This window comes from Mesorhizobium sp. B2-4-13 (genome assembly GCF_006658535.1).
GTDB classification, from domain to species: Bacteria; Pseudomonadota; Alphaproteobacteria; order Rhizobiales; family Rhizobiaceae; genus Mesorhizobium; species Mesorhizobium australicum.
Map to the genome: position 1 here is coordinate 113,730 of NZ_VFVB01000006.1, position 55,167 is coordinate 168,896.

The following is a 55,167-nucleotide window of genomic DNA, read 5'->3' on the forward strand; positions in this document are numbered from 1 at the left end:
ACCGGCCGGGCCGCCATTGCGGTGCCGCTGCCAACCGTCTCGATGACGGGAAGCTTCCTCTTGACGGTTGTCACCCTCCTCCTGCCGATTGTTGCCTTCGTTAAAGCTCCGATCCTGTTGCATTCTCTCCTGGACGGCTTGCTCAATCATCTGGCGAATCATTTCATGCGTCGGCCCACCCGTCTGTCCGCTCACATCCGGCAGTTGCCCAGCTCCGGGCTGTTGGGTCGCCGGGGTTGGTGCAGGTGTTCCGTTCGTCTGGGCGAGCGCAGGGAAGGCCGCGAACATCAAAGCGGCGGCCGCGGTGGTCGTGCAGCGTGGAAATCTCATGACATGCTCCATTGGTTGGTCGTGGTCTGCCTCAAACTGATTGGCTGGCCCCCAACTTGGAGTTCATTCCGATTGTTCCTCCCTGGAGATCGGGTCACGATGAAGTTACACGACCATGGAGTATGGGCTTCAACATACTGTGCCGACAGCAGCCGCACGTCATGGCCACGTGCAGTCAATTCTCGCCCAACAATGCAATGAGCTGCAGGCTTCGATCCCGACCAGGCAGCGTGGCAGGCCCTCGAAGAATGGCAGCACGCGCCCACGCGTCAGCTTCCTGCGAACGACAATCTCACCTCGTGGACTTGCAGAATCGGCAGATGCGGCGGCCTCATGCGAGCCGGCCGGGGCGAAATCATCCGTAGGACATCCAGTTTGGCTGGGGAACCTGGATCTTCGGTAATCCGGCCGACGATGTGGTGACGCTGGAACCCTAACCGGCCGGATCCTCGACGCCGACCAGAAGCCCGCCGCTCACCCGGCGGGCTTTCTAAGTGTAGCGGCCTACTACCGCACCTTTCTCTTTCGACGCATCATCGTCATGAGCAGCACAAGAATCATGGTGGCCATGTGCGGATCGATAGCCAATCGGAAAACGAGTTGGGTCATGTTATTTCTTTCTGCCGGGTCGGCATTTGGGCTTCGTGCGTCGCGGATTCGCGAGGCCACCGCCAAGTGTCGGGCGCGAATGGTTGGCGCCACCACTGGCGCGCAAATGGCGGCGTCCGCATCGGCTTACGATAGCTGCCGAGCCGTTATCTATAGGGTGCACGCATGGGAAGCACGGACCAATAGCCCGCCGCTCATCCCGGCGGGCGTTTTCGTTTGTCCTTTGGGACACGGGCGCGATAGCTTAACTTGCGCAGGCGCTCGGAGTGACAAATGATTCTCGCAGTGAAAATAGCTGTGTTTGTAGGTGTTCTATTTAATTTTATCGGCTCGATTATGTTGCTACGCGATTTCCGCGACATGGTTCAATTGCCATTTTTTCGTTGGCGCACAAAACACCTTAAAGGTCAGCTAGACAAGAACATCCGAAAGCGTGGCGTTAATTATTCATCATTGCTCTATCGAGCAATGCAGAGACATGGGGTATCCCAGACCTTTAGTCTATGGCGGATCATCCGCGCACCGAAGATTTGCGTCAATTAATGCTTTTAAACAATGAACACGATAGTTTTCGCCGCTCGCTCGGCCTTCAGCCCTATTTGATAGTCGATACCCATAATCTTAACGCGTCGTCAGTGGACTATAGCTTCCGCGAGATCGAACAGCATCTTAACGAATGGGAGAAGCAACCCGATCCGGAGGAAAGCACCGATCGGACTAGGGCGATAAAACTCTTCGTTTGGGGCTTTGCATTGCTGCTATTGGCGGCTTTTCTGGACCTTTTGGCTTACGCGTTCGGAATATCTTAGAGGATGATCCCGCCGCTCACCCGGGCGGGCTTTTCTTGCGCGCTCTTGACCACCCAGCACCGAAGCGTAATGCCTTAGGCCATGGCATGCAGGGGGGTGACGGGCAATGATCGGCAAGGCATTCATCGATCCGGAGACCGACAGAATTTACCACGTAACCGGCGTCATGCCGGCGCACCACGATATTGTCGCGACAGGAGGCGCGCTGATCATCACGCAAGAGAGTCTTGAGGCTCGGCTGGCAACAAGCTTCGAAGCCGACGAGCTTGAGGGCAAGCTTGCTTTCCGCGTGGAGGTAATCATACGGGCCGGCCTGTATCGCTATCCCGCAGGCACGCCGTTTGTCCTCTACCGGGTTGCGGACTGGAAAAGCGGAAAGGTATGGGCGACACCGCTTCGCCAGTTTCACCACGAATTCCAGCCGCTCGACGGCGACTTTATCGAAGCTGTTGCCGCCGAACAACGTTAAGAAGGCGCAAATAATCGTGGAGATCATCATCGCCATTGGCGCTATATGGTTCACGTTCCAGCTTGTGGTGATGGTCCTCGGGCACTTTGCAATGTGGCGGGAACGAGCCAAGAATCCGGGGGCATTCGATGAGAAATATCCCGGTATTCCTAATTGGGACAACAACCGCGATACGCGCGAACACAACGATTATCATTCGGGCGAGTCCGATAATCGCTGGTAACTTCAAGAGTCTGTTCCCTATGATGCTGCTCGTTGGCGGTCCTCACACATCGCTGCTTTGTGCTCGCCCATTTGGCAATGTCACGGGAGTTGACGAGCGATTTGGGCGATCTACCTTCTTTGTCTGCTCTGCACGCAACGACTTGATAGGAGACCACCAATGCGGTTCAAACGTATTGCCCTAGCCACCCTCGCTTTCGGGAGTCTGACCGTCGCTGCGACGGCACAAGAGGCCGCGCTGCCTGACGCTTGTAAGATGGCGGGCGCCACTATGGACATGAGCCACCAAGGCGGTGGCATGCAGTCGGAGCAAATGGACGCGGCTCATAAAGATATGATGGCTGGCATGGATGTAATGCAGACCAACATGATGATGGGCATGATGGCGAAGGACATCGATGTAGCCTTTGTCTGTGGAATGATTCCTCATCACCAAGGCGCGATCGACATGGCCAAGGCCGAACTGGCTCACGGGAAAAACGCATGGACGAAGAAGATGGCCCAAAAGGTCATTGACGCTCAAACCAAGGAAATCGGGGAGATGAAAGACTGGCTTGCGAAGCACAAGCAGCAATAGCAATGCCCAACGGCCTACCGCTTGGGCATTGCCCCTGCGGTTCTTGCATTGGCTGACGGTCGGAATCCTGGCCTCGCAAATCGTCATCACTTTAGGGCCGATGAATGAGCGCGGCGCATTCGCCATGCGATGGATGCCTACACATGTATCCCTTGGCGTTGCGATTTTCGCCCTGTGCATATGCAGGATCGTATTCAGGTTGGTGACGTCGGTGCCGGGCCGTCAGAGCACAACAGCGGTGGCTGTCCACGTCGGATTGTATGCCACTCTGCTTGCGTTGACCGTCACCGGTTGGCTTTGTCACCAGCCCATGCCGTTCATGTCAGCGCCCAAGCTTTTTGGATACCTCCCGATCCCGTTCGCTCCGAAAATTCCGCAGCTGGGAACAGCCCGCCTGTTGGCCCTGCATACCGCGCTCTTTTGGACGTTTTGTGGGATGGCGCTAGTTCACATCGCTGCCGCACTCGTCCATCTCCTGCTTCTAAGAGACGGGGTTTTTGAGCGGATGACCGTCCAGCGGCAAAAGCGGAACTAGCGAGCCAGGGCGACGTTCATGGGGTGCGAAGTAGGGCTGGGAGTTAACACGTTCCGGTTTCATGCGCCGGAAAACTGTTCCGGTTAGGATTATTCTGGAGCGGCTAAGCGATTGTCTTTATTGCAAAAAGCATAGTTGGCTGGGGAACCTGGATTCGAACCAGGACTAACGGAGTCAGAGTCCGTGGGTCTACCGTTAACCTATTCCCCAGCAGGCGTGACAATCACCGTAAAAGTGAAAACCGCGCGGGCCGAACGGCTGAGCCGCTTGAGCGCTGCCTTGTAGCCGCCAGTGGAAAATAGTCAAGTCTGCTTTGCGGTTCAATTGCCAGGTTTCATCACCGGTTCCGAACACCAGCTTTTCCCGTGGCGTGCGAACCTCCAAGCCTCAGCTCTCCTTGCGGCTGAACTGTGAGCGTTCGAAGAACAGCACGATGCCCAGGCCCAGAAACAGCGGGACGATGAGATAAAACAGCCGGAACACCAGCAGCGCCGCCACCACGCCGACCGGATCCATCTCGGAAAGCCCGGCCAGGAACACCACCTCGAACACGCCGAGGCCGCCTGGCGCGTGCGAGATCTGGGCGACCGAGAAGGAGACCAGGAAGACGCCCAGCACGACGAAATAGCCGGGATTGTGCACCTCGGGCAGGGCGAAGAAGATGATCGCCGCGGCCGCGAGCAGCTCGATCGGGCCGATCAGCAACTGCCTGGCGACGATCGGCAGCGCCGGATAGTGCAACTGAAACCCGGCGATCCTCAGCGGGCGCAGGTGCAGCCAACTGCCGAATACATAGGCTGCGATGAGGACCAGCATCGCAATGCCTGCCGCCTCCGACAGGCCGTGATGGGCAATGCCGGAAAAGCGGTCGATGATCCGCGGCTCGAACACCAGCACAAGGCCGGAGGCGAGTAACGTCGACAGCACGAAGGTTATCCAGCAGATCGCCACCAGCACGCCGACTTCCTGGCCGGTCAGCCCCCTTGTGCCGTAGGCACGGTAGCGAATGACGGCGCCGGAGAACACCGAGCCGCCGATATTGTGCGACAGCGCGTAGGTGGTGAAGGAGCAGAGTGTCACGAACAGCCACGACACCTTTTTGCCAATATGCAGCAGCGCGATGTGATCGTAGCCGGCGAGCGCGGCATAGGCGACGACTGAGCTCAAGCCCGCCAGCATCCAGCCACGAGTTGGAATGGCCGCCAGCCCGTCCCAGACGTCGTCGAGCGAGATGCCGCGCAATTCATGCCAGAGCAGCAGCAGCGAGAAGATCACCGCGCCGATGCCGACGACCGGCCAGAAATAGCGTTTCCAGTTCATTGCCCGACTGCCATGCGTTGCGTATCCGCTTCCTTTCCGTCGAGAGGCCGTCCGCCCCGGATTCCCCATTCATTTCAGAAATGCCTCATTGAAGCCGGCTATTCAACCGCGAACCCTTGTCGCGCCTGATGCCATTCTTGTTTGCCTTGCGCCGCGACGGTGTTGCGCTACCAGCCCAGCCTTGCCGGTGCATTACGCCAGTGCAAAAACAAGCCCGCGCACCCGGTCGGCAAAATTCAGCGTGCGGCTCTTGGTGATCGGGCACGGCACTGTTAGTCTGGCGGCAACTTGAAACATGCCAAAGCGCCTGCTGCGTCCGTCACCGGTTCGCGCGGCGCCGGAAGGAACGACAGTGGAAGACCGCGACACCGGCGCAGGCGCGCCGGAGGTGGGCGCGTCCAGCGCTTCCCTGGGGCCATCAGGCCCGGGGACAGCCGGTTGGCAGCAACGCCGCCCAACGGAGCCTCGCTCCGTGAAAAGGCAGGCTGGCGACGCGACCCAGAAGGGCAAGCCCAAGAAACGGCGCAAGCGAAGGCGTGGGCGCAAGGTTTTTGCGCGCGACGAGGCGCGCCCCGGGGACAATCTATCGCCGGTGCAAGGCAAGGCTCATGTCGCGGCGGTGGATTTGAAGCCTGTTGCCGCTGTCACAATCTCGCCCGCCGTTGCAATGCCGCGTCCCGAGCAAGGCCACCGCCGGCCCCCGGTGCACGAGCTTCCCGTCTTCGCCGCGCTCGACCTCGGCACCAACAATTGCCGGCTGCTGGTCGCCGTTCCCACACGTCACGGCCAGTTTCGCGTCATCGATGCCTTCTCGCGCATCGTCAGGCTGGGCGAGGGGCTCACCGCCAATGGCCGGCTCGGCCAGCCGGCGATGGACCGCGCGGTCGAGGCGCTGAAGGTCTGCGGCGATAAATTGCGCAGCCGCAAGATCAGGAAGGCAAGGCTGATCGCCACCGAAGCCTGCCGAACAGCCGAAAACGGCGTGGAGTTCCTCGATCGTGTCGAACGCGAGGCTGGCCTGAAGCTCGAGATCATCGACCGCCAGACCGAAGCCCGCCTCGCGGTTTCCGGCTGCGGTTCGCTGGTCGAGCGCGACACGCAGGGCGTTGTCCTGTTCGACATCGGCGGCGGGTCTTCCGAGATCGCGCTGATCGATCTCTCCGGCCGCCGTTCGCCGCGGCTGGCCAATCACATCGTCTCGTGGACCTCGCTGCCGGTCGGCGTTGTCTCGTTGGCGGAACGCTTTGGCGGCCGCACCGTGACGCGCGAGATATTCACCGCCATGGTCGACGACGTCGCCGGCAGGCTGGCCGCTTTCGATGGCCGCGATCGGTTGAGCCATCTCAAGGCCAGCCCGAATTTTCATCTGCTGGGCACTTCGGGCACGGTGACGACGCTGGCCGGCGTCCATCTCGACCTCGAGCGCTACGATCGCCGACGGGTCGATGGCCTGTGGATGGACCGCGACAGCGTCGACCGCATGGTGGAGAAACTGGTCGGCTGGGATTTCCAGCAGCGCTGCGCCAACCCCTGCATCGGCGCCGACCGCGCCGATCTCGTGCTGGCCGGTTGTGCCATCCTCGAAGCAATCCGCGCCGTCTGGCCCTCGGAGAGGCTGCGCGTCGCCGACCGGGGGTTGCGCGAAGGAATATTGAGTGAGCTGATGGCCGATGACGGCGTCTGGCGCAATGACGGGCGTGCCAGGGCATCATGATCATGCTCAAACAAGAAATCAGGCAATGACGAAGAAACCAGAAAAGCCAGGATCCGCCAGCATTCGCGTGCTGAAGACGCGGATCAAAAAGAAAAGCGGCCTGAAGGAATCGTCGCGCCGCTGGCTGCAGCGCCACATCAACGATCCCTATGTCCAGCGCTCCAAGGCCGACGGCTATCGCTCGCGCGCGGCCTACAAGCTGATCGAGATCGACGACAAGCACCACCTCTTGAAGCCCGGCATGAAAGTAATCGATCTGGGTGCCGCCCCCGGCGGCTGGTGCCAGGTCGCGGCCGCGCGCACGAAATCGACGGCCGAAAACCCGCATGTCATCGGCATCGATTATCTCGAAATGGACGCCGTGCCCGGTGCGCCGGTGCTGCTGATGGATTTCCTGGACGCCGACGCGCCGCAAAGGCTGGCCGAGGCGCTGGGCGGGGATCCGGATGTCGTGCTGTCCGACATGGCGGCGCCGACCACCGGCCACAAGCGGACCGACCATATCCGCACCATGCATCTGTGCGAGGTGGCGGCCGATTTCGCGCTCTCGGTCCTCAAGCCGGGCGGCCATTTCCTCGCCAAGACCTTCCAGGGCGGCGCCGAAAATGAGTTGCTCTCCATGCTCAAGAAGAATTTCCGCTCCGTCCATCACGTCAAGCCGCCGGCCTCACGCGATGAATCGGTGGAGCTCTATCTGTTGGCCAAGGATTTTAAGGGGCGAGAGTCCGGTCCGCCGCCAGGCGGATCGGAACGTCCAGTGGACGTTCCGAAGGACTCGAGCGCCCCGAGCCATAGCGAAGGGCCGGGGGACGCCGACGGCTGAAAGGCCAGCTCCCCGCCGGTCCGCCGCCAGGCGGATCGGAACGTCCAGTGGACGTTCCGAAGGACTCGAGCGCCCGGAGCCATGGCGAACGGCCGGGGACGCCGCGGCTGATCGCTCTACGGCGACTTATCACTCTCCCGGCGATCTGACGGGTTCCAGCGTCTTCGGCGTCGTCAGCCGGCCATGGCCGGAGACGGCGTTACCGGCGTCGGGCGCCATCCGCATGAACGACAGCGACGCCGCCGCCGACACCGCCGCCACGATGAAGAAGGCGGTATGGAAGTCGCGCAGCGTCAGCGGGCCGCCATGGATCGAGGTCGAGACTTCCAGAATGCCGCCGGCGAGCGCCACGCCGAGCGCGATCGAGAGCTGCTGGAACACCGCCGTGATCGGCGTTGCCTTGCTGGTATCCTCGGCCGACACCTCGGCATAGGAGAGCGCGTTGACGCCGGTGAAGAACATCGAGCGGATGAAGCCGCCGACCAGCAATATAGCCAGCATCAGCGCGTAAGGTGTTTCGGGGGTGAAGAGGCCGTAGATGGCGATCGATGCGGCAGCGACCAGCGAGCCGACGATCAGCACGCGGCGAAAGCCGACAACGCGGAAGATCAGCGCGGTGACGAATTTCATACCGATGGCGCCGATCGCCGAGACAAAGGTGATCATGCCGGACTGGAACGGTGTCAGCCCGAAACCGATCTGGAACATCAGCGGCAAAAGGAACGGCACGGCGCCGATGCCGATGCGAAACAGCGAGCCGCCAAGCACCGACGACCGGAACACCTGGTTACGGAAGAGTTCGAGCGCCAGCAGCGGATTTTTGGCGCGGCGCGCATGCATGAGGTAGAGCGCGCCCGACAGCAGTCCCACGGCGATCGTGATGAAGCCGGTCGCCGGCGGCAGATAAGGCAGGCTGACCACCGACAGGCCAAAGACGACGCCGGAAGCGGCCAGCCCGCTTAGCACGAAGCCGACGAAATCGAGCGGCGGCGTCTCGGTTGCCTCGGTTTCGGGCAGGAAGCGGGTGGCAAGCCAAATGCCGATCAGGCCGATCGGGACGTTGATCAGGAAGATCCAGTGCCAGGTGAAGTAGGTGGTGATGAAGCCGCCGATCGGCGGACCCACCAGCGGGCCGACCAGTGCGGGGACGGTCAGCCACGACATGGCGGCGACCAGTTCGCTCTTGGGCGTGGCGCGTACCAGAACCAGGCGCCCGACCGGGGTCATCATGGCGCCGCCAATGCCTTGCAGGAAACGCGCGACCACGAAGGCGGGCAGCGAACCGGAGAGGGCGCAGGCCACCGAACCGGCAATGAACACTGCAATCGCGGCACGAAAGATGGTCTTGGCGCCGAAGCGGTCGGCCATCCAGCCGCTGATTGGAATGAAGATCGCCAGCGACACCAGATAGGCCGTCAGCGCCAGTTTGAGCGCGATCGGGCTGGTGTGGATGTCGATGGCGATCGCCGGCAGCGATGTCGCGATGACGGTCGAATCCATGTTTTCCATGAAGAGAGCGACCGCCAGGATGAGCGGAATGGTGCGGTTCACAAGACGCGTCCGGACTGATTCTCTGTATCGTCGGCTGGGGCATGCCGGCACGCACGGCGGTTATCACGGGCAGAGGGTGATGTCGTGTTAAATTGCTGTCACTTTTGTGCGACTGCAAGGATGCGGCCTTTCGCTTTGGCATGCCCCATGCTGGCAGAGATCCCTGCCAGGCAAGGGACACCTTGCATGGAGCGACACACATAATTATTGTAGTGAATATAACTACTATGGAGCCATTGCCGTGGAAAAAGCTGTTTCGGCGGCCGATGCCAATCGCAGGTTTTCTCTCCTACTGCGCGGCGTTCGCGAAGGACAAAGCTACGTGGTGACCAGTCACGGGCGTCCGGTCGCTCGGATCGTGCCCGCGGATCATCAGAAGGGTGTGGCTGCCCGATCGCGCACGGCGTTGTTGTCGCGCCTTGAGCGCCAGCCTGTCATGAATGCCGGGCAGTGGACGCGCGATGAGCTTTATGAGGACGAGCGTTGAAGATCGCGCTCGATACGAATATCCTTGCTTGCGCGGAAGGGGTGAACGGTGCGGAGAAGCGCGATATCGTTCTCGAATTGCTGCGCGATCTCCGGCAAGATGACGCGGTTATTCCTGTTCAGGTTCTTGGTGAACTCTTCAACGTTTTGATCCGCAAAGCAGGAAGACCGCCCCTGGAGGCACGGGATGCCCTTCTGAGCTGGAGCGACGCATTTTCCGTTGCCGCGACGACGCAAGACGTGATGATGATGGCCGCTGATCTGGCTACCGATCATCGACTCAGCATTTGGGACTCGGTCATTTTCTCCACGGCCTCGCAAGCTGGCTGTCGGCTGCTGGTCTCGGAAGATCTGCAAGACGGCTTCACATGGGGCGCGGTCACTGTCGTCAGTCCTTTCGCAGCGCCGCGTCACCCATTGCTTGATGCTCTAGCGGGGAAGCCTGGCGACTAGAACGCGGAACGACGCAACGATCGGCTTTTCATCCGTCCCGCGACGTGTTACCAGCCACCGCCAATCCTGAAAGGGAATAACGAGTCGGCGCTGTCCATTCCGGTCCAGCGCTTTTTCGCATTCAAAGGGCTGGCCATGGCAAAAATCATCGAAACGTCCACCGGCGCACTGGCGCTGACCTTTGACGACGTGCTTTTGCAGCCCGGTCATTCCGAGGTCATGCCCGGCCAGACCGACATCCGCACTCGCATCGCCGGCGACATCGACCTCAACGTGCCGATCCTGTCGGCGGCGATGGACACGGTCACCGAGGCAAGGCTTGCCATCGCCATGGCGCAGGCCGGCGGCATCGGCGTCATCCATCGCAATTTCTCGCCCGCCGAACAGGCCGAGCAGGTGCGGCAGGTCAAGAAATTCGAATCCGGCATGGTGGTCAACCCGGTCACGATCGGACCCGACGCCACGCTCGCCGACGCATTGTCGCTGATGCGCACCTATTCGATCTCGGGCATTCCGGTGGTCGAGAATGGCGGCGCCGGTGGCCACAAGACCGGCCGGCTGGTCGGCATCCTGACCAACCGCGATGTGCGCTTCGCTTCCGATCCGGCGCAAAAGGTCTACGAATTGATGACCCGTGAGAACCTGATCACGGTCAAGGAGAACGTCGACCAGGACGAGGCCAAGCGGCTTCTGCACCAGCACCGCATCGAGAAGCTGGTGGTGGTCGACAAAACGGGCAATTGCGTCGGGCTGATCACCGTCAAGGACATCGAGAAGTCGCAACTCAACCCGCACGCCACCAAGGATGCGCAGGGGCGCCTGCGCGCCGCGGCCGCCACCAGCGTCGGTGATGACGGCTTCGAGCGCGCCGAGCGTCTTATCGAGGCCGGCGTCGATCTTTTGGTGATCGACACAGCGCATGGCCACTCGCAGCGTGTGCTGGACGCGGTGACGCGGGCGAAGAAGCTTTCCAATTCCGTGCGCATCTTGGCCGGCAACGTCGCCACCGCGGAAGGCACGCGGGCGCTGATCGACGCCGGCGCCGACGCCGTCAAGGTCGGCATTGGTCCGGGCTCCATCTGCACCACCCGCATTGTGGCCGGGGTCGGCGTTCCGCAGCTTTCGGCCATCATGTCGGCGGTCGAGACAGCGCACAAATCAGGCGCCTCGGTGATCGCCGACGGCGGCATCAAATATTCCGGCGATCTCGCCAAGGCACTCGCCGCCGGCGCCAGCGCCGCCATGATCGGCTCGCTGCTTGCCGGAACCGACGAAAGCCCGGGCGAGGTCTATCTGCACCAGGGCCGCTCCTTCAAGGCCTATCGCGGCATGGGCTCGGTCGGCGCCATGGCGCGGGGCTCCGCCGATCGCTACTTCCAGGCCGAGGTGCGCGACACGCTGAAACTGGTGCCGGAAGGCATTGAAGGGCAGGTTCCCTATAAAGGACCCGTGTCTGGCGTGCTGCACCAGCTTGCGGGCGGGCTGAAAGCCGCTATGGGTTATGTTGGTGGCCGCGACCTTGCCGATTTCCGCGACCGCGCCACCTTTGTGCGCATATCCAACGCCGGACTTCGTGAAAGCCACGCCCATGACGTCACGATTACCCGCGAAAGCCCCAACTATCCCGGCGGAGCCTGATTCTTCCGGGCTTTGGGCGAACTTGACCGCCATGGTGCTGCGCTTGTCGCGCCATGTGGGGGCGCTCTGCTTCCTCTCGGTGGCGGTTTTTGTCGCCATGACGGGGATGGAGTTCTTCTATTTTCGTCGACTGAGCGGGGGCCTGGCTTCGCTCGACATGCGTTATTTCGGATTCACGCCCGACGAAGGCATGGCCTGGTTGACGGCGCTTGGCCGGCGCGGCAGCGAGATCATCCTGGTCTGGCACTACCTGACCTTCGATCTTCTGTTTCCGGCGCTGTTGTCGCTGACGCTGGTCAGCCTGATCCTGGCAACTGGCCGGCACCTGAAGAATTTCCGCGTGCTGCCGGCGCAGATGCAGGCGGTCTTCGCGCTGATCCTGGTGCTGCCCTATACGCTCGCCGACTACGCCCAGAACATCGCCGTGGCGCGCCTTCTGTCCGATTTGCTCTACGCCAATCCGGACTCGCTGTCCTTTGCCTCGGCGCTGATCGTCACCAAATTCGCGCTTCTCGCCGTCCCGGTCATCGTCATTGCCGCTTTCTGGCTGGCGGGCCAAAGACGTCGGAGTTGAAGCGGAGCAGGGCAGGGGCGGCTTCATGAACCAGACCACGATCTTCTGGCCAGTGCTGGCTCACGTGCTGCTGATCTACATCGTTTATATCGTCATGGGCCGGCGCCGCTATGTTGCTGTCAAGTCGGGTGAAGCCAAGGTCGGCCAGTACAAGGTTCGTTCGACCGAGCCGGCCTCTACTGTCACCGTCGCGAACAATTTGATCAACCAATTCGAACTGCCGGTGCTTTTCTACGTGCTGTGCCTGACACTGCACATGACCAACGGCGTCAATTACATCACCCTCGCACTGATGTGGATTTTTGTCGCGTCGCGCTATTTTCACGCCTGGTTTCACCTGACCAGCAACAAGCTGCTGGTGCGCAACCGCTCCTTCGTGCTGGGCGCGGTGGTGCTGGCGCTGGGCTGGATCTGGTTGGCCCTGCACTTGCTCGCGATCGTATGAGCTGCGCCAATCACCTCTCCAAAAGGGAAGGGGGAAAGGCCGGCGCTTATAGATCGAACACCGCGATCTTGCGATTGTCGAACTTGATGCCGATCTCGCCGCGTACCAGCTTCAGCGCGTCTTCGCCGAACACGGCGCGCCGCCATCCTTGCAGCGCAGGCACATCGGCATCCTCGCCCTCGGCGGCGATGCGATCGATGTCATCGCTGGAGGCCAGCACCTTCGAGGCGACGCCCTGTTTTTCGGCGACGATCCTGAGCAGCACCTTCAACAGTTCCGCGGCCGCATTCGAGCCCTCGGGCGGCTGGAAGTTTTTCGGCAGTTTCGGCATTTGCTCCTTGGGCAGGGCGAGCGCGGTGTTGACCGCGCCGAGCAATGCCGTCGCCGTCGAGGAGCGTTCCCAGCCTTTTGGCGTGGTGCGCAGCTTGGCAAGGGCTGGCGCATCGCGCGGTCCTTGCTGCGCGATTTCGTAGATCGCGTCGTCCTTGAGCACACGGCCGCGCGGCACGTCGCGCTCGCGCGCCTCGCGTTCACGCCATGCCGCCACGGCCTGCACGATCGCCAGTTCCTGGGGCTTGCGAAGCCGCATCTTCAGCCGCTTCCAGGCATCCTCGGGGTGCGGATCGTAGGTTTCGCGCGAGGTCAGGACATCCATCTCCTCATTCAGCCAGTGGGCGCGGTTTTCCCGCGCCAGCTCGGCGCTGAGGTGCTGATAGACCTCGATCAGATGGGTGACGTCGGCCAGCGCATAGTCGAGTTGCTTGTCGGAAAGCGGCCGATGGCGCCAGTCGGTGAAGCGCGACGACTTGTCGAGGCGCGCCCCGGTAATGCGCTGTACCAGCTGATCGTACGAAACGCTGTCGCCGAAGCCGCAGACCATCGCCGCCACCTGGGTATCGAACACCGGGTGCGGAACGAGGTCGCCGAGATGGACGATGATTTCGATGTCTTGGCGTGCCGCATGGAAGACTTTGACCACCGCTTCGTTGGCCATGAGCCTGAAGAAGGGAGCCAGGTCGATGTCAGGCGACAGCGGATCGATCAGCGCGGTTACGCCGGGAGCGGCCATCTGGATGAGGCACAGGATAGGCCAGAAGGTCGTTTCACGGATGAATTCGGTGTCGACGGTGACGAAATCCGACTTTTCGAAAGCGGCGAGAACGGTCTCGAGTTCTTTCTGGGTGGTGATGACGTGCATCAAATCGCTTTTGGCAGGAGTAGGGTCTTCCTAGATTTCAGCCGGGAAGGCTTTCGTCAAGCGCCGGTATCGGCGTCGTGACGCGGCTGGGCCGCCGGAATCGCCGTTTTTGTCACTCGGCCGAGCGAAACTGGCCGAAATTCACAACAGGTGCGGCGAAGCGACAGCCTTGGCCCAGGAACATTCCCCGTCGGATTGAGTCTCCGCCGGGAGGCGGTCATTCAATCTGCGTCGACGTTCAGCGCTTTCATCGATGCCGCATACGTGACAAACGCTTCGATATTTTCTTTGGGATAGCCAAGAAGTGTGCCTTCCAGTCTCGCCAGATCATTTGACGTGAAGACGCTAAAGGCCTCTCCGCTCCGGCACATTCGAGAGATCAGCAGGCTGAGCTTGCAGCGCCATTCCTCGGTCGGCAGGCAGTAGCGACGCTCTTCGATGGAGGTTGCAGGGTCGACATAGGTGAATATGAGAATACGCTCTTCATCGACGAAGGGCTTGAATTGCGCGTCGCCAATGTCTTCGGCGTCCATTCCCGGTTCCGCTGCGAACAAGGCCATCGGCTTCATGCCGCTGAGCATCAGTTCCAGCTCGCGGTGGTTATGTGGCCCAATGCCGGATGGGAGCGTGCGTTTTGGCATCGGGCGTCTCCGGATTGCGTCGAATGGCATCTTCACAAGAAACGCTTTTTCAGACAATGCCGCTCAAGGTCCGGCGATGGCCCAAACCATCCGCTTGCCTTGACAAAGCCGGCCTCTCATGCGCTTTTCGCGCCAATTTCGAGCCGGGCCTCAGCCCGCACCCCAGCATCCGGACTTTACCAATGACCATGCACCGTTACCGCAGCCATACCTGTGCCCAGTTGCGAAAGAGCGACGTCGGCAATTCCGTTCGCCTGTCGGGCTGGGTGCATCGCGTGCGCGACCATGGCGGCCTGCTGTTCATCGACCTGCGCGACCACTACGGCCTGACCCAGATCGTCGCCGATCCCGATTCGCCCGCCTTCAAGGTCGCCGAGACCTTGCGCGGCGAGTGGGTGATCCGCGTCGATGGCGAGGTCAAGGCGCGTTTGCCCGAGACCACGAACGCCAATTTGCCGACCGGCGAGATCGAGATTTTCGCCCGCGAGATCGAGGTGTTGTCGGCGGCCAAGGAATTGCCGCTGCCGGTGTTCGGCGAGCCGGACTATCCCGAGGACATCAGGCTGAAATACCGCTTCCTCGACCTGCGCCGCGAGACACTGCACAAGAACATCGTGGCGCGCACGAAGATCATCGCCGAGATGCGCAAGCGCATGGGCGAGGTCGGCTTCACCGAATTCTCGACGCCGATCCTGACCGCCTCGTCGCCGGAAGGCGCGCGCGACTTCCTGGTGCCGTCGCGCATCCATCCCGGCACCTTCTACGCGCTGCCGCAGGCGCCGCAGCAATACAAGCAGCTGATCATGGTGTCGGGCTTCGACCGCTATTTCCAGATCGCGCCCTGCTTCCGTGACGAGGACCCGCGCGCCGACCGCTTGCCCGGCGAATTCTACCAGCTCGACCTCGAAATGAGTTTCGTCGAGCAGGACGACGTGCTGTCGACCATGGAACCGGTGATGCGCGGCGTCTTCGAGACCTTCGCCAACGGCAAGCCGGTGACGCAGAAATTCCAGCGCATCCCCTATGATGTCGCCATGCGCAAATACGGCTCCGACAAGCCGGACTTGCGCAACCCGATCGAGATGCAAGCCGTCTCCGACCATTTTCGCGATTCCGGCTTCAAGGTGTTCGCCAACATCCTGGCCAACGATCCGAAGGCCGAGGTGTGGGGCATTCCGGCAAAGACCGGCGGCAGCCGCGCCTTTTGCGACCGCATGAATAGCTGGGCGCAAGGCGAGGGCCAGCCGGGGCTGGGCTACATCTTCTGGCGCAAGGAAGGCGACAAGCTCGAAGGCGCCGGCCCGCTCGCCAAGAACATCGGCGAGGAACGTACCGAGGCGATCCGCCTGCAGCTCGGCCTTGCCGACGGCGACGCCGCTTTCTTTGTCGCCGGTGATCCGAAGAAGTTCGTGTCGTTCGCCGGCGCGGCGCGCACCCGTGCCGGCGAGGAGCTGAACCTCGTCGACCGCGAACGCTTCGAACTGTGCTGGATCGTCGACTTCCCGTTCTTCGAATGGAACGAGGAGGAGAAGAAGATCGACTTCGCCCACAACCCGTTCTCGATGCCGCAGGGTGGCATCGACGCGCTGAACGGCGAGGATCTGCTCGGCATCAAGGCCTTCCAGTACGACATGGTCTGCAACGGTTTCGAGATCGCCAGCGGCGGTATACGCAACCATTTGCCCGAAACCATGGTCAAGGCGTTCGAGACGGTCGGGCTCGACCGCGCCACGGTCGAGGAACGCTTTGGCGGCCTCTACCGTGCCTTCCAGTATGGCGCGCCGCCGCATGGCGGCATGGCTGCGGGCGTCGACCGCGTCGTCATGCTGCTGGTCGGCGCCAAGAACCTGCGCGAAATCACCATGTTCCCGATGAACCAGCAGGCTTACGACCTGTTGATGAACGCGCCGTCGGAAGCCTCGCCGCAGCAGCTTCGCGATTTGGCGCTGCGCGTAGCGCCGGTGAAGAAGGACTGACGGTGCAACTGCCATTTCTCCCCGTCACTATACGGGGAGAAATGTCCGGCAGGACAATGAGGGGCAGCGCGGGCTGGCGATTTGCGAGCGATCGTAGCAGCCGAGGCCTTCTGACAGGCAATCGTTTCAGACTGGAATTCATATTCGCAAGCGTCGGCGCTGCCCCTCATCCGCCTGCCGGCACCTTCTCCCGTATAGTGACGGGGAGAAGGCAGCTAATTCGATCAGTCCTCGTTCGCCTTGACGCTGACGCCGAGCGTCTTCGGCAGGTCGAGCGGGTTGGACATGGCGCCCGCCATGATCAGCGCGAACGGCACCGATGCCGGCGGCTCGGCCGAGATTTCGAGACTCTTCGGATCGTCGAGATATTTGCTGACCGCCGCCGTAACCTGGGCCGTCAGCTCGGGATTGTTGAGCTGCGCCATGCCGAACGGCACGATTGCCTTGGCTTGGTTGGCGATGTCCTTGGCCGACATGCCCTGCTGCTTGCCGACATAGTCCAGCACCTTGCCGGTCAGCGAATCGTCGTCGAAGCGGATCGATGCGCTGTTGAACGAAAGCTGCTGCAACAGGCCGAGCATGGCCATGCCTTGCGCCGAATTGTCGGCGCCTTCCGGCTGTGCGGCCATCTTCTTCTGCATTTCCTGCAGCGACTTGATGAAGTCGATCGTGTAGCCGCCAAGGTCGAAGGTCATGCCGAGCGTGCCGGCATTCTCGACGGAGATGTCGTATTTCGACAACTCCATCTTGCCGTCCGACGGCTGCCAGGTGCCGGCCATTTCAAGATTGCCCGAAATGTTCTGGTAGCCGAGCGCGTTGATGACCTCCTTGGACTTGGGGTCCTCGACCAGCGAGAGATCGGCCGTGAATTTCTCCGTGTTGGCGGTGAATTCCATCGCCTTGCCGTCGGCGGGCGGCGTGATCTGGATGGCAAGCCCGTCCATCGAAAAAGCGGTCTTGTCGGCGACCTTGACCGTCATGTTCGAGAGTTCAGCGGATTTGTACATCATCAGCGAGCCAAGCGGGCTGGTGGAGCCGTCGGCCGGCACCGTCATGTCGTGGATGACGAAGGGGCTGAGATCCAGGGTGACGCCGTCCTTGCTGTGTTCGAAGGCCGAGGTCGACACGGTGCCGATATCATAGCCGCCATTGGCTTCGGTGATGTTCTCGAGCTTGACGTCGCCGATCGTCAGCGCTTCCTTTTCCGCGGCCGGTTTCACCGACACGCCCTGCAGTATCATGCTGGTTTTGTCGCCGGTCACGCCGGTCCAAGAGATGTCGACGCCCTGGGCGGAGAGTGCTGCCTTCAGCCGGTCCGCGACCGCCGCGTCCTGGGCAAGGGCCGCATTCAGCGGCAGCGTGAGCAAGAAGGTCGAAAGTGCGAATTTCCGGAGAGTTGAGCGGTTGATTGTCATCGCAAGGTCCCTGAGAGTGTCCTGAAATTATTTTTCAATTCTTTGCGCCATCACCATTCCGTGACGAACTGGACGGGAAAAAGGCGTGTCCCGGCACAATGGTCGAAAATCGCGCTGAAAGGCAAACCCGATCCGAACGCTATTGGAGAATGCAGTGAATTTGGCATGAAGGTCGGGCCGCCAGCGTGCTTCGCAATAGATGCGGCATGTAACAGATTGATGTTGGCCGGCAACCTCGACCTTGCGGTTTTCTGTTGCAGAATTGCGCGCAAATCGACTGGCCCGGTGCGCGCCTCTTGCCGCGAATCACCCGCTCGGCTAGGTGCAGCCCATGGGAAAAAGGCTTTTGCCGCCTGACAATGGCGGCGGCGATCATATCGAACCGGTCGACCTGAAGAAGGCGCTGGAAGAGCGCTATCTCGCCTATGCTTTGTCGACCATCATGCACCGGGCGCTCCCGGATGTGCGCGACGGACTGAAGCCGGTCCATCGCCGCATCATGCACGCCATGCGCCTGTTGCGCCTCAACCCCGACCAGGGGTTCGCCAAATGCGCTCGTATCGTCGGCGAGGTGATGGGCAAGTTCCACCCGCATGGCGACCAGTCGATCTATGATGCGCTGGTGCGGCTGGCGCAGGATTTTTCGATGCGCTACCCCTTGGTCGACGGCCAGGGCAATTTCGGCAACATCGACGGCGATAACGCCGCCGCCATGCGCTACACCGAAGCGCGTATGACCGACGTGGCGACCGACCTGCTTGCCGGCATCACCGAAGACGCGGTCGACTATCGGCCGACCTACAATGAAGAAGACGAGGAGCCGGTCGTGCTCCCCGGTGCCTTCCCCAATCTCTTGGCCAACGGCTCGTCCGGCATCGCGGTTGGCATGGCGACCTCGATCCCGCCGCACAATGCCGCCGAGCTCTGCGACGCGGCGCTGCATCTGATCGAGCATCGTGATGCGCCGGTGGCGAAGCTGATGGATTTCGTCCAGGGCCCGGATTTTCCGACCGGCGGCATCATCGTCGACAGCCGTGCCTCGATCCTCGAAGCCTATGAGACCGGCCGCGGCGGGTTTCGCGTGCGGTCGAAATGGAACCAGGAAGACCAGGGCAGGGGCACCTGGAGCATTGTCGTTACCGAAATCCCCTATGGGGTGCAGAAGGCGCGGCTGATCGAGAAGATCGCCGAGCTGTTGATGGCCCGCAAGCTGCCGCTGCTCGAGGATATCAGGGACGAAAGCGCCGAGGACATCCGCGTCGTGCTGGTGCCGAAGAGCCGTTCGGTCGACCCAGGCATCCTGATGGAATCGCTGTTCAAGCTGACCGAGCTCGAAAGCCGTTTCCCGCTCAACATGAATGTGCTGTCGCGCGGCAAGGTGCCCAACGTGCTGTCGCTGAAGGGCGTGCTGCAGGAATGGCTGGACCACCGCCGCGACGTCCTCATCCGTCGCTCGAAATTTCGCCTCGGCGAGATCGAGAGGCGGCTGGAAATCCTTGCCGGCTACCTGATCGCCTATCTCAACATCGACGAGGTGATCAGGATCATCCGCGAGGAGGATGAGCCCAAGCAGGTCATGATGGCCCGCTGGTCGCTCACCGACACCCAGGCCGAAGCGATCCTCAACATGCGGCTGCGCGCCTTGCGCAAGCTGGAAGAATTCGAGATCCGCAAGGAATTCGACGGCCTGACCGCGGAGAAGAAGCAGATCGAGGCACTGCTGGCGTCCGATGCCAAGCAGTGGTCGACCATCAAGTGGGAAGTCACTCAGGTTCGCGACAAGTTCGGTCCGGAGACCGAGATCGGCAAGCGCCGCACGCAGTTCGCCGACGCGCCCGAGCACGACCTGACCGATATCGCGCACGCCATGATCGAGCGCGAGCCGGTCACCGTGGTGGTTTCGGAAAAAGGCTGGCTGCGGGCGATGAAGGGCCATCTGGCCGATTTTTCGACGCTGACCTTCAAGGAGGGCGACAGCCTCAAGCTCGCCTTCCATGCCCAGACGACGGACAAGGTTCTGGTCTTCACGACCGGCGGCAAGTTCTACACGATCGGCGCCGACCGGCTGCCGGGCGGCCGCGGCCATGGCGAGCCGATCCGCATCATCGTCGACATGGACAATGACCAGGACATCGTCACCGCCTTCGTCCACGATCCCAAGCGCAAGCTGCTGCTCGCCTCTTTCGACGCCAACGGCTTCATCGTTCCCGAGGAAGAGGTGGTCGCCAACACCCGCAAGGGCAAGCAGGTGATGAACGTCAAGGCGCCGGACGAGGCCAAGCGCTGCGTGCCGGTCACCGGCGATCACCTGGCCATCGTTGGCGAGAACCGCAAGATGCTGGTGTTCGCGCTCTCGGAAATTCCGGAGATGGGTCGCGGCAAGGGTGTGCGGCTGCAGAAATACAAGGACGGCGGCCTGCTCGACCTCAAGCCGTTCACGCTGGAAACCGGTCTCTCCTGGCAGGATTCGGCCGACCGTACCTTCACCCGGTCGCGCGAGGAATTGGCTGAATGGATCGGCACCCGGGCGTCGGCGGGACGGATGGTGCCTAAGGGATTCCCAAGGACTGGGAAGTTCGGCTAGAAGCTGCCGATCTCGTCCCTCGTGGGGGAAATGGCCGGCTGGCCAGAGGAGGCGCTGTCCCGCCAGCGCATCAAATGGCTGGCTACACCTCTCGCAATTCTCGGTCCTTAAGATCAGATCAGAAGTTCACGCCCCCCTCTGTCCTGCATGAGATTCCCCACGAGGCGGAGATTGGCAGCTCCGCCATCACCATTTGGAGTATCGTCACGATTGCTGCACTATATCGGTGCATAACTGACCGGATGGGCCGGGGAGAACAGGGCGTTTGAAGGAAGCAAAGATCCAGAAGCCGGAACGGCAGCAGCGCCTCTTCGGGCTGTCCACACCGCTTCGTTCGGCCGTCATACCGCCGCTCTCGGCGGCGCGCTGGCTGCTGGTGCTGATCGTTGCCGCCGGCGTCTATTTTTTCCACGGCTTCCTGTTCCCGGTGCTGGCCGCCCTCGTTATCGCCTTCGCCAGCTGGCCGCTCTACCGACGGCTGCTGGTCGGCGTCGGCGGCAACCGAACCATCGCCGCCACATTTGCCATCCTGTTCATCCTGGCCTTCCTGGTGATACCGATCGCGCTTGCCGGCACCTACGCCATCAACGAGGTGCGCGAATGGGTCGGCTGGGCGATAGAGACCAACCGCCACGGTGCGGTGACGCCGCACTGGATCGCCACCCTGCCTGTGGTGGGTGAGTGGCTGAACGAGCAGTGGACGACCAATCTCGGCCATCCCGGCGGCATCGGCGAACTGATCCAGCTGGTCAGCGGCGCCAATATAGGCAGCATCTACCGCGGTGCGCTCGCCGCCGGCGGCAGCGCTTTCAGCCTCTTTCTGACGCTGCTGTTCATGATGATCGCCCTGTTTTTCGCCTATCGCGACGGCGAGAATTTCGCCGGCCAGATCGACCGCCTCGGCGAGCGCATCCTGCCCACCCGCTGGGAACGGATCTCGCGCGTCGTGCCGGCGACCATTTCCTCGACCGTGACCGGCATGACGGTAATCGCCATCGGCGAGGGACTGGTGCTGGGCATCGCCTACTGGCTGGCCGGTGTGCCGTCGCCGGTGACGCTCGGCGCGCTGACCGGCGTCATGGCGCTCATCCCAGGCGGTGCGCCATTGTCCTTCACATTGGTCTCGATCTACCTCGCCGCCAGCGGCTCGCCGATGGCCGGCCTGGCGCTGTTCATCTGGGGCACGGTCGAGTTGTTCGTCGTCGACAAGACGTTGCGCCCCAAGCTCGTCGGCGGCCCGATAAAACTGCCCTTCCTGCCGACCTTTTTCGGTTTGATCGGCGGCGTCAAGACCATGGGTTTTCTCGGCCTGTTCATCGGCCCGGTGCTGATGGCGCTGCTGGTCGCGATCTGGCGCGAGTGGCTGCGCGAGGTGGAACTGGCCGACGAGATCGCGCCGCCGAATGAGATCGAAGCCGGTCCACAAATCGAGGTCCTGCCCGAGCCCAGCGTGGTCAAGAAAGCCAGCGCCTGATCTCGACCTCTACGCCGGATGGTGCACCGCGAGGTCGCCGCGCCGCTTGCGCCCATCATGCAACTGCCAGAGCGAATGGGCGACCAGCGTGACGATCAGGATGCCGCCGCCGATCAGGCTGTTGCGGGTCGGCGTCTCGGCAAAGATCATCCACACCCAGATCGGCGCCAGCACGGTTTCGAGCAGGTAGAACATCGCCACTTCCGGTCCTGAAATGTATTTCGGCCCGGCGGCGAGGCAGAAGAACGAGATCGGCATGATGACGGCGCCGTTGAAAATGATCCACCATGGCGCGTTCACGTGAAAGCCTTCGCCCGTCACCATGAAAGCGGCCAGCCCAAGCGGCAGAAGGACGCCGATCAGCGAGGTGAATCCCATGTCCTTGCCGCTGGCGCGCGAGAGGGTGATCGCGACCGCGATGAAGAAAGCCGAGCACAGCGCCATGAAATCACCGAACAGCTTGCCGCTGCCAACCGAACCGCCGACGATGACCAGCACGCCGAGGATCATGACCAGCATGGCCGCGATCGTCACCGCTCCCGGCCTTTCCCGTAGGAATATCCAGGACAAGAGTGCGGCGAAGACGGTGTTGAAGGCCAGGATGAACACCAGGTCGGCGGTCGAGGTGTGGAAGACCGCGGTAACGAAGGTGATCGAGGTCAGCCCATAGCATATCGCCACGATCAGCCCGGACCAGCCGGGGATAAGCGGCGGGACATTCCGGCTCAGCGCGCGCCAGACCGACCAGATGATCATCGCGGCGATGAAGGTGGTTCCGGTTCGCAGCAAAAGGATGGTCCACGCGCCGCCATCCGCAAGGCGGATCAACGGTATGTCGACGGTCAGTATCAGTCCGCCGATGGCGGTTATCAGAAGGCCCTTCTGGTGATCATGGTGAGAGGACATGCAGGAACTTTCGCAATTGAATTGCAGGCGGCCGGTCGGCGCAAGCGCGCACTCTCTCCAGCCGAGCGGCTGAAAGACCAGCATCCCCTGCCTTGAAACAGTTTAAGCGTGGATCGGGGGAAAACTCAGCGTCAGACCGCTTCGTTGGTATAGCGCTCCCAGCCTTTTGGGCCGAGATGCTCCTGCGGCATGAAGCGCATCTTATAATTCATCTTGCGCGAACCATTGACCCAGTAGCCCAGGTAGACATGGGGCAGCCCCATCGCCTTGGCACGGGCGATATGGTCGAGGATCATGAACGTGCCGAGCGAGCGGCTTTCGAAATCGGGATTGAAATAGGAATAAACCATCGACAAGCCGTCGGCCATCTTGTCGGTGAGCGCCACCGCTATGAGTTCACCTTGGCCTTTGCCGGTGATGAAGGTGTCGGGTCCGCGCCGCCGGTATTCGATCACCTTGGTGTCGACATGGGTATCCTCGACCATCATGGCGTAGTCGAGCACCGTCATGTCGGACATGCCGCCGCGGCGGTGGCGGGCATCGAGATAGCCGCGAAACAGTGAATATTGTTCGGTCGAGGGCTCGGCGTTGTGCATGGCGCCGACGAGGTCGGAATTGTGCTGCAGCACGCGCTTCATGTTGCGGCTGGCGGTGAACTCCTGTGCCAGGATACGCACCGACACACAGGCGCGGCAGGTCTCGCAGGCTGGTCTGTAGGCGATGTTCTGCGAGCGCCGGAAGCCGCCTTGCGTGAGCAGGTCGTTCATCTCCGAGGCCTTGTCGCCGACCAGATGCGTGAACACCTTGCGCTCGAACTGGCCGTCGAGATAGGGGCACGGCGACGGCGCGGTCAGGAAGAACTGCGGCGACTGGGTCGGGTGCTGCGTCATCGAGACTTGGAAACACTCCTTCGAATCGCTCTACCTTTGGCTCCGGCGGCGAAAAATTCAACAGGATTGTGAAGGTGTGGGCAACTCAACACCTTCACATTTGCGCTCAAGAGGGCTGCGGCTGTGCTTGAGGGCGGTTTCAGCGGCCGGTGCGGCTGACGACAGTGCCGAGCAAAAGATCGTGCAGCGTGCGCTTGCGGTCCGAGAACAGGGTCACCAGCAGGACCAGCGGCGACAGGATGACGTTCCCGGCCCAGAACAATACGGAATGGACGACCGCGGTCAGCCCGTCGATGCGGGTGCCGTCGAGACGGTCGAGGCGGATGCCCATCATCTTCATGCCCGTGGTGGCCTGGTCGGCGCTGCCCAACGTGTTCCAGATGTAGAGGATGGCGACTGCCGGCACCAGGACGCCGAACAGCATCCAGCCCAGGCCGAGGGTCAAGAGCCCGAGGAAGAACACCAGGATGGCGACCGGAATGCTCAGCAGGCCAACGATCAGATAGTCGAGCACGAAAGCCAGGATGCGCCTTGTGCGCACGCCTTCAAAAGCCCTGACATCGTCGAGCCGGGTGTTGATGATTTCGCCGTCGAGAACGCGAGCGTTCATGTCATTTCCTCGTAACAGGGGCCTGCTTAGCCTGCGCCCACCGCACCAGAAATGGTGAAGGCTCGTGGCGGAATCAAGATCGGACCGTTTCGCCGCGGCGCCAGGCGGGACAGGACGGGCCGAGGGGCCGAAGCGGTTGAATTTGCAGCACGGATGGCGTTAGCTTGCTGCGGCGCAACAAGACGCCGAGGGGACGGGGCAATATGGACTACGACATGCTGGTCATCGGCAGCGGCCCTTCCGGCCGCCGCGCTGCCGTGCAATCGGCCAAACTCGGCAAATCGGTGCTGGTGGTCGACCGGGGCCGGCGCCTTGGCGGCGTCTCGGTGCACACCGGCACCATTCCTTCCAAAACGCTGCGCGAAACGGTGCTCAACCTCTCGGGCTGGCGCGAGCGCGGCTTCTATGGACGCGGCTATCGGGTCAAGCAGGATATCTCGGTCGGCGACCTGATCGAGCGCCTGCACAAGACGCTCGACCACGAGGTCGAGGTGCTGCAGCACCAGTTCATGCGCAACACGGTCAAAAGCGCGCGCGCGGCGGTGAAATTTCTCGGCCCCAACAAGGTCAGCCTGACATCGGACAATGGCGACTACAGCGAAGTCGGTTTCGCCAACGCACTGATCGCCGTGGGCACCAGGCCGCATCGGCCGGCCGACGTGCCCTTCGACAAGACCCGTGTCTTCGACAGCGACGAAATGCTTGAACTCGACCGCCTGCCACGCACGCTGACGGTGATCGGCGCCGGCGTCATCGGTGTCGAATACGCCACGATCTTTTCCGCGCTCGACGTACCGGTGACGCTGGTCGAGCCGCGCAACTCCATCCTCGATTTCGTCGACCGGGAGATCGTCGACGATTTCATCCACCAGATGCGCGACCGCGGCATGACGATAAGACTGGGCAGCGCGGTCAAGGAAATCCGCTCCAAGCCGGATGCCGCCGAAGTGGAACTGGCCGATGGCCGCACCATCCGCTCCGAGGTCGTGCTCTACGCCGCCGGCCGCACCGGCAATGTCGGCAGCCTCGGCCTCGACGTGGTCGGCATCGAAGCCGACTCCAGGGGCCGCATCAAGGTCGATCCCCAGACTTTCCAGACCAGCGTGCCGAACATCTACGCGGCCGGCGACGTCATCGGTTTTCCAAGCCTCGCCTCGACCTCCATGGAGCAGGGCAGGGTGGCCGCCTGCCATGCCTTTGGCGTGACCCTGCCCGCGCCGCCGGAAACCTTTCCCTACGGCATCTATGCGGTGCCGGAGATCTCGACGGTCGGCCAGTCCGAGGAGCAGGTACGCCAAAGCGGCGGCGCCTATGAGGTTGGCGTCGCGCGCTTCCGTGAGACGTCGCGCGGCCACATCATGGGCGTCGACACGGGCTTCCTGAAGCTGTTGTTCTCCATCGAGACGCGGCGCCTGCTCGGCGCGCACATTGTCGGCGAGGGCGCCACCGAACTCATTCATATCGGCCAGGCGGTGATCAATCTCGGCGGCACGGTCGACTTCTTCGTCAACAACACCTTCAACTATCCGACGCTGGCGGAAGCCTACAAGATCGCCGGCCTCGACGCCTGGAACAGGATGGGAAGAGGGTAGATCAGCCTTCCAACTGCGACAGCAGCGCCAGCATCACGTCGGCAGAGGGCATCGGCAGCACCGCCTCGATTTCCGCCGGCCGCACGCCGGCGATCGCGGCATCGGCGCCGCCGCTGACGGTGCCGAGCGGCCCGCGAAAACCGTGTTTCGACCAGGCAAGCTCTTGCAGCTTTGGGCTGGTCAGCGCTTCCAGCAGCCTGTCGACCGAGGGGTCGACGACGATCAGCGGATGCGCCGAATAGACGGTTGGCCTGGGGTAGAGAATCTCGGGCTTGGCGCCCATGCCGGCCTGCACCCTTTGCCAGCGCGCGGGATCGGCGAGCGCCCATTCCACCAGTTGGTTCTCATAACCCACCACCATCGGCTCGGCACCGAGACCGCCGGCGATGTATTGGTCGAACAGCTTTCCCGACGAGGACGTCTTCAGCCCCATGCTGCGGAAGATCGCCTTGGCCTGGTCGCCGTGCTGGGCAAGCAGTTCCTGGGTCGCCACGTCGCCGCTCATCAGGCTGAGCACCAGGCCGGCGAACATGAAACCGGAGTTGGAGCGGTTGGGATCGGTGGAGACGATGCGGGCGCGGCCATAAAGCTCGTCAATGCCGAGATCGGCCCAGTTCTTGCCGGCCAGAATGGCGTCGAGCAAGGCCTTGAGATCGAGCTGGTTGTAGCCGCCCTTGGCGGCGACCGTGACCAGCCCGCTCTTCTTCAGCCCTTCGACTACAGGTCCCCAGGTGTAGACGACGATCGGGGAGTTGAGCACGACCTGGTCGTTGCGGATCGAGACACCGCTCTTGCGCGCGAGGTCGACCATGATCGAGGAAGAGGGCCACAGGAATTGCGGTTTTTGGGTGAGCAATGCCGGCTCGCGCACCATCTCCACGGAACCGGCGACACGCGCATCGAGTTCCAGCCCGTAGCCGCCAAGCGCATGCACGACGTCCGGATCGGCCAGGAATGCCTGCTTCTCGCCGCCGATGAAGCCGAACAGATGCGCTTTGTTGCCAAGATAGCCACGGAACTCGGGACGATCCTTCAGCGTCAAATAGCCGCCGGTGCCGGCAGCGGCGGCACCCAGCAGACCCAGTCCGAAAGCGCGGCGCGAAATGGCCATCAGCGTCCGATATCCTCTTTCAACGACTCCTGAATGAGTCGCAGGTCGACGTCGAGCGTGCCAAGTTCGCTGTCGGCCAGGCTGTCGGCATAATGCACGAAGGCGTCCTGAAGCTTGGTGATGACGGCGCCGACATTGGCGAGCCGGACCTGGCTGGGTGCACGCCGGTTCGCCAGCGTCGCGTAGCCTTCCGCCACTTCCGCCGCCTGCGGCACGTAGTAGGTGAGGAAACGCCGCACCGAGGGCGCGGTTTCCGGCTTCGTCTCGACTTTGGAAATCACGTCGGCGGCGATGTCGGACAGATTCTTCACCTTGGCTTTCATGTCCTTATCGGCGATCGAACCGGCCGTTGCCGACAGCCGGTCCGCGGCTGGCTGCGCTTGCGCCAGGAGTTCGCGGGCGAAGGCCACTTTGCTGCCGCTGAGGGTGCTGAGGTCGAGCCCTTCGAAAAGCTGTCGCGGCGCCAGCACGAACACCAGTCCGGCAAAGACGAGGGCCGCGATGATGGCCGACACCAGGAACGGGAACTGGGTCAGAAAACCCAAGCCGACAAGCAACACCGCAGATATCCCGCCCGCCGCGATCCAGTTCCAGTCATTGCCGAACAAGCCACGCATCCCGGCAGGCTCTAATTGTAGCCGCGCGCGGCGCGGAAGGCGCCGGCCAGATCGCCGCTGCCATCGAAGACCCGTGCCGACGTCGCCTTGGCGAGACTGTCGAGCTGGCTCTTGTCGGCGTCGCCGAAGGTGACGCCGAAGACCGGCACGCGCACGGCGGCGTTGCGCCAGTGAGCGAGAAACAGGTCCGCGCCGCCATCGGTGCGGCCATCGGTCATGATGACGATGGCCGGGAGGTATTTCGAAAGATCCGCCGTGGCAACGATCTTCTGCAGGGCCTGGTCGGCACAGGCATACATATCGGTGCCGCCGCCGGCGCGTTGCTGGGCAACGTCCGCCAGCAGCTCGCTCTGGCCCGCCGAGTCGCCTTTCGCCTCGAATGTGTCGCGCACGACAGCGTCGAAAGGCAGCACGAAGATGTGGTCGGACGGCGTCCATTGCACCAGCACCTCGCTTGCCTTTTCCGGCGTGAACAGGAATTGGGCGGCGGCCTGCAACTGTTTCTCGCCCTGGTCTTCCATCGAGCCGGAAAAATCGAAGCACAGCGCCGTCAGCGAAGGCTTGCGCAAGGCCTCCTGGTAGAGGTCGAGCGCCTTGCGGATCACGGCCGGCTCCGGCATGCGGATCGACGTCACCAGCTTGCCGGGATCAAAATTCCAATCCGGCTCGGCGGCGGCCTGGATGGCCGCGCCGCCGAGCGGCAGCCGCCGACCGGTATCGGCGATGCGTTTGCGTGCCGCGTCCGACTGCAGATAGGCGAGAAGGTCGGTGAAGAATTTTTCGACATCGGCTCCGCGTCCATGATCGATGAAACCCAGCGGCGAGTCGCCGACAGCGACGCCGTCGGCCGGATAGATGGCATAGAGCGGCTCGTTGCCCATCTGCTTGAGTTTGTCGTTGGTCTCCTTCAGCGTCGCCTCGTAGTTCCACATCGCGTCGTAGACGGTGCCCTTGCCGGCGCTGTCGACGTAAAGATCGGCGAGCCAGCCCGACGAACCGGACGAACGCTCGACGCCTTGCAGCAAGGCACTTACTGTGTCGTGCACGGCGGGATTGTCGAGGTCGCCCGGCTCGATCACCTGCTTGCCGCCGAGCGCGCTGGACAGCATGGCGAGATAGGCGCTGGCGCCCGAATTGGACTGCGTCGCCGACGTCATCAGGAATTTCAGCTTGCCGTCCTTCACCGCGGCCAGGATGTCCTTCATGAAGACCGGCTTGCCGACCCAGCCGAGTTCGGTGGCCTTGGATTTGCGCACGCCCAGAATGACCGGCATCTGCGCGATCGACGTCAGGTTGCGCACCTTGCGGCCGCTGTCGAACAGGTCGACCCAGACGCTGGAGGCCGGCCAAACCGCATCCTTGTCGAGGCCGCCAGGCTTTTGCAGTCCGAGCCCGATGTCGAGCGAGCCTTGATAGGAAATGGTGCAGGTCGCGCCTTGCTTGGCGCAGAATTCCTGGACGATCGGCTCCAGCACCGTATTCTCGGAGCCGGAGACGATCGAGAATTGGACTTGGCTGGAATTGCAGGCCGTCAAAAACATCGCGAAGGCGAGCAGCAGAACGGACGTCAGCGTCTTAGGCATGGCGGTTCCGATCAGGACCGGGTCAGCGCTTTCTTCAAGTCGATCGTCATCTGGTCCATCTGTTTTTCGGCGTCGGCCCGCTTCTGGCGGCCCTCCTGCTGGACTTTCAGCACACCTTGTACCGTGTCGATGAGATCGCGATTGGCCTGCGCCAGTGTCTCGACGTCGACGATGCCGCGCTGCGCCTGTTCCTCGACCGAAATCGCCTGGTCCTTCATCATTTTCGACGTTTGGCGGATCATCTCGTTGGTTGCGTCGGTCACGGTCTTTTGCAGTTCGAGCGCCGACTTCTGGTTGGTCAGCCCAAGCAGGATGACCATCTTCTGCTTCCATGCCGGCACGGTCAGCGCCGAGGTTGCTTGCAAATTCTCGATCAGCGTCTCGTCGCCCGACTGGACGATGCGGATCTGCGGCAATTGCTGGATGCCGAGCTGGCGCGCCTGCACCAGGTAGAAGATCCGCTTTTCCAGGCGGTCGAGCGCCTGCACGGCGTCCTGATAGGTTTGCGCCTCCAGCGTGCCTCCAGTGTCGCCGCTAGCGGTATCCGCCGCGGCCTTCAGCTTCGGCAACTCGTTGGCGCGGTAGTCATCGACGAATTTCTTGCCGGCCTGCACATAGGCATCGAGCTTGAGGATGGAGCCCTTGGTCTGCTCATGGAGGTCGTCGAGCACGGCAATGTCGCGCCGCAGCGTGTCCTTGTGACGGTCGAGTTCGAGGCCGATGCGATCGATCTGTCCCGCCACGTCCTCGTATTTCTCCTTGAAGCGCTCGAGCCGCGCCTTGAACGAGGAGAACAGGCCGCTGAGGAAACCCTGGTCCTTGAGCGAGGCCGGATCGAGATTCTTGGCCTTCATGATGATGTCGGTCAGGAGATCGCCGGTGTCGCCGAGGTCCCGGTTGCGCAACTGGGACAATATCTTGTCGGCATAGTCGCTGACTGCCTGCTGGGCACGGTCGCCATAGACAGAAATGCCGGCACGGTCTCTGACGTCGATCGTGCTTTCGATTCTGGCGATGTCGGACGGATCGGCTACGATTGCCGGCAATGTCGAAGTGTCGTCGAGCAGAGTGATGCTGTTCTTGTCGGCCATGCAGACTTCCCCTCGGTAACAGCATCTCGATAGGTAACCTGTGACAGTGATATGTCGCCGCTGTGGAAAACGGTAGTCCGAGGCCGTTTTCGGCGGTGAACAGTGCCGTCTTCCGGCCTAGCGTCAAGAAATATCTATTCGGCGGCCTCCCGCACGGCTGGAGATGACCCGGTTCGCAGGAGCAATGGCAGGCACAGCACATAAAGCGCCGCCCCCGCGATCCAGACTGTGCCGGGAAAGACGGTGCGCGTGCGGAAATAGAGCATGGCGATGATGAAGGGCCCGAACACCGAGACCAGGCTGGTCATGCTGGTGAGCACGCCCTGCAGCCGTCCCTGATGGTCGGCGCCGACGCGTGAGGTCAACAGCGACTGCAATGCCGGAGCTCCGATCCCGCCGAGACAGAACAGCGGCAGCAGGGCGAAGGCCATCCAGCCCTGCCAGGCCAGCGCTATCGATATATAGGCCGTGCTGTCGGCGAGGATGGCGATGATCAGCGCTGCTTTCTCGCCCCAGCGCTCGGTGATCGGCCCGGCAACAAAACCCTGGGCTCCAGCATGGAAGAGCCCGAACAGCGCCAACGAGATGCCGACGGTGAACAGGTCCCAGGCGAATTTGCCTTGGACATAGAGCACCCAGATGGTGCCGCCGACTTCGCCGACCAGGGCAAGAACGGCGAAGGCACCAAGCAGCGGCAAAAGGGCCGGGAAAGTCAGCGCCCAACGCAACGGCGCCAGCGGGTTGAAAGACGGCATTTCGCTTGCGCCGCCCGCGCGCTTCGGTTCCGGCAGCAGGAAGAAAGCCAGTACCAGGTTGATCCCGTTGAGTGCTGCCGCAACCAGGAAGGGCGTGCGTAGCCAAACGTCACCAAGCAGGCCACCGAGCGCCGGACCGGCTATGAAGCCGACGCCAAAGGCGGCGTTGAGATGGCCAAAACCCCGAGCACGACGATCCTGGCTGCTGATATCTGCCATGTAGGCGGAAGCTATCGCCATGCTGGCGCCGGTGACGCCCGCGATCAGCCGGCCAACGAACAGCAGCGGCAGTGTTGGCGCGAAGGCCATGAACAGATAGTCCGCCATCGATCCCGTGAGCGAGACGAGCAAGACCGGCCGACGGCCGTAGCGGTCGGACAGGGCGCCGAGCAGCGGCGAAAAAAGCACCTGCATGGCGGCGTAGGCCGACAGGAAGGCGCCAAAAATCCAGCCGATATCGTCGACATGGCCGACCGTGCGCAGCAAGCCCGGCAGCACCGGCATCATCAGCCCGACGCCCACGGCGTCCAGTGCCATCGCCATCAGGACGACGAGATAAGCTCTTTTCACGATCGGACTCAGGAATTTATCGTTGATAAGGAAAGGTTTATCACTGATAAATTCACGGCGCAAGCTGGAGGACCAGACGGATTCGCATGAAACTGGACAAGACGATGATCGTCGACGAAGCGCTAGGCTTGCTCAACGAGGTTGGCATCGATGCGCTGTCGACCCGCCTTTTGGCGCAGCGGCTCAAGGTGCAGCAGCCGGCACTCTACTGGCATTTCAGGAGCAAGCGCGCCTTGCTTGACGCGATGAACGAAGAGATCTTGCGGCGCGGCCATCGGCATCGAACACCACGGCTCGGCGAGACCTGGCAGGATTTCGTGCGCAAGAATGCCCGCAGCTTTCGCAGCGCCCTGATTGCCTATCGCGACGGCGCGCGTGTCCACGCCGGCACGGAAGCGGATCCGCAAGAGCTCGGGCACTTCGAGCGGCTGCTGGAATTCCTGGCGGGCGAGGGCATGGCGGCGATTCCAGCCATGGAATTGCTGATGACGGTCGGCCGCTACACGGTCGGCTGTGTCATGGAGGAGCAAGCCGAAAATCCGTCAGGTCCGGGGCGTGGCGAAGCGCTGGATGCGGCGGCGCATGATCATCCGCTTTTGCATGAAGCCTTGGTGCACTACCGTGCCGGCGGACACGAGGCGCTGTTTGAAAGCGGGCTCGCCCTGCTGATCGCCGGGGCAGAAGTTCGAATGGTGGCCGAACGCTGATTGGGCAGCGAGCGGTCGCAAAGGCGGTCAGCCTCCCTGTGCCGCTCCGGCCAGCCATCGCTCGACGATCGCGGCGTCCGGGTCGCCGATTTCGTGGCCTGATGGAACGATCCGGGCGTCGATCTCGCTACCGTGCCGGCTGAGCAGCGTCACCAGCGCCAACGCGAAAGGCCCGTAGGTCTCGTCCGCCGCCCCGGCAATGATCAGCGTCCGTGTGCCCATGAGGTCCGTTGAAGGCACCTTGTCGAGCACCGGCATTGGCCTCAGCAGCGCCGCGCTCCGGACAATACCGGGATGGAGCAGCATCAGGCTCGAAACCAGATTGGCGCCGTTCGAATAGCCAATGAATGTCGCGTGGGCGAGATCGAGCCCATGGCGCGCGGCGACTTCGCTTGCGAATGCCGCGAAGGCGGCGGTTTCGACACGGATGCTTTGCTGGCCGAAGCGCGTCGGCGTGATTCGCTCGAACCAGCGAAAACCGTCCTCCTGCGGGATGCGGCCCCGTACCGCGATCAGGGGGGCGTCGGGCGCGATGCGCCTCGCCAGCGGCACCATGCTTGTCTCGTCGACACCCGATCCATGCAGCAGGAACAGGCACGCGCGGCCGCTTTTGCCGGCACCGAGGAGGCGATAGGGAAAGGCTAGATCCAGCATCGGAGGGCCATTTTCGACACTGGCGCCAGTCATACCGCATCCCGTTGATTATATGAGGTTTCGCTCAATTTGCCGGCTTCAAAACGCAATATTTTCATGCTCCGCGAAAGTTGATTGAACCAGGCTCATTCCGGCCCGTTTCTGCGCCGATACACTCCCTGTGGGAGGAATCGAAGCGGTGCGTCGGGGGTCGCATTGCTGGACATGAACAACCAGCTTTGAGGCCTTTTGTCGATGACTACCCCTGTTTCGCCAGATCGCGATTTGCGTGTCTTTGAACGCGACACGCGTATCGATGTGCTGCGCGCGCTGGCACTGCTCACCATCTTCGTCGACCATGTGCCGGGCACGGCTTTCGAGACCCTGACCTACAAGAATTTCGGTTTTTCGGACGCGGCCGAGGCGTTCGTGCTGATATCAGGCATTTCGGTCGCACTCGCCTACGGCACAAAGTTCCGGCCGGGTGGCCGGCTTCTGGCGACCTTGAAAATGTGGCGGCGGGCGGGCGTGCTCTACGTCGCCCACATCGTCACGACGATGGTGGTGATGGCCCTGTTCTGCGCCGTGGCGGTGTTTGCCAGGCGGCCGGAACTGCTGACGCTCATCAACATCGAGCCCTTGATGAAAAACACGCCGCAAGTGCTGGTCGGCATCGTCACGCTCGGCCATCAGCTCGGCTATAACAACATCCTGCCGGTCTATGCAGCGCTGCTTTTGATGGCGCCGGCGTTCGTCCTGTTCGTCAGCTCCAGGCCCGCCGCGGCGCTTGTCGTGTCCGGCACGCTATGGCTGGTTGCCGGAATTTGGGAGATCGCTCCGCCCAATTACCCCGAGCCCGGTTTCTGGTTCCTCAACCCGTTGTCCTGGCAGTTCCTATTCAACATCGGCCTTGCCGCCATGCTGCATGTCAGGCGCGGCGGTGTCATTCCGGTCAACCGCTGGCTTGTCGGCGCGGCCGCGACCTATGTGCTGGCGGCTCTGGTGTGGGTGCATAGCCCGCTCTGGGGACAGTTAACGTGGTTCAACCTGCCGGTGGTGATCGGCGGCTTCGACAAGACCTTCCTGTCGTTGCCGCGGCTGTTGCACATCCTGGCGGTCAGCTACCTCGTCGTCGCCCTGCCGACGGTGTCAGACCTGTTCCGCACCAGCCCCGACCATCCGCTGGCCATACTGGGCAAAAGATCGCTGCCGGTCTTCATCGCCGGCACGGTGATCGCCATGGTCGCGCAGGTGATGAAGCTGATCAATCCGGGCGGGCTCGTCTATGACAGCCTGCTGATATCGGCCGGCATCGCCATGCAGTTCGCGCTCGCCTTCTATCTCGAATGGCTGTCGACCATCGGCGGTTCGGGCAAGGCCCGCACGGCCCAAACGGTTCCCGCGCCGGTTCGTGCGCCTTTGGGGACTGCCATGGCAAGAGCCAATCGGTAGGCGGTTCGGCCGTGCGGTTCAGCCGCGTGGCGAGGCCGTCGAGGCTCGCACGATCAGTTCGACCGGCAGTTGATGCCGGCTGACCGGCCCGTCGCTCTCCAGGATCGCCCTGACGGCAAGGCGGCCCATCTCGGCAATCGGCTGGGCGATCGTGGTCAATGGCGGCTCGGACACCGCTGCTTCCGGAACACCGTCGAAGCCGACGATGGAAACGTCGTCAGGCACGCTCAGCCCGCGTGCGCTCAGCCATTCGAGCGCCACCAGGGCTATTCTGTCCGACATGGCCAGAATGGCGGTGGGCGGCGTGTCGGAAGCGAAGATGGTCTCGAGCCCCGCCTTTGTGCTCGCCACGTCGTTGGCGGTCTCGTAGACAGGCACTTTGGACATGTCGACGCCAACCCGCGAAAGCTCCCGGAGATAGCCGGTGAGGCGATCGCGCGTCCCGGCATACGTTGCCGCCCGAACCTGTTCGGCCGAAACAAGGCCCGTCCTGTTGTCGGCGAAGGGGAGGGCCATGACGGCGAAGCGGCGATGGCCGAGATCCGTGAGATGGCGGGCCGCCATGCCGGCGCCGGCGATGTTGTCGACTCCGATCGCGGCGACCGAGCCGTCCTCGGAGTCGAGGTCGAGCGCGACGAAGGGCAGCTTGCGCTCACGTGCCAACTCCACCAGGCGCGAGCCACCTTCGATGCAAAAGACGATGAAGCCGTCGACCAGAGCGCTCTGGATGTTCCAGGCAAGCTGCTCGTTGTTGGCGGCCGAGACCAGGGAAATGCCGGCTCCGGTCGCATCGCAAGCTTGCGAGATGCCCGCCATCATGACGCGCGCAAACGGATCGTCGAAGAAATAGGAGAGGGGCTCGGCGGTGGCCACTCCGATGGCGTTGACCTTGCCGGCCCGCAGCAGCCTGCCCTTTGGATCGGGGCCGCCATAACCCATTGCCTCGGCCGCGGCGCGAACCCGTTCGCGGACTTCCTCGCGCACGATCTCGGGGCGGCTGAATACGTTGGACGCGGTGCCGTGCGAAACACCGGCGGCCTTGGCGATGTCGGCCAGCCGTACGGGTCGTCGATTGCCTGCGGTGAGTGACGCCATTTGCGCGTGCCTCCTGACATCCATGTAGCACGTTCTTCCGCCGCATCTAGTATTTTCGTTGGATCGATTCAAATTTTGCTTGACCTGCGCCGGTTTCGATCCTAGATTTGAATCGATCCAAGTGGCAGCTTGTTCTGCTGAATAGCAAAAAAGGAGGAGCGCCATGCATCCCGTCAACTACCTGTTCGCCGACATCTACCGCAACGACTGGAATATCGGGTCAGCCACCAACAAGGCCAGGCATCGTGGTGAGACGGGCCCATGGTTCGCGATCTTCGCTTCTTGGTGGCGCGCAAGCGGAGCTGATCAAACCGGCTTTTTTCGCGCCCGACGATTGGATCGATTCAAAGACAAGGAGGATGAGTCATGCATCCCATCAAGCATCTGTTCGAAGATATCTACCGCAACTACTGGGGCATCGCACCGGCCACCGAGCGACCGGAAGCGCGACGGCGGGTGAAACCTGCTGTTGGCGGCCGTGCCCTTTGGGTCCGCCCGGAACGCCGCCGGGATTGACCTCAAGCAATCATTTCAGGGTCGTGGACGTGCCACGGCCGAGATCGCTATCGCCAGCCAGCCTGCAATGAGCAGGGTGCCGCCGATCGGCGCCGACATCGGAAACAGCCTTGAGCCCCAGAAATCGCGGGCGAGAAGATCGCCCGCGAAGAGGAGCAGCCCGGCGAGCAGAACGAGGCTGGCGATGCGCAGCCAGCGGTTCGCGCCGATAAGGCCGATGGCGAGGAAGACCGGCGCATGCATCAGCAGGAACGACGCGGCGGTGCCGGTAAAGGCGCCGCCGCGGTGGGCGGCGGCCGCCGAAAGCGCCACCCCCGCCGCGCCGACGAGGCCGCCGGCAAGCACGAGCAGGCGGCTGCCGTTTGGATCGGGGTTCATGGCCGGCGTGCTCCTTCTTTCTTCAGCAAGCGTCAGGGCTTGCGCGCTTCCAGCGCCATATGCCGCGTCCGCCGCGACTGGACGATCCAGTTGTAGGCCGCCCCGAGCGCCATCAGCACCGACGTGCCGAGAAACACCGCCGGCATGCCGAAATGGCCGCCCACAAAACCGCCGGCCAGTGGCCCCGCGACCTGTCCGACATACTGCGCCGAGATCGCCAGGCCAAGCACGTTGCCGCCAACGCCGTCGGGGATGTTGTGCCTGATGACACTGGTGATGCAGGGCAGGAGGCCGCCCAGCGCCAGGCCCATCAGGAAACGCAGGCCGATAAGCTGCCAGCTATTGGTGACAAAAGCCTGCGGGATAAGCAGCAGCGCCGAAACCGCCAGTGCTCCCACGACAACGTTCCAGTGCCCGATCCGGTCCGCGAGCTTGCCGAGCCAAGACGCCGAGAGGATGGTGCCCAGCGCGGCGGCCGACATCACAACGCCGGCGACGAGCGTCACCCTGCTCTGGTCCTCGATGAGCTGCTGCACATAGACGGTGATGATCGGCTCGATCGACATTGTGGCGAAGGCGAGCAGCATGCCGGTGGTCAGCATGGCCACGACCGGGCGCTTGTCCGGGATCTGCGACCAGCCGCTTTTCGGTTTTGCCGCCGACACCGGTTTGGCTGGCTTCGGGCGCGGGCTCTCCTTGATGAGGAAGGTCGTTGCCAGGAAGGCGAGGAAGATCACACCACCTGACAAGAGGAAGGTGGCGCGAATGCCGATCACCGGCGGCAGCACGCCGCCCAACAGGGGACCGACCAGCGAGCCCGCCGTAATGCCCGCCGACAGCACGCCAAGCGCCCAGCCGGAACGCTCCTTCGGCGTCTGCATGGCCACCAGTATGGTTGAACCGGAGGAATAGCCGCCCGCGAAGCCGATCAGCAGGCGCAGCAGAACCAGTTGCCAGACCGTCTCGACCATGCCCGTCAGCGACATGCAGATCGCCATGCCGAAGGAGGCGCGCACCAGCATCACCTTGCGCCCGTAGCGGTCACCCAGGCGCCCCCATAGCGGCGCTACTGTGGCCGCGGCGAAGAAGGTGGCGCCATAAGCGACGCCGGACCACTGCACGATTGCCGCGTGGCCCTGTGCGCCGAGCTGTTCGACATAGAGCGGCAGGAATGGCAACAGCAGGGTCATGGCGATGAGCGTGCTGAACGAGCCCGCGAAACAGACCGCGAGATTGCGCCGCCAGTGAATGTTGTAGCCGCTTTGCTGCGTGTCTTCCTGCGTCATGCCCTGCCTGCCCGGTATCAGCCCTTGTTGCGGATACCATTTTGGGATACCAAATTGGTCTCCGTCATGAACTTCACGCCGGCCGCTGTCAATGCGGCTTCGGAAAGGGCGCGCGATGTCGCAGATGCAGAATGTCGAACGGCAGCTTCGCGAGATGATCCTGGCGCTCGAGATCGGGCCGGGAGAGCGGCTGACCGAACGCTGGATCGAAAGCCAATTCGGCGCCTCGCGCACGCCTGTCAGGGCGGCGCTGCTGCGGCTGGAGACCGAGGGGCTGGTCGGCAGGGACGGGCGCGGTTGGACCGTTTCGCCCATCAACCTGGCCGAACTCGAGCAGGTTGCGGTGTATCGCGAGGCGGTCGAGATCGCGGCATTGCGGCTGACGTGCGGGCAAGCCGACAAGAGCGCCATCGATGTCATCGAGGCGATGCTCGATTCCTGCGACGAAAATACGCCGCGCGAGGAGTGGCATCGTGTCGGCATGGATTTTCACATCGAGCTGGCGCGGCTCTCCGGCAACGAATTCCTGTTCCGGGCGGTTCGTGACGCGATGACGCGTCTGTCGCGCGCCCGCTGGCTGGAAGTGCGTGACGAGACGGCCCTTGGCCGTGCCTGGGTCGAACATCGCGCCATTCTTGCCGCGACACGCCTCGGTCAGGCTGATGAAGCCGCGCGGCTGCTGTCGGCCCACATCGTCGGCAGCCGTGACCGGCTGGTGACGTCGCTTGCCAACGACCGACGTGGCCTTCGCGCCAGGGGATTTGCCGTCGTCGCCGCTTAATGCGGTCCATGCGCTGCGGCGCGCTGGCCGGAAAAACAGACGGGTCTGACGTGAAGCGCACTTTCGGCCTCGCTTCAAGGAAGCCGATGGCGTAAGAGCGGCGATGGAAAACAACCGGTTTGAAACACCTGTGACCGTCAAATCCGTCACGGCGGGAAGCACTCAGCTCTTGCGTTCGGCAAGGGAGGCTTCCGATTACCTCCTCAACAACTGGCCCGGCAAGCGCAGCCCCAAGCATCGTGCGGCGCTGCAGGCCTGTCACGACGCGCTCGCCGGCGACAAGCCGGCGATGAATGCCAGGCGCGCTTTCATCGCCGCGGCGCGGGAAGTGGATGTCTTCATCAGCGACAAGGCGCCAGCCTGATATTAGCTCGCGGTTTGGGCTGACAATTGGATTTGAGGCTCGGCCCGCATTAGCGGGCCGGATGCCGTTAATCCTTCGTTTCGGTCTCAGTCTCGGTTTCAGGCTTCGTACGTTCGCGCGCGGCAACCTTGGCCGCCAGCTTTTCAGCCTTCTTGGCCGCTTTCTGGCGGTCGCGCTCCTTGCGTTCCTGATCGTAGTTTGGTGCTCGCGCCATGTCGGCTCCTTTTTGTGACTGCCTTGCGGCCCTGAGCCTGCCTAGGAGCATTAGCCGTCAAACACAACAGCCGAAGCGATAATGCGTGGCTGCTGGCATCGAAGAGATGCGGGCGCTTGCCAGATCGGCGCCACAATGATGTAGGACATGCGGGCGCCATGGATTGAGAACCGCCCGTTTGTTTTGATCAAGTGACCGATGGCCACAATTTCGCGGACCGCAGCAAGAGTTTTCTATTATGCGAGAAACGTCGCGCGCGATGTCGCTCCGCAAGCGTTGTTTCGTGCCCGGCTGGCTGGCCGTCTCGAAAGGGCCAGGCTTTCCGGTGAGGCGGCGCGCCGCAGGCTGAATTACTACAACAAGTTGCAGGATGGTTTCGCGCCAAGCGCCGATGCCATGCGCATCGGCAAACTGCCCTTCACGCCGACCATGTACTATTACGACCTGAAGGAGTTCGCCCGCTACTTCGATCCCGGCCTGCTCATCGACCTGGAATTCGGCGACGTCAGGAATGTCCCCAAGGTGCCTTCGATCGTCAAGGACCGGCCAATCTGTGCTGACGACAAGAACGCGATCATCATGAAACTCGACAAGTTTCGTCATTTCCAGATGCCGGCTGACGCGATGTCGTTCGCCGACAAGCTGCCGTCCGTTGTCTGGCGCGGTGATCTCAACAATCCGATCAGGACAAGATTTCTGAACGCTGTGCGCGACCTGCCGTTCTGCGATGCCGGTTCGCACAAGCCGAACGCACCGCCCGAATACGCCAGGCCTTTTCTCAGCATCAGCCAGCACCAGCGCTATCGCTACATCGTCTCGCTCGAGGGCAACGACGTGGCGACCAATCTCAAATGGATCATGAATTCGAAGTCGCTCTGCATGATGCCGCCGCCGACCTATGAGACATGGTTTGCGGAGCGGCAGCTCGAAGCCAACGTCCACTATGTGCCGCTCGCGGCGGATTTCTCGAACCTTGAGGACCACGTCGCCTATTTCGAGCGGAATCCGGCGGAGGCGGAGCGCATCATCGCGGCTGCGAACGCCTATTGCCGGACATTCGACGACGAACAGACCGAGCAGACGATCTCCCTGCTGGTGCTCTACAAATACTTCGTGCTGTCGGGCCAGATCAAACCGGATGCCGAGGTGTGGCGCTACATAACGGGCTAGTTGCGGCGCTCGGTCGAGGCCGCCAGCCGCATTCGGGCGCTATCGGAATGCGTGGCTGGATGGTAGGGCAATCATGCTGCGGGAACCATCCCGACCTTCACTTGTTCAACCGCGTTTATCTTTGATCAAAAGAGTCCATGGCCACCCTCCAACGAACGACGGCAAAGGTCTTCTACTATGCGCGGAACGTCATGCGCGATATCGCGCCCCAGGCGATCTTCCGGCGGCGATTGGCCAGCCGCCTGCAGCAGGCCAGGCTCTCGGACGAGGCCGTGCGCCGGCGACTGAATCACTACAACAAGCTGCAGGACGCTTTTACACCAGGCCCGGATGCTGTGCGCATCGACAAGATACCGTTTGAACCGAGCATGTACTATTACGACCTGAAGGAATTTGCCCGCTATTTCGATCCATCATTGCTCATCGACCTGAAGTTCGGTGATGTCATCGGCGTGCCCAAGCTGCCGACCCTCGTCAAGGACCGGCCGATCCGCGCCGACAACGGCAATGCCGTCGTCATGAAGTTCAACAAATTCCGCCACTTCCACATGCCCCTCGATACCGTCGCCTTCGCCGACAAGCGCCCTGCCGTGGTCTGGCGCGGCGACCTCAACAACCCGATCAGGACACGGTTCCTGGATGTCGCGCGCGACTTGCCGTTCTGCGATGCCGGTTCGCACAAGCGCAGCGCACCGGCTAAGTACAGCAAGCCTTTCCTCAGCATCAGCCAGCACCTGCGCTATCGCTACATCGTCTCGCTGGAGGGCAATGACGTGGCGACCAACCTCAAATGGATCATGAATTCCAACTCGCTCTGTCTGATGCCGCCGCCGACCTACGAAACATGGTTCGGCGAGAGCCAGCTCGAGGCCGGTATCCACTATGCGCCGCTTGACCCGGATTTTGCCGATCTCGGCGAAAAAGTGCGCTATTTTGAAGGGCACCCGGCCGCGGCGGAGCGCATCATCGCCGCAGCCAATGCCTATTGCCGCAAATTCTCCAATGAACGGGACGAGCATGCGATCTCCTTGCTCGTCCTCTACAAATATTTCGTGCTCGGCGGCCAGATCGAACCCGATCCCGAACTCTGGCGGTTTATCGGCGGCTAGCTCTTGCTCTCTGCCTGACGCTGATCAGATATCGCTGCGGTCGAGAACCAGATCGGCTGGGCCGAAGCGATCCTTCGCTGTCAGTTGCTGGTGCCAGTAGGGGTAGAGCAGAGCCGGCCGGCTGACCGCGTCGAGGCGCTGGCGTTCTTCGGTGCCGAGCTTCAGGGCCGCCGCCGCAAGGTTGTCCTTGAGCTGAACGTCATTGCGGGCACCGATCACCAGCGAGGAGACGGCAGGGCGTCCGAGCAGCCAGGCGAGCGCCACCTGCGCCGCCGAGACGCCACGATCCTTGCCGATCTCGACCAGCACATCGACAATCCGCCACAGCCGGTCCTCGTCGCGGATCGGCGGCTCGGACCAGCCGGCAAGCTGGCGAGCGGTCGGGCTGTCGCGGCGGTATTTGCCCGACAGCAGGCCGCCGGCGAGCGGGCTCCAGACCAAAACGCCCAGCCCTTGGTCGACCGAGATCGGCAAGAGCTCGTACTCGGCCTCGCGCGCTTCCAGCGTATAGTGGATCTGCTGGGTGACGAAGCGTTGCTGGTGACGGCTGTCGCTGATGGAAAGCGCCTTCATCACCTGCCAGCCGGAATAGTTGGAGCAGCCGATGTAGCGCACCTTGCCCTGGCTGACCAAACTGTCGAGCGCGGCAACGGTCTCCTCGAGCGGAGTGAGGCCGTCCCATTGGTGGACGAAATAGATGTCGATGACATCGGTCTTCAAGCGCTTCAGGCTGCTCTCGCATTCACGGATCAGATGATGGCGCGACAGGCCCTCGTCGTTCGGGCCCTTGCCGATCCGCATCCGCGCCTTGGACGCGATCAGCACATCGTTCTTGCGCTTGCCGCCGAGAGCTTCGCCTATGATCTCTTCGGAGAGGCCGTTGGAATAGACATTGGCGGTGTCGATGAGGTTGATGCCGGCATCGATGCACATATCGATCATCCGCTTGGCTTCGGCGAGATCGCTGTTGCCGACCGCGGCGAAGGGCCCGGCGCCGCCGAATGTCATGGTGCCAAGCGTCAGTGTCGAAACCTTCAGGCCGGAACGGCCAAGGGTGCGGTATTCCATGTCAGATCCTCACGATTTTGTTGAAGAGGCGTGCCGGCAAGGCAGGCCTGGAAGGCGACCGCGCATTTGTAGGACAATTCGGCCGGCTTGTCGCCATGCGACGACGGTCGATCGATCAGACATCGCGGAATTTGCAACGTCGGCAATTGCGCCTGTGCTGCAATAAAACCGTCACCGCCGGGCTATATTGAAGTCGGCTCAGGTGTTTCCATTCCCGGCCGCCGGCCAGCAATTTGGAGCGCCCAGTGGTAACCGACAGGGCTTGCAAGCGGAGCAGTTGATATGACCGAGCTGAAACAGAATTCCCCTGCCAAGGACTGGCTTGAAGCCGAGCTCGCCGACACGCTCGACGAGGACTATGAGCTCGAAATGTCGGAGCCGGCCCTCTCGATGGAGATCGCCAAGATCTACAAGAACTCGCATCCGCCTTCGATCGATCGCATGCAGTATTTTCGCGACCTGATCAGCCTCCAGTCCGAATTGATCAAGCTGCAATCCTGGGTCGCCTACCACAAGAAGAAACTGGTGGTGATATTCGAGGGCCGCGACTCCGCTGGCAAGGGCGGCGTCATCAAGCGCATCACACAGCGGCTCAATCCGCGTATCTGCCGCGTCGTGGCGCTTCCGGCTCCGACCGAACGCGAGAAGTCGCAATGGTATTTCCAGCGCTATGTCCCGCATTTGCCGGCAGGCGGCGAGATCGTTTTGCTCGACCGCTCCTGGTACAACCGCTCCGGCGTCGAACGGGTAATGGGTTTTGCCAGCCCCGAGCAGGTCGAGGAGTTCTTCCATGACGTGCCGGAGTTCGAGCGCATGCTGGTGCGCTCGGGCATCACCGTGGTCAAATATTGGTTCTCGATCACCGACGAGGAACAGCAAATGCGCTTCCTGATGCGGATCCACGACCCGATGAAACAGTGGAAGCTGTCGCCGATGGACCTGCAGTCGCGGGTGCGCTGGGAACACTACACCAAGGCCAAGGAGGAGACCTTCGCCCGCACCAACATTCCCGAGGCGCCCTGGTTCATCGTCGAGGGTAACGACAAGAAGCGCGCGCGGCTGAACTGCATCGACCATCTGCTCAAGCAGCTGCCGTATGAAGAGGTGCCGCACGAGGAGATCACGCTGCCGGAGCGCGTCTTCAACCCGGAATACGAGCGCCAGGTGCTGCCGCGCGAGCTTTACGTGCCGGAGAAGTATTGAGCGAGAGTTTTGTCTTTCTCCCCGTATAGTGACGGGGAGAAATGGGCTTTCGTCGAGGGTTTCTCCACCTTACGCCCGTTTGATGACGACGTGCGTGGCCAGTGCCGTCGCAACCTGTTCGCTGCACTGGTAGCCAAGATTCAGCATGTCGAGGCCCGCAAAAAGGTTCTCGCCTCTGCCAAGCAGCACCGGCGAGATCGCCACGTGCATGTCGTCGATCAGCTTTTCCTGCAGATACTGCCGGATGGTGGAGATGCCGCCGCCGACCCGCACATCCTTGCCTGACGCGGCGGCTTTGGCCTGTTCGAGAGCCGAATGGATGCCGTCGGTTACGAAATAAAAAGTCGTGCCGCCTTCCATCACGATGGGATCGCGCTTGTAATGCGTCAGCACGAAGGTCGGGACGTGATAGGGCGGATTGTCGCCCCACCAGCCCTTCCAGCTGTCGTCAGGCCACTCGCCCCGGATCGGCCCGAACATGTTGCGGCCGAGGATCCAGGCGCCGACATTCTCGAAGCTGCGCGCCGCAAAGTCTTCGTCAACGCCTGTCTCGCCGCCTTCCTGGCCAAACATCTTGCGGAAGGTGCGGGTGCTGAAAGCCCATTTGTGCAGGGCCGGTCCGCCGACACCGAGCGGATTTTCAAGGCTCTGATCGGGACCGGCGCCATAGCCGTCAAGCGACAGGCTGAAAGCGTTGACGCGAAGTTTGGACATGAGAACTTCCTCCTTGAGAACCAGTTGTCTTTTGCAAGTGGTTTCTTCTAGCAAACTGATTTTGAATTGCAAGTGGTTTTTCGAGCCGGAAAAGGTATTTCCGATTGCCGCCAAGCTACGGCCGCCGCCTCATTGGCCGGTCGGTTGGCGCGCGACGATCTCAAGGGCCTCGCTGTGGCTGATCGTCAGGTCGCGGGCGGCAAGCGCCTCCCGCATGGCTTTCGCCATCGTCTTGGCGTCGCGATAGGCAAGCATGTCCGTTTCCTCGGGTCACGGCGAAGCCTTCGTCAGTGCCCGCAATGCCGACACCTTCGCCCGACGGTGAAACGGGTCAGGAAGCATCCTCAGGAGGCGTTCGCCATACCTCTTGGCCGAGGTGCGGGCTGCCGGCCGCTTCCGGCCATGCTTCCATCATAGCTGCAGCCGCCAGTTTTTGTCAGCGGGTTTTCGATAGAACCGCCGACCAGTTGAAAGAGTGGTGACATCTACTGAAGTGCCTTGCCCGGGAAGTCGGGCTACCCCTTCAGCATCACAGCCACTTCGGGCGCGAAATAGGTCAGGATGCCGTCGCAGCCGGCGCGCTTGAAGGCGAGCAACGACTCCAGCATCGCCTTCTCACCATCGATCCAGCCATTGGAATCAGCCGCCTTGATCATCGAATATTCGCCCGAGACCTGGTAGGCGAAGGTCGGCATCTGGAATTCGTCCTTCAGCCGGCGGATGATGTCGAGATAGGGCAGGCCGGGCTTGACCATCAGCATGTCTGCGCCCTCGGCGAGGTCCTGTTCGGCCTCGCGCACCGCCTCGTCCGAATTGGCGTGGTCGATGTAATAGGTCTTCTTGTCGCCCTTGAGCAGACCGGCGGTGCCGACCGCCTCGCGATAGGGGCCGTAGAAGGCCGACGCGAATTTTGTGGCGTAGGACATGATCGCCACGTCCTGGAAACCGTTGGCGTCGAGCGCGTCGCGGATGGCGCCGATGCGGCCGTCCATCATGTCGGACGGCGCGATGATGTCGGCGCCGGCCGCCGCCTGGATGACGGCCGCCGCGGCGACCTGTTCGACCGTCTCGTCATTGACGATGATGCCGTCGCGCAGGATGCCGTCATGGCCATGGCTGGTGAACGGGTCGAGTGCGGCGTCGGTGATGATGCCGATCTCGGGTACCGCGTCCTTGATGGCGCGTGTGGCGCGGTTGATGATATTTTCCGGGTCGAGGATGTGGGAACCCGTCTGGTCGCGCAGGCCGAGATCGACGTTGGGGAAGGTGGCAAGGGCCGGGATGCCGAGCTTGGCCGCCCGTTCGGCCTCCTTGACGGCAAGGTCGACCGAAAGCCGGAAGACGCCGGGCATGGCGGCAATCGGCTCTCGGACATTCCTGCCCTCGACGACGAAGATCGGCCAGATCAGGTCGTCGACCGAAAGCCTGTTCTCCTGCACGAGCCGGCGCGACCAGTCGGCCTTGCGCATGCGGCGCAGGCGGCGGCTGCCGGTGACATCGTCGACGCTGCGCGCGCCGGCAGCTTTTGCTGGGGTGAATTTGTTCATGGCCAAAACTCCGGATCGGTGGCTTTTACCACGAGCCCTTGGTGCTGACCAATGCGACACGTTTGTGCCAGTGCCGAAAGCTGCCTGTAGCGCTGTCCACCACGCCTATTGGTTCAGGGCTGCCCGTTGCCCGAAAGGATCTGTGCCGCGCCTCCGATTGCCACGCGGAACGCCTCGTCGAAGCTGACACCGCGCACCTGCCAACGATAGGTCTTGCCGTGATCGGCCAGTCGCCAATCGGCGATCCAGCCCAGTTCCTCGTCGCTCCATACGATGCTGCCGGCGAGCGCTCGGTCGCCTCCGGCCTGTTTGGCCACCCGATCCAGCCTTGCCATGTCCGTCGCGCGTAGCGCTCCTTCACCAAAGTCGGCAAGTTGTGCGGCTTTCGGAAACGCGACATGCATCAGCATCGGACCGGTGGCATTGACGAAGGATTCGCGCATCGTCTCGCCACGTCCTTCCTCGGCGCTCAGCATGAAATGCCGCGCGCCTTGTTCGGTCGTGAGGAAGACGGTGAGTGTCGGTCGCTCGCCAAGCCAGGGCCTGCTGCCGAGCGACGCCAGCAGCTTGTCGATCACGTCAGGTTTGTAGAAGCAGGTGAGATCATGCGGCCGGTCATGCGTCCCTTGCTCGTCATGGATCGGAATGCCCTCCATCCGGTCATGGTAGCGGAACGAGTCGACAAAGCTGCCGGCCTTGTCGTGCAGCGCGTCCATTTCGCGTCTGGCAAGCAGCCGCTGATCGCCCGAAACACGGACGAGCACCTTGTCGAGGCAGGTCCTGAAGCCGAGCTGACGATTTTCTTCACCCTGGCCGGTGACAATGGTCTGCGAGTGGTAAAGGTCGCCAAGGTCGGCTGCCCCCGCGGGGACATTGGTCGCCCACAAAAACGGCAGGCAACTCAGAACAAAGGCAAAGCGCAAAAATTGCGGCATGGCTAACTATCCTGCTCTCGGCCTGTCGTACCGGCCACCAATGTCTAGCATCGGCGACCGCTAGCCGCCAAGATCGAGGCGGCCAGGCTGCAGCCATTGACGCACCCATGTGCCGCCTTTAGCACTTCAGTCCCGCAGGCGCGGGAACAAGGATTCTCTGGCGATGGATTTTGGTGGAGGCGACGAAATTCGCTTCGAAAGGTTGGGCAGGGCCGGGGTCGTCACGCTGACGCGGCCGCAGGCGCTCAACGCCGTCACCCATCGCATGATCAAGGCGCTGGGCAAGGCCCTGCGGTCTTGGGAGCGCGACGAGGGTGTGGATGTCGTCATGGTCAAGGCCGAGGGCAGGGCGTTTTCGGCCGGGGGCGACATCCTGCACATCTACGAAGCCGGCCGGGCTGGAAACCCACCGGTCGAATTTTTCGCCGACGAGTATCGCCTCAACGCCTACATCGCGCGTTTCAAGAAGCCCTATGTGGCGCTCATCGACGGTATCGTGATGGGCGGCGGGGTCGGCATTTCCTTCCACGGTTCGCACCGGGTGATGACCGAGAATGCCCAGTTCGCCATGCCGGAGGTCGGCATCGGCTTTTTCCCGGATGTCGGCGCCAGTCATCTGCTGCCCGACCATGGCGGTTCCTTCGGCATGTACCTGGCGCTGACCGGGAACCGCATTCGTTATGGCGATGCGCTGTGGTCGGGGCTGGCCACCCACACCATCAAGGCTGAAGACCAGGCAAGCTTCCTCGATCGGCTGGCGCTGACGGGCGATCCGGAATCGGTGCTGCGCGGTTTCTTTGTTCCGGCCAAGCGGGAGACCGACAGGCCGATCCTGGAGGCGATCTCCCGCCATTTCGCCCAACCGTCGCTGCCGGATCTGATCGACAGCCTGGACCGCGCGGGCAATGACGAATTCGCCACCGGGACGCTGGCAACGATCCGCACGCGCTCGCCGACCAGCCTTCGCGTCGCCTGGCGACAGATCAGCGCCGGGCAGACATTGTCGATGGACGACTGCATGAGGATGGAGTTCCGCATCCTGAACCGGATGCTGGCCGGCCACGATTTCTACGAAGGCATCCGCGCCGCCATCATCGACAAGGGCTCGAAGCCGCAATGGCGGCCGGCAGCGATCGATGCGGTCAGCGAGGCGGATGTCGAGGCCTATTTTGCCCCGCTCGGCGATCGGGAGCTCGAGTTGTGAGCGAAGTGACATCGAGACGCGTCATCCTGCAGCCCTCGACGGTCGAGGTGATCTTCGCCTGGTTCCAGCGCGTCATCGCGGGTTACTGCCTGCTGTTCGGCATCCTCTACTGGATCAAGCTGATCGGCTTCTATCCGGGCTCGCTGTGGCGGTTCGACCTTATGCCGGTGCATTGGCAGGTCGCGGCGGTGATGCTCGCCGTGTTCTTTCCCTTCGCCGCGGCGGGGTTGTGGATGCTGGCGTCCTGGGGTCCGGTGATCTGGTTCATCTGCGCGGTCACGGAGACGGTCATGTATGCCGGCTTTCCCGAGCTTTTCGGCCATCGTCTGCTGATTATCGTCTCGCATGCCTGCGTGGCGCTGCTCTATATCGTCTTTCGCGTCGTCATATACCTGCAGAAACGACCGGCACGGCACTAATGCATGTCGCCCCGAAGTGTCCTCGGTTGCGGGACAACGACATGCATAAAATCAGAGCCTGCGGCAGGTCGGGCGAATCCTGTTCGCCGCGACATGCTGCAAGCCCTTGTACGCGTTGACGACCTGGCGACCGCCTGAATCCGGCGCGGCGATCATTGCCTAGATCTTTAGGTTAATCATCCTTGCTCGGGTGACCGTTCGTTAAGCGTCTTGCGAAACCTCTTACCGGTAAGCTCTTGTTAGCCCTAGCGTTTAAGTCGAATTTTATGAGTATTCGATAGTGTCGCGATCAAGGTGAAAAACAAAAAATCACCAAGGCGACAAACGAGAGGCAAAGACAATGATCAATTCGCGTCCGGCGGCGAAGACCGCCAACGTTTCCGACGATCGCCGCGAGGCTATCCGTTCCCTGTACATGGAATCGCTGCAGCTGGTCGAGCGCCTGCACCGCCGTCTGCTTGATGTCATCAAGGACGAATTCGACCGCAACGGCCGCTCCGACATCAACGCCATCCAGGCGCTGCTGCTCTTCAACATCGGCAATTCCGAGCTGACCGCCGGCGAACTGCGCTCGCGTGGCTATTATCTCGGCTCGAACGTCTCCTACAATCTGAAGAAGCTGGTCGATCTCGGCTTCATCAACCACCAGCGCTCGCGCATCGACCGCCGTTCGGTCCGCGTCTCGCTGACGCCGAAAGGCAATGAAGTGGCAGACGTGGTTGCCGGTCTCTATGAGCGCCATGTCGGCTCGATCGAACAGGTCGGCGGCATCAACACCGACGAGTTCAAGCAGATGAACCGCGCTTTGCAGCGCCTCGACCGCTTCTGGAACGACACGATTGCCTACCGGATGTAAGAGCATCCTGGAAACGGAGCCCCGCCGCAGAAGCGTGGCCGAAACAGCGACCTCCAGTCAGGGCCGGTGCCGAAAAGCACCGGTCTTTTCTTTTCGCGCGTTCGGCCAAAGCAAATTACGGGCCAAGGCCACGTTGCCGCCATATTCCAATGGAACCGAGAGCGGCAGTGATGCTGTGGTGAAGACCATGCGTCCACCCGCAACCGTGTCGCGCCCCTTGCCTTGGTCGCCAATGTGATACGGACCATGGTTGGCTAATTGTTAAGATTGCCGATTTTAGAGTGCGGGCGAGATCGCGCGATGGTCGACGCAGCAAGTGATCGAACCGCTACAAGAATGTCTGGAACGTCCATGAGAACCAGCCGCCGCTTTTTCCTTTCCGGAGCCTCCGCGCTCGCCGCTGCCGTGGTGGCTGGGCGTGCGAATGCACAGGATGTGATCGGGGATATCCTGAAATCCTCGGCCCGCGGCAACTGGGACGATCAGTTCGATGCCCGCGCCAGCGAAGGCGGCAAGGTGGCCTCGACGCTGCCCATCTTCAGTCCCCAGACTGTGGCCTTCACCGAGCAGGCGGTCGCGCAGTATCAGAACATTGTCGGGCAGGGCGGTTGGACGGACGTTCCCGCGACCAAGAAGCTGCAACTCGGCGTCGACGATCCGGACGTGGTGCCGCTGCGCAAGCGCCTGATGGTTGCGGGCGACCTGTCGCAGAGCGCCGGCATTTCGACGGCTTTCGATTCTTATGTCGATTCAGCGGTCAAGCGCTTCCAGTTGCGCCACGGCCTGCCGGCTGACGGTTCGATGGGCAAATACACCTACGCCGCGATGAACGTTTCGGCGCAGATCCGGCTCGGCCAGTTGCAGACCAATCTGCAGCGGCTGAAGGAAAAGGCCGGCACGCTGGGCAGCCGTTATGTGTTGGTCGACATTCCGGCGGCGCAGATCGAAGCGGTCGAGAACGACCGCGTCGTGCTTCGCCACACCGCGATCGTCGGCAAGATCGATCGCCAGACGCCGATCGTCAATTCCAAGATCAACGAGATCATCGTCAATCCGTACTGGAACGCCCCGGTCTCGATTGTGCGCAAGGACATCATTCCGTTGATGCGGAAGGATCCCGATTATCTCAAGAACAGCCATATCCGCCTGTTCGCGCCCGATGGCAGCGAAGTCGATCCGATGAATGTGGACTGGTCGACGGACGATGCGGCCAAGTACCGTTTCCGCCAGGATCCCGGTTCGGAAAACGCCATGGCGTCGGTCAAGATCAATTTCCCGAGCCCGGACGGCGTCTACATGCACGACACGCCGCAGCAGAGCCTGTTCGGCAAGATGATGCGCTTCGATTCATCGGGCTGCGTGCGTGTCCAGAACGTGCGCGATCTCGTCACCTGGATCCTGCGCGACACGCCCGGCTGGGATCGCCAGCATTTCGAGGCGGCCATCAAGACCGGCCAGAACACGCCGATCCAGGTCACCAACCCGGTGCCGGTGCATTTCCTCTATCTCTCGGCCTGGTCGACAGGACCCGGCGTCGTCCAGTTCCGCGACGACGTCTATGCGCTCGACGGCAACAGCGAACTGCAGATCACGTCTTCGCTGTAACGAGCTGATATTTTTTTCTAAAAAGCCGCTCTCAGGGGCGGCTTTTTTGTTGCGGACGCCGTCAGATCCACTCATTCGGCCGGCTGGACGAAGCTCAGGCGATTGGCGATGGTCGGCAAACAGCCGGGATCGTGCCATGGACGTCGCCATCTTCATTCTCGTCGTGCTCATCTTCGTTGCGCTGTCGGGCGCGCTCGTCCGGCTGGTTCGGGTGCCGCTGCCGGTGCTGCAGATTGCCATCGGCGCGGCCCTTGCTTGGCCTGCCAAGGGGCTGCATGTGGAGATCGATCCGGAACTTTTCCTGCTGGTGTTCATCCCGCCGCTCCTGTTCGGCGACGCCTTCGCGGCGCCCAAGCGCGAACTCGTCGCCTTGCGCGGACCCATACTCGATCTCGCCGTCGGACTGGTCTTCTTCACCATTGTCGGCTTCGGCTATGCCTTGCATTGGCTGGTGCCGAGCATTCCGCTCGTCGTCGCATTCGCGCTGGCTGCCGTGCTGTCGCCGACCGACGCCGTGGCGGTGTCCGCGATCGTCGACAGGAATGTGGTTCCGTCCCGGCTGATGCACATATTGGAGGGCGAGTCGCTGCTCAACGACGCGTCGGGCCTGGTCATGTTCCGCTTTGCGGTGGCGGCGGCATTGACCGGCAGCTTCTCCTTCGCGGGAGCCTCGCTCAGCTTCCTCTACGCCGTCGCCGCCGGCATCCTGGCCGGTGTCGCGGCGCTGTTCATCGCCGCCAAGGCGCTGCAACTGCTCAACCGCATCGGCGGCGTGCCGGCCGAGGCGCAGGTTCTCGTCATGATCCTGCTGCCTTTCGTCGCCTATCTCGGCGCCGAGCATGTCGGCGCCTCGGGCATCCTGGCGGCGGTCACCGCCGGCCTGCTGACCGGGGCTTCTGGCATGTACCGCTTCCTCGGCGTGTCGGCGCGCATGCAGACCCTGTCGCTTTGGGCGACGCTCACCTTCGTCTTCAACGGCGCTCTGTTCATCCTGCTCGGCCTGCAGCTTCCCGACGTCATCCGCAAGGTCCCACCGGAACTGTCCAGCCGTCATTGGCTGATCGAGCCGGTGGCGACGGTGCTGATCCTGACGCTCTGCCTGATCGGACTGCGCTTCCTGTGGATCTGGGTCGGCGACATCGCCCAGGCGATCGCGGCACGCATCGGCAAACGCGAGTCCGAGCCGTTCGGATTTCGCGTCCGGCTTGCCGGCTCCGTGGCCGGCGTGCGCGGCGCCATCACATTGGCGGGCATCCTGTCATTGCCGCTCGCTTTGCAGGACGGCTCTCCCTTTCCGGCACGCGATGTGGTGATCTTCCTTGCCGCCGGCGTCATCATCTGCTCGCTTCTGATCGCCAGCCTTGCCTTGCCCAGGATAGCGCGGGGGCTGGTCGAGCCGGGCAAGGATCCGGCGGCGGCGGAAGAGCGCCGGGCGCGCGTCGGCGCCGCCAATGCGGCGATCGCCAGGATCGAGAGCATCGCCAACGAGGCGGGCGAGGGCGAGGCGGTCCAGGCTCGGCTGGCCGTCGCCGACAGCATCGTGGCAGGTTATCGTAGACGCATCGCGGCTTCGGACGAAGCCGACGAGGCCCGTGCCGAGGCTCGCGAGGCCGGCAGGCTGGAACTGGAACTCAGGGCGGCCGGCATCGAAGCCGAGCGCTCCGCGCTGCGCGCCATGTTCCGCAGCCAGGAGATCAACGATCACACGATGCGCGCGCTGTTTTCTGAAATCACCTTGACCGAGGCCTTGTTGAAGCAGCGGCGGGACAGGAAATAGCGATCCGCCGCGATCCGTTGGCGCAAACCGGCCAGCAAATTTCGCGCTGCAAACGTGGCGAGCCCAAAACAACTGTGTTAATGGCCCGGCGAACGCAATGCATGTCGCCCAAGGCCGTTGAGTGGTTCGGGACGACGGCGTGCACGAATTTGCCCTTCCAACCCTAGGGGAACTCAGGCCATGGCAACAGCAGCGGCGGCGTCCAACAAATTCGAATCCTTCTTCGAAACCACTTTGGAAGATGCCGATCCGGAGATCTTCGGCGCCATCCGCAACGAGCTCGGTCGCCAGCGCCACGAGATCGAACTGATCGCCTCCGAAAACATCGTCTCGCGCGCCGTGCTCGAGGCGCAGGGGTCGATCATGACCAACAAATATGCCGAGGGCTATCCGGGCAAGCGCTACTATGGCGGCTGCCAGTTCGTCGACGTGGCCGAGGAACTGGCCATCGAGCGTGCGAAAAAACTGTTCGGTTGTAACTTCGCCAACGTCCAGCCGAATTCCGGCAGCCAGATGAACCAGGCGGTGTTCCTGGCGCTGCTGCAGCCCGGCGACACTTTCATGGGCCTCGACCTCAATTCCGGCGGACATCTCACCCATGGCTCGCCGGTCAACATGAGCGGCAAGTGGTTCAAGGTCGTCTCCTATGGCGTGCGCAAGGACGACCATCTGCTTGACATGGACGCCATCGAAAAGACCGCGCACGAGACCAAGCCGAAGCTGATCCTGGCCGGCGGCACAGCCTATTCGCGCATCTGGGACTGGAAGCGTTTTCGCGAGATCGCCGACGCCGTCGGCGCCTATCTGATGGTCGACATGGCGCACATTGCGGGCCTCGTTGCCGGCGGTGTGCATCCCTCGCCCCTGCCGCACGCCCATGTGGTGACGACCACCACGCACAAATCGCTGCGCGGCCCGCGCGGCGGCATGATCCTGTGCAATGACGAGGATATCGCCAAGAAGATGAACTCGGCGGTGTTCCCCGGCCTGCAGGGGGGACCGCTGATGCATGTCATCGCCGCCAAGGCGGTGGCCTTCGGCGAAGCGTTGAAGCCGAGCTTCAAGGTCTATGCCGAAAGCGTGGCCGCCAACGCCAAGGCGCTTGCCTCCAGCCTCAAGGAAACGGGCCTCGACATCGTCTCCGGCGGCACCGACAACCACCTGATGCTGGTTGATCTCAGGCCCAAGAACGCCACCGGCAAGCGCGCCGAGGCGGCCCTTGGCCGCGCCAACATCACCTGCAACAAGAACGGCATCCCCTTCGATCCAGAGAAGCCCTTCGTTACCTCTGGCGTGCGGCTCGGCACGCCCGCCGGCACCACGCGCGGCTTCGGCCAGGCCGAGTTCCGCGAGATCGGCAAGCTGATCGCCGAGGTGCTGGATGGGCTCAAGGTCGCCAATTCCGACGAAGGCAATGCCGCGGTCGAGGCGGCGGTCAAGGCCAAGGTCGTCGCATTGACCGATCGATTCCCCCTCTATCCCTATCTCGGTTGATTCCTTATCTCGGTTGACCGGGCGCGAAGCGTCATCTTTTATCCACCGGCATCGCGTCACCCCTGATCGGGTGACGCATCGAACCGGAGAATTGATGATGCGCAATTTCTGTCTTGCTTCTCTCGGCGCCTTCGGTTGGCTGGCCGCCTGCGGCCCCGTTTTGGCGCAGACGCAGCCCGCCGCGGACATGCCTGCGACCAGCACTTTCGGCCGGTGGACGACAATGGTCGATACGCTCGACACCGGCCAGGACGCGCACAAGACCTGCGCGGCTTCCACAGCCTTCTTCGATGCGAGTGGCAATTCGGGCACGCTGACATTGTCGATCTCGACCGGCGACGCGCTGCCGCCCGATGCTTATCCGGCAATCTTGATTACCATCGACAACAAGAGCCTGCTAACCGGCAAGAAGATCGCGGCGACTTTCGGCGATCCCGGCGTCAAGGTTTCGACGACTGTCTATTCCAATGACGCCGTCAACGGCCGTCCGAGCTGGACGATCGACAACCAGGCCAAGACCAGTCTTGCGCTGCTGCGGGCCATGCGCCAGGTTACCTCGCTCGATGTGGCTTTCGGCAAGCAGGCTGTCGCCAGCATTCCGATGGACGGTTTTACAAAGGCCTATCGCAATCTCGGCGCGTCTTGCGGCTTTCCAACCAAGGACGTGGCGCCATAGCGGGCTGGCCGGCGCAACTGCTTGCCGTGCTGGCAATCTTCCTCGCGCCTCGCTATCTCTGAGGTACGGCAGGCCGTGGAAAAGCGGAACTGCTTCAATCCGCACCGGAAAGGTTCTAAGCCTTTCACCCCACCAGATTCGCGAACCCAAGGCTCTCCATGCGCTGTCCCTATTGCCAGTCCGAAGATACGCAGGTGAAGGATTCGCGCCCCGCCGAGGATGGCGCGGCGATCCGCCGGCGGCGTGTCTGCCCCGATTGCGGCGGCCGTTTCACGACGTTCGAGCGCGTGCAGTTGCGCGACCTCGTCGTGGTCAAGAAGTCGGGACGAAAAGTGCCGTTCGCCCGCGACAAGCTGTTGCGCTCGGTCGAGATCGCGGTGCGCAAGCGCAATGTCG

55 protein-coding genes, 1 tRNA gene and 2 pseudogenes (2 of these 58 running past the window's edge) are annotated in these 55,167 nt (G+C 62.3%); 31 read left to right on the plus strand and 27 right to left on the minus strand.

Features of this window, described 5'->3' with window-relative positions:
- Positions 1 to 330, minus strand: partial view of an EF-hand domain-containing protein gene (locus tag FJ936_RS17740; RefSeq protein ID WP_140794040.1) — the 5' portion only. 231 nt of this gene lie to the left of the window's left edge; 330 of the gene's 561 nt are visible here — the first part of the coding sequence; it begins with the start codon at positions 328 to 330; its stop codon lies off the left edge, out of view.
- 146 nt (positions 331 to 476) lie between these two features.
- Positions 477 to 627, minus strand: a pseudogene (locus tag FJ936_RS30925) (IS110 family transposase); the annotation flags it as partial.
- A gap of 815 nt (positions 628 to 1,442) precedes the next feature.
- On the opposite strand from FJ936_RS30925, the gene FJ936_RS17750 reads away from it, so the two are divergent.
- The 4 genes from FJ936_RS17750 to FJ936_RS17765 all read left to right on the plus strand — a co-directional run bounded on the left by FJ936_RS17750 (position 1,443) and on the right by FJ936_RS17765 (position 3,016).
- On the plus strand, positions 1,443 to 1,748 hold the full coding sequence (locus FJ936_RS17750; RefSeq protein ID WP_141906838.1) for a hypothetical protein: 306 nt from the start codon (positions 1,443 to 1,445) through the stop codon (positions 1,746 to 1,748).
- Between the two features lie 106 nt (positions 1,749 to 1,854).
- A complete protein-coding gene (locus FJ936_RS17755) occupies positions 1,855 to 2,217 on the plus strand; it encodes a hypothetical protein (RefSeq protein WP_140794036.1) in 363 nt (120 codons plus the stop codon).
- Between the two features lie 16 nt (positions 2,218 to 2,233).
- A complete protein-coding gene (locus tag FJ936_RS17760; RefSeq protein WP_140794034.1) occupies positions 2,234 to 2,440 on the plus strand; it encodes a hypothetical protein in 207 nt (68 codons plus the stop codon).
- Positions 2,441 to 2,599: 159 nt separating this feature from the next.
- Positions 2,600 to 3,016 (plus strand): DUF305 domain-containing protein, encoded by a 417-nt coding sequence (locus FJ936_RS17765; RefSeq protein ID WP_140794032.1) that lies wholly within the window; start codon positions 2,600 to 2,602, stop codon positions 3,014 to 3,016.
- Positions 3,017 to 3,687: 671 nt separating this feature from the next.
- Here FJ936_RS17765 and FJ936_RS17775 read toward each other — a convergent pair.
- From FJ936_RS17775 to FJ936_RS17785, 3 genes are all read right to left on the minus strand, one after another.
- Positions 3,688 to 3,761, minus strand: a tRNA-Gln gene (locus FJ936_RS17775).
- Positions 3,747 to 3,935 (minus strand): hypothetical protein, encoded by a 189-nt coding sequence (locus tag FJ936_RS17780; protein WP_140794028.1) that lies wholly within the window; start codon positions 3,933 to 3,935, stop codon positions 3,747 to 3,749. Before FJ936_RS17780 ends, FJ936_RS17775 begins: the two co-directional genes overlap by 15 nt.
- Before the next feature lie 3 nt (positions 3,936 to 3,938).
- Entirely contained in the window at positions 3,939 to 4,871 is a 933-nt protein-coding gene (locus tag FJ936_RS17785; RefSeq protein WP_140617091.1) for a lysylphosphatidylglycerol synthase domain-containing protein, read from the minus strand.
- A 352-nt stretch (positions 4,872 to 5,223) separates the two neighbouring features.
- Here FJ936_RS17785 and FJ936_RS17790 point away from each other — a divergent pair, with 352 nt between their 5' ends.
- The gene (locus FJ936_RS17790; RefSeq protein WP_140794044.1) at positions 5,224 to 6,585 is read left to right on the plus strand and encodes a Ppx/GppA phosphatase family protein; all 1,362 of its coding nucleotides are present in this window, start codon (positions 5,224 to 5,226) and stop codon (positions 6,583 to 6,585) included.
- A 25-nt stretch (positions 6,586 to 6,610) separates the two neighbouring features.
- Positions 6,611 to 7,408, plus strand: coding sequence for an RlmE family RNA methyltransferase (locus FJ936_RS17795; protein ID WP_015318290.1), 798 nt, complete (start codon positions 6,611 to 6,613; stop codon positions 7,406 to 7,408).
- Positions 7,409 to 7,537: 129 nt separating this feature from the next.
- Here FJ936_RS17795 and FJ936_RS17800 read toward each other — a convergent pair whose 3' ends face one another.
- Entirely contained in the window at positions 7,538 to 8,959 is a 1,422-nt protein-coding gene (locus tag FJ936_RS17800) for an MFS transporter (protein ID WP_140617090.1), read from the minus strand.
- A 241-nt stretch (positions 8,960 to 9,200) separates the two neighbouring features.
- Between FJ936_RS17800 and FJ936_RS17805 the strand changes: the two genes are divergently transcribed.
- The 5 genes from FJ936_RS17805 to FJ936_RS17825 all read left to right on the plus strand — a co-directional run bounded on the left by FJ936_RS17805 (position 9,201) and on the right by FJ936_RS17825 (position 12,555).
- Positions 9,201 to 9,446, plus strand: coding sequence for a type II toxin-antitoxin system prevent-host-death family antitoxin (locus tag FJ936_RS17805; protein WP_140787681.1), 246 nt, complete (start codon positions 9,201 to 9,203; stop codon positions 9,444 to 9,446).
- On the plus strand, positions 9,443 to 9,898 hold the full coding sequence (locus FJ936_RS17810; RefSeq protein ID WP_015318287.1) for a PIN domain-containing protein: 456 nt from the start codon (positions 9,443 to 9,445) through the stop codon (positions 9,896 to 9,898). Before FJ936_RS17805 ends, FJ936_RS17810 begins: the two co-directional genes overlap by 4 nt.
- 135 nt (positions 9,899 to 10,033) lie before the next feature.
- Positions 10,034 to 11,536: an IMP dehydrogenase gene (gene guaB / locus FJ936_RS17815; protein WP_015318286.1), complete on the plus strand. Its 1,503-nt coding sequence runs from the start codon at positions 10,034 to 10,036 to the stop codon at positions 11,534 to 11,536.
- 31 nt (positions 11,537 to 11,567) lie between these two features.
- The gene (locus tag FJ936_RS17820) at positions 11,568 to 12,110 is read left to right on the plus strand and encodes a hypothetical protein (protein ID WP_181763149.1); all 543 of its coding nucleotides are present in this window, start codon (positions 11,568 to 11,570) and stop codon (positions 12,108 to 12,110) included.
- A 25-nt stretch (positions 12,111 to 12,135) separates the two neighbouring features.
- Positions 12,136 to 12,555, plus strand: coding sequence for an MAPEG family protein (locus FJ936_RS17825; RefSeq protein WP_140617086.1), 420 nt, complete (start codon positions 12,136 to 12,138; stop codon positions 12,553 to 12,555).
- 46 nt (positions 12,556 to 12,601) lie between these two features.
- Here FJ936_RS17825 and rnd read toward each other — a convergent pair whose 3' ends face one another.
- Both rnd and FJ936_RS17835 read right to left on the minus strand, forming a co-directional pair.
- Positions 12,602 to 13,753, minus strand: coding sequence for a ribonuclease D (gene rnd / locus FJ936_RS17830; RefSeq protein WP_140787677.1), 1,152 nt, complete (start codon positions 13,751 to 13,753; stop codon positions 12,602 to 12,604).
- 221 nt (positions 13,754 to 13,974) lie between these two features.
- The gene (locus FJ936_RS17835) at positions 13,975 to 14,394 is read right to left on the minus strand and encodes a hemin receptor (RefSeq protein ID WP_140787675.1); all 420 of its coding nucleotides are present in this window, start codon (positions 14,392 to 14,394) and stop codon (positions 13,975 to 13,977) included.
- A gap of 188 nt (positions 14,395 to 14,582) precedes the next feature.
- Between FJ936_RS17835 and aspS the strand changes: the two genes are divergently transcribed.
- Positions 14,583 to 16,370 carry an aspartate--tRNA ligase gene (gene aspS / locus FJ936_RS17840; RefSeq protein WP_181171057.1) on the plus strand — a complete coding sequence of 596 codons (1,788 nt, stop codon included), beginning with the start codon at positions 14,583 to 14,585 and terminating at the stop codon, positions 16,368 to 16,370.
- Positions 16,371 to 16,594: 224 nt separating this feature from the next.
- Here the strand turns inward: aspS and FJ936_RS17845 are convergent, their stop codons facing one another.
- Entirely contained in the window at positions 16,595 to 17,785 is a 1,191-nt protein-coding gene (locus FJ936_RS17845; protein ID WP_141906840.1) for a hypothetical protein, read from the minus strand.
- A 331-nt stretch (positions 17,786 to 18,116) separates the two neighbouring features.
- Here FJ936_RS17845 and parC point away from each other — a divergent pair, with 331 nt between their 5' ends.
- Entirely contained in the window at positions 18,117 to 20,369 is a 2,253-nt protein-coding gene (gene parC, locus FJ936_RS17850; RefSeq protein ID WP_140787669.1) for a DNA topoisomerase IV subunit A, read from the plus strand.
- Between the two features lie 265 nt (positions 20,370 to 20,634).
- The gene (locus tag FJ936_RS17855; RefSeq protein ID WP_140787667.1) at positions 20,635 to 21,843 is read left to right on the plus strand and encodes an AI-2E family transporter; all 1,209 of its coding nucleotides are present in this window, start codon (positions 20,635 to 20,637) and stop codon (positions 21,841 to 21,843) included.
- A gap of 9 nt (positions 21,844 to 21,852) precedes the next feature.
- Here FJ936_RS17855 and FJ936_RS17860 read toward each other — a convergent pair whose 3' ends face one another.
- From FJ936_RS17860 to FJ936_RS17870, 3 genes are all read right to left on the minus strand, one after another.
- Complete coding sequence (locus tag FJ936_RS17860; protein ID WP_140787665.1) at positions 21,853 to 22,749, minus strand: DMT family transporter; 897 nt, start codon at positions 22,747 to 22,749, stop codon at positions 21,853 to 21,855.
- Between the two features lie 131 nt (positions 22,750 to 22,880).
- Complete coding sequence (locus FJ936_RS17865) at positions 22,881 to 23,639, minus strand: arginyltransferase (protein ID WP_015318275.1); 759 nt, start codon at positions 23,637 to 23,639, stop codon at positions 22,881 to 22,883.
- Between the two features lie 139 nt (positions 23,640 to 23,778).
- On the minus strand, positions 23,779 to 24,249 hold the full coding sequence (locus tag FJ936_RS17870; RefSeq protein ID WP_015318274.1) for an RDD family protein: 471 nt from the start codon (positions 24,247 to 24,249) through the stop codon (positions 23,779 to 23,781).
- A gap of 203 nt (positions 24,250 to 24,452) precedes the next feature.
- On the opposite strand from FJ936_RS17870, the gene sthA reads away from it, so the two are divergent.
- Positions 24,453 to 25,841, plus strand: coding sequence for a Si-specific NAD(P)(+) transhydrogenase (sthA, locus tag FJ936_RS17875; protein WP_141906841.1), 1,389 nt, complete (start codon positions 24,453 to 24,455; stop codon positions 25,839 to 25,841).
- A 1-nt stretch (position 25,842) separates the two neighbouring features.
- Here the strand turns inward: sthA and FJ936_RS17880 are convergent, their stop codons facing one another.
- From FJ936_RS17880 to FJ936_RS17900, 5 genes are all read right to left on the minus strand, one after another.
- Positions 25,843 to 26,952, minus strand: coding sequence for a hypothetical protein (locus tag FJ936_RS17880; RefSeq protein WP_140787661.1), 1,110 nt, complete (start codon positions 26,950 to 26,952; stop codon positions 25,843 to 25,845).
- Positions 26,952 to 27,569, minus strand: a complete 618-nt coding sequence (locus FJ936_RS17885) for a 5-bromo-4-chloroindolyl phosphate hydrolysis family protein (RefSeq protein WP_140661926.1) — start codon at positions 27,567 to 27,569, stop codon at positions 26,952 to 26,954. The genes FJ936_RS17880 and FJ936_RS17885 overlap by 1 nt, the downstream gene beginning before the upstream one ends.
- Positions 27,570 to 27,580: 11 nt before the next feature.
- Entirely contained in the window at positions 27,581 to 29,110 is a 1,530-nt protein-coding gene (locus FJ936_RS17890; protein ID WP_246680497.1) for a substrate-binding domain-containing protein, read from the minus strand.
- A 53-nt stretch (positions 29,111 to 29,163) separates the two neighbouring features.
- Entirely contained in the window at positions 29,164 to 30,243 is a 1,080-nt protein-coding gene (locus FJ936_RS17895) for a toxic anion resistance protein (RefSeq protein WP_141906842.1), read from the minus strand.
- A 134-nt stretch (positions 30,244 to 30,377) separates the two neighbouring features.
- Entirely contained in the window at positions 30,378 to 31,541 is a 1,164-nt protein-coding gene (locus FJ936_RS17900; protein WP_140787701.1) for a TCR/Tet family MFS transporter, read from the minus strand.
- A 113-nt stretch (positions 31,542 to 31,654) separates the two neighbouring features.
- On the opposite strand from FJ936_RS17900, the gene FJ936_RS17905 reads away from it, so the two are divergent.
- Entirely contained in the window at positions 31,655 to 32,275 is a 621-nt protein-coding gene (locus tag FJ936_RS17905) for a TetR/AcrR family transcriptional regulator C-terminal domain-containing protein (RefSeq protein WP_140787657.1), read from the plus strand.
- Positions 32,276 to 32,302: 27 nt separating this feature from the next.
- Here the strand turns inward: FJ936_RS17905 and FJ936_RS17910 are convergent, their stop codons facing one another.
- The gene (locus tag FJ936_RS17910; RefSeq protein WP_140617073.1) at positions 32,303 to 32,962 is read right to left on the minus strand and encodes an alpha/beta hydrolase; all 660 of its coding nucleotides are present in this window, start codon (positions 32,960 to 32,962) and stop codon (positions 32,303 to 32,305) included.
- Between the two features lie 201 nt (positions 32,963 to 33,163).
- Here FJ936_RS17910 and FJ936_RS17915 point away from each other — a divergent pair, with 201 nt between their 5' ends.
- A complete protein-coding gene (locus FJ936_RS17915) occupies positions 33,164 to 34,360 on the plus strand; it encodes an OpgC family protein (protein WP_140787655.1) in 1,197 nt (398 codons plus the stop codon).
- Between the two features lie 18 nt (positions 34,361 to 34,378).
- Here the strand turns inward: FJ936_RS17915 and FJ936_RS17920 are convergent, their stop codons facing one another.
- Positions 34,379 to 35,455, minus strand: a complete 1,077-nt coding sequence (locus tag FJ936_RS17920) for a substrate-binding domain-containing protein (RefSeq protein ID WP_140787653.1) — start codon at positions 35,453 to 35,455, stop codon at positions 34,379 to 34,381.
- A 366-nt stretch (positions 35,456 to 35,821) separates the two neighbouring features.
- Between FJ936_RS17920 and FJ936_RS30520 the strand changes: the two genes are divergently transcribed.
- Positions 35,822 to 35,971, plus strand: a complete 150-nt coding sequence (locus FJ936_RS30520; protein ID WP_015318268.1) for a hypothetical protein — start codon at positions 35,822 to 35,824, stop codon at positions 35,969 to 35,971.
- 15 nt (positions 35,972 to 35,986) lie between these two features.
- Here FJ936_RS30520 and FJ936_RS17925 read toward each other — a convergent pair whose 3' ends face one another.
- Together FJ936_RS17925 and FJ936_RS17930 are read right to left on the minus strand one after the other, a co-directional pair.
- The gene (locus FJ936_RS17925) at positions 35,987 to 36,349 is read right to left on the minus strand and encodes a DUF423 domain-containing protein (protein WP_015318267.1); all 363 of its coding nucleotides are present in this window, start codon (positions 36,347 to 36,349) and stop codon (positions 35,987 to 35,989) included.
- 32 nt (positions 36,350 to 36,381) lie between these two features.
- Complete coding sequence (locus FJ936_RS17930; RefSeq protein ID WP_140617069.1) at positions 36,382 to 37,635, minus strand: multidrug efflux MFS transporter; 1,254 nt, start codon at positions 37,633 to 37,635, stop codon at positions 36,382 to 36,384.
- 115 nt (positions 37,636 to 37,750) lie between these two features.
- Between FJ936_RS17930 and FJ936_RS17935 the strand changes: the two genes are divergently transcribed.
- Positions 37,751 to 38,416, plus strand: a complete 666-nt coding sequence (locus FJ936_RS17935; RefSeq protein WP_015318265.1) for a GntR family transcriptional regulator — start codon at positions 37,751 to 37,753, stop codon at positions 38,414 to 38,416.
- Positions 38,417 to 38,519: 103 nt separating this feature from the next.
- Positions 38,520 to 38,780: a DUF982 domain-containing protein gene (locus tag FJ936_RS17940; RefSeq protein WP_015318264.1), complete on the plus strand. Its 261-nt coding sequence runs from the start codon at positions 38,520 to 38,522 to the stop codon at positions 38,778 to 38,780.
- A 67-nt stretch (positions 38,781 to 38,847) separates the two neighbouring features.
- On the opposite strand, the gene FJ936_RS17945 is transcribed toward FJ936_RS17940, so the two are convergent.
- Positions 38,848 to 38,994: a hypothetical protein gene (locus tag FJ936_RS17945; RefSeq protein WP_015318263.1), complete on the minus strand. Its 147-nt coding sequence runs from the start codon at positions 38,992 to 38,994 to the stop codon at positions 38,848 to 38,850.
- 198 nt (positions 38,995 to 39,192) lie between these two features.
- On the opposite strand from FJ936_RS17945, the gene FJ936_RS17950 reads away from it, so the two are divergent.
- Positions 39,193 to 40,164 carry a glycosyl transferase family 90 gene (locus FJ936_RS17950; RefSeq protein ID WP_015318262.1) on the plus strand — a complete coding sequence of 324 codons (972 nt, stop codon included), beginning with the start codon at positions 39,193 to 39,195 and terminating at the stop codon, positions 40,162 to 40,164.
- A 137-nt stretch (positions 40,165 to 40,301) separates the two neighbouring features.
- On the plus strand, positions 40,302 to 41,273 hold the full coding sequence (locus FJ936_RS17955; RefSeq protein ID WP_140661934.1) for a glycosyl transferase family 90: 972 nt from the start codon (positions 40,302 to 40,304) through the stop codon (positions 41,271 to 41,273).
- Between the two features lie 24 nt (positions 41,274 to 41,297).
- On the opposite strand, the gene FJ936_RS17960 is transcribed toward FJ936_RS17955, so the two are convergent.
- On the minus strand, positions 41,298 to 42,341 hold the full coding sequence (locus FJ936_RS17960; protein ID WP_140661935.1) for an aldo/keto reductase: 1,044 nt from the start codon (positions 42,339 to 42,341) through the stop codon (positions 41,298 to 41,300).
- Positions 42,342 to 42,623: 282 nt separating this feature from the next.
- Between FJ936_RS17960 and ppk2 the strand changes: the two genes are divergently transcribed.
- Positions 42,624 to 43,544, plus strand: a complete 921-nt coding sequence (gene ppk2, locus FJ936_RS17965; RefSeq protein WP_015318259.1) for a polyphosphate kinase 2 — start codon at positions 42,624 to 42,626, stop codon at positions 43,542 to 43,544.
- Between the two features lie 69 nt (positions 43,545 to 43,613).
- On the opposite strand, the gene FJ936_RS17970 is transcribed toward ppk2, so the two are convergent.
- From FJ936_RS17970 to FJ936_RS17985, 4 genes and pseudogenes are all read right to left on the minus strand, one after another.
- Positions 43,614 to 44,258: a dihydrofolate reductase family protein gene (locus FJ936_RS17970; RefSeq protein WP_140661936.1), complete on the minus strand. Its 645-nt coding sequence runs from the start codon at positions 44,256 to 44,258 to the stop codon at positions 43,614 to 43,616.
- Positions 44,259 to 44,402: 144 nt separating this feature from the next.
- A pseudogene (locus tag FJ936_RS17975) lies at positions 44,403 to 44,513 on the minus strand (glyoxalase superfamily protein); the annotation flags it as partial.
- A 260-nt stretch (positions 44,514 to 44,773) separates the two neighbouring features.
- A complete protein-coding gene (gene hemB / locus FJ936_RS17980) occupies positions 44,774 to 45,805 on the minus strand; it encodes a porphobilinogen synthase (RefSeq protein WP_140787649.1) in 1,032 nt (343 codons plus the stop codon).
- 113 nt (positions 45,806 to 45,918) lie between these two features.
- Complete coding sequence (locus tag FJ936_RS17985; protein ID WP_140787647.1) at positions 45,919 to 46,740, minus strand: DUF2066 domain-containing protein; 822 nt, start codon at positions 46,738 to 46,740, stop codon at positions 45,919 to 45,921.
- A gap of 163 nt (positions 46,741 to 46,903) precedes the next feature.
- Between FJ936_RS17985 and FJ936_RS17990 the strand changes: the two genes are divergently transcribed.
- The 8 genes from FJ936_RS17990 to nrdR all read left to right on the plus strand — a co-directional run.
- Positions 46,904 to 47,944: an enoyl-CoA hydratase/isomerase family protein gene (locus FJ936_RS17990; protein ID WP_141906843.1), complete on the plus strand. Its 1,041-nt coding sequence runs from the start codon at positions 46,904 to 46,906 to the stop codon at positions 47,942 to 47,944.
- Positions 47,941 to 48,363 (plus strand): DUF6163 family protein, encoded by a 423-nt coding sequence (locus FJ936_RS17995; RefSeq protein ID WP_015318253.1) that lies wholly within the window; start codon positions 47,941 to 47,943, stop codon positions 48,361 to 48,363. Before FJ936_RS17990 ends, FJ936_RS17995 begins: the two co-directional genes overlap by 4 nt.
- Positions 48,364 to 48,703: 340 nt before the next feature.
- A complete protein-coding gene (locus FJ936_RS18000) occupies positions 48,704 to 49,219 on the plus strand; it encodes a winged helix DNA-binding protein (protein ID WP_013896002.1) in 516 nt (171 codons plus the stop codon).
- A 351-nt stretch (positions 49,220 to 49,570) separates the two neighbouring features.
- A complete protein-coding gene (locus FJ936_RS18005) occupies positions 49,571 to 50,824 on the plus strand; it encodes a murein L,D-transpeptidase (RefSeq protein WP_140661940.1) in 1,254 nt (417 codons plus the stop codon).
- Positions 50,825 to 50,960: 136 nt separating this feature from the next.
- Positions 50,961 to 52,601, plus strand: a complete 1,641-nt coding sequence (locus FJ936_RS18010) for a Na+/H+ antiporter (protein ID WP_140787643.1) — start codon at positions 50,961 to 50,963, stop codon at positions 52,599 to 52,601.
- 180 nt (positions 52,602 to 52,781) lie between these two features.
- Positions 52,782 to 54,095, plus strand: a complete 1,314-nt coding sequence (glyA, locus tag FJ936_RS18015) for a serine hydroxymethyltransferase (RefSeq protein WP_015318249.1) — start codon at positions 52,782 to 52,784, stop codon at positions 54,093 to 54,095.
- Between the two features lie 94 nt (positions 54,096 to 54,189).
- The gene (locus tag FJ936_RS18020) at positions 54,190 to 54,771 is read left to right on the plus strand and encodes a hypothetical protein (protein WP_224529825.1); all 582 of its coding nucleotides are present in this window, start codon (positions 54,190 to 54,192) and stop codon (positions 54,769 to 54,771) included.
- Positions 54,772 to 54,929: 158 nt separating this feature from the next.
- A protein-coding gene (gene nrdR, locus FJ936_RS18025) for a transcriptional regulator NrdR (protein WP_140718229.1) crosses the window boundary here: on the plus strand, positions 54,930 to 55,167 show its 5' portion. It continues 242 nt past the right edge of the window; 238 of the gene's 480 nt are visible here — the first part of the coding sequence; its start codon is at positions 54,930 to 54,932; its stop codon lies beyond the right edge, outside the window.

Excerpts from the sequence above, each read along its gene's own strand:
- FJ936_RS17750 (WP_141906838.1), top strand. The coding sequence starts at position 1,443 with ATGGCGGATCATCCGCGCACCGAAGATTTGCGTCAATTAATGCTTTTA.
- FJ936_RS17755 (WP_140794036.1), top strand. The coding sequence starts at position 1,855 with ATGATCGGCAAGGCATTCATCGATCCGGAGACCGACAGAATTTACCAC.
- FJ936_RS17765 (WP_140794032.1), top strand. The coding sequence starts at position 2,600 with ATGCGGTTCAAACGTATTGCCCTAGCCACCCTCGCTTTCGGGAGTCTG.
- FJ936_RS17785 (WP_140617091.1), bottom strand. The coding sequence starts at position 4,871 with ATGAACTGGAAACGCTATTTCTGGCCGGTCGTCGGCATCGGCGCGGTG.
- FJ936_RS17795 (WP_015318290.1), top strand. The coding sequence starts at position 6,611 with ATGACGAAGAAACCAGAAAAGCCAGGATCCGCCAGCATTCGCGTGCTG.
- guaB (WP_015318286.1), top strand. The coding sequence starts at position 10,034 with ATGGCAAAAATCATCGAAACGTCCACCGGCGCACTGGCGCTGACCTTT.
- FJ936_RS17820 (WP_181763149.1), top strand. The coding sequence starts at position 11,568 with ATGGTGCTGCGCTTGTCGCGCCATGTGGGGGCGCTCTGCTTCCTCTCG.
- FJ936_RS17825 (WP_140617086.1), top strand. The coding sequence starts at position 12,136 with ATGAACCAGACCACGATCTTCTGGCCAGTGCTGGCTCACGTGCTGCTG.
- rnd (WP_140787677.1), bottom strand. The coding sequence starts at position 13,753 with ATGCACGTCATCACCACCCAGAAAGAACTCGAGACCGTTCTCGCCGCT.
- FJ936_RS17835 (WP_140787675.1), bottom strand. The coding sequence starts at position 14,394 with ATGCCAAAACGCACGCTCCCATCCGGCATTGGGCCACATAACCACCGC.
- aspS (WP_181171057.1), top strand. The coding sequence starts at position 14,583 with ATGCACCGTTACCGCAGCCATACCTGTGCCCAGTTGCGAAAGAGCGAC.
- FJ936_RS17845 (WP_141906840.1), bottom strand. The coding sequence starts at position 17,785 with ATGACAATCAACCGCTCAACTCTCCGGAAATTCGCACTTTCGACCTTC.
- parC (WP_140787669.1), top strand. The coding sequence starts at position 18,117 with ATGGGAAAAAGGCTTTTGCCGCCTGACAATGGCGGCGGCGATCATATC.
- FJ936_RS17860 (WP_140787665.1), bottom strand. The coding sequence starts at position 22,749 with ATGTCCTCTCACCATGATCACCAGAAGGGCCTTCTGATAACCGCCATC.
- FJ936_RS17865 (WP_015318275.1), bottom strand. The coding sequence starts at position 23,639 with ATGACGCAGCACCCGACCCAGTCGCCGCAGTTCTTCCTGACCGCGCCG.
- FJ936_RS17870 (WP_015318274.1), bottom strand. The coding sequence starts at position 24,249 with ATGAACGCTCGCGTTCTCGACGGCGAAATCATCAACACCCGGCTCGAC.
- sthA (WP_141906841.1), top strand. The coding sequence starts at position 24,453 with ATGGACTACGACATGCTGGTCATCGGCAGCGGCCCTTCCGGCCGCCGC.
- FJ936_RS17880 (WP_140787661.1), bottom strand. The coding sequence starts at position 26,952 with ATGGCCATTTCGCGCCGCGCTTTCGGACTGGGTCTGCTGGGTGCCGCC.
- FJ936_RS17885 (WP_140661926.1), bottom strand. The coding sequence starts at position 27,569 with ATGCGTGGCTTGTTCGGCAATGACTGGAACTGGATCGCGGCGGGCGGG.
- FJ936_RS17890 (WP_246680497.1), bottom strand. The coding sequence starts at position 29,110 with ATGTTTTTGACGGCCTGCAATTCCAGCCAAGTCCAATTCTCGATCGTC.
- FJ936_RS17895 (WP_141906842.1), bottom strand. The coding sequence starts at position 30,243 with ATGGCCGACAAGAACAGCATCACTCTGCTCGACGACACTTCGACATTG.
- FJ936_RS17900 (WP_140787701.1), bottom strand. The coding sequence starts at position 31,541 with ATGGCGATGGCACTGGACGCCGTGGGCGTCGGGCTGATGATGCCGGTG.
- FJ936_RS17905 (WP_140787657.1), top strand. The coding sequence starts at position 31,655 with ATGAAACTGGACAAGACGATGATCGTCGACGAAGCGCTAGGCTTGCTC.
- FJ936_RS17910 (WP_140617073.1), bottom strand. The coding sequence starts at position 32,962 with ATGACTGGCGCCAGTGTCGAAAATGGCCCTCCGATGCTGGATCTAGCC.
- FJ936_RS17915 (WP_140787655.1), top strand. The coding sequence starts at position 33,164 with ATGACTACCCCTGTTTCGCCAGATCGCGATTTGCGTGTCTTTGAACGC.
- FJ936_RS17920 (WP_140787653.1), bottom strand. The coding sequence starts at position 35,455 with ATGGCGTCACTCACCGCAGGCAATCGACGACCCGTACGGCTGGCCGAC.
- FJ936_RS30520 (WP_015318268.1), top strand. The coding sequence starts at position 35,822 with ATGCATCCCATCAAGCATCTGTTCGAAGATATCTACCGCAACTACTGG.
- FJ936_RS17925 (WP_015318267.1), bottom strand. The coding sequence starts at position 36,349 with ATGAACCCCGATCCAAACGGCAGCCGCCTGCTCGTGCTTGCCGGCGGC.
- FJ936_RS17930 (WP_140617069.1), bottom strand. The coding sequence starts at position 37,635 with ATGACGCAGGAAGACACGCAGCAAAGCGGCTACAACATTCACTGGCGG.
- FJ936_RS17935 (WP_015318265.1), top strand. The coding sequence starts at position 37,751 with ATGTCGCAGATGCAGAATGTCGAACGGCAGCTTCGCGAGATGATCCTG.
- FJ936_RS17940 (WP_015318264.1), top strand. The coding sequence starts at position 38,520 with ATGGAAAACAACCGGTTTGAAACACCTGTGACCGTCAAATCCGTCACG.
- FJ936_RS17945 (WP_015318263.1), bottom strand. The coding sequence starts at position 38,994 with ATGGCGCGAGCACCAAACTACGATCAGGAACGCAAGGAGCGCGACCGC.
- FJ936_RS17950 (WP_015318262.1), top strand. The coding sequence starts at position 39,193 with ATGGCCACAATTTCGCGGACCGCAGCAAGAGTTTTCTATTATGCGAGA.
- FJ936_RS17955 (WP_140661934.1), top strand. The coding sequence starts at position 40,302 with ATGGCCACCCTCCAACGAACGACGGCAAAGGTCTTCTACTATGCGCGG.
- FJ936_RS17960 (WP_140661935.1), bottom strand. The coding sequence starts at position 42,341 with ATGGAATACCGCACCCTTGGCCGTTCCGGCCTGAAGGTTTCGACACTG.
- ppk2 (WP_015318259.1), top strand. The coding sequence starts at position 42,624 with ATGACCGAGCTGAAACAGAATTCCCCTGCCAAGGACTGGCTTGAAGCC.
- FJ936_RS17970 (WP_140661936.1), bottom strand. The coding sequence starts at position 44,258 with ATGTCCAAACTTCGCGTCAACGCTTTCAGCCTGTCGCTTGACGGCTAT.
- hemB (WP_140787649.1), bottom strand. The coding sequence starts at position 45,805 with ATGAACAAATTCACCCCAGCAAAAGCTGCCGGCGCGCGCAGCGTCGAC.
- FJ936_RS17985 (WP_140787647.1), bottom strand. The coding sequence starts at position 46,740 with ATGCCGCAATTTTTGCGCTTTGCCTTTGTTCTGAGTTGCCTGCCGTTT.
- FJ936_RS17990 (WP_141906843.1), top strand. The coding sequence starts at position 46,904 with ATGGATTTTGGTGGAGGCGACGAAATTCGCTTCGAAAGGTTGGGCAGG.
- FJ936_RS18000 (WP_013896002.1), top strand. The coding sequence starts at position 48,704 with ATGATCAATTCGCGTCCGGCGGCGAAGACCGCCAACGTTTCCGACGAT.
- FJ936_RS18005 (WP_140661940.1), top strand. The coding sequence starts at position 49,571 with ATGAGAACCAGCCGCCGCTTTTTCCTTTCCGGAGCCTCCGCGCTCGCC.
- FJ936_RS18010 (WP_140787643.1), top strand. The coding sequence starts at position 50,961 with ATGGACGTCGCCATCTTCATTCTCGTCGTGCTCATCTTCGTTGCGCTG.
- glyA (WP_015318249.1), top strand. The coding sequence starts at position 52,782 with ATGGCAACAGCAGCGGCGGCGTCCAACAAATTCGAATCCTTCTTCGAA.
- FJ936_RS18020 (WP_224529825.1), top strand. The coding sequence starts at position 54,190 with ATGATGCGCAATTTCTGTCTTGCTTCTCTCGGCGCCTTCGGTTGGCTG.